Source organism: Variovorax sp. MHTC-1 (assembly GCF_003984645.1).
In the GTDB taxonomy this organism is placed as follows: domain Bacteria; phylum Pseudomonadota; class Gammaproteobacteria; order Burkholderiales; family Burkholderiaceae_C; genus Variovorax.
Map to the genome: position 1 here is coordinate 1 of NZ_RWKI01000024.1, position 51,467 is coordinate 51,467.

The window sequence follows — 51,467 nt, forward strand, 5'->3', positions numbered from 1 at the left end:
CGAAGTGCCGCCGCCCTGGCCGTCGCTCGCACCGCCAACGGGACTGCTCTCGCCGCCGGCGACCGAGCCACCGCCGAACCCTGCGGAGCCCGCGCCGCCTCCGCCACCACCGCCACCGCAAGAAAGCAGCAGCCCGACAAGCAGTGCCAGAAAGCCGTTGCGCAGCCAAGTGCTCGTCATGCTTTTCGTCTCGATCGTTTGGAGGGAGCGGTGGGCAGTTCTCTAGCGTACTCGCTCGCACCGTTTTCGTAGTAGGTGTAGATGCCGACGCGGATGCGGCCCGAGGCTGATTCCTCGGCCTCGTCGTAGGCGCGCGTCATTTCCTTCGTCAGCTGGTAATGCAGCTCGCTCCAGCGCTCCCGCACGAACTGATGGATGCGTTCGCAATCATCGAGCGAAATCCCTCCTGCAAAGACGGATCGCTCCAGCAGTGGCGGTTCTGCGCCGAGCGTATTGGTCACGGCCGCGAGCAGGTGATCGCGCGTGTTGTCGCCAATAAAGGCGAGCATCGATTTCAGGTCCTTCGCCGGGACGAAAGCGGTGGCGTTGAGCTCGACGCGCCCTCCGTGCTCGACCGCCATGTTCAGACGCACCAGTTCGTCGAGAACGGCGCGGTGGTGGACGTTGCCGCGGCTGGCATGCCGGGCGACGGCCTCGAAGGAGGGTGCATCATCTTCCGCGACGATGGGCAGCGATCGGCGCGCCGGATTGTCGGCGAACATCTGCATCCACAAGGTCAGGGTTTTGGAGGCAGCCGACATCTCGGTGTGCGGCAGGGGATCTTCGGGCTCGCGCACCTTGGCGGTCACGGCCTTGCGGTTCAAGCCCGTGGTCACCGACAGCTGGCTGATGTTCGGCTCGCTGCCTTTGCTTTCGATCCATGCGCGGCGCGCTTCATCGAGCAAGAGGTCGCGCAGCAAGGCCTCCAGCTGCGCATGCTTGACGCCGAAGGCCAGCGCGAGTTTGACCAACGGACGCATGACGCGGGCGCAGGCGGTCAGGGTCCAAGAGACCCGACCTTCTTCGGTCGTTTTCGCTGGTTTGTCGCTCAACAAAAAGGTGCCCTGATCAAGCCTGGCGTTCTTCAATCCAGTGCGTTCCCTCGCCATGGATTCTGTTGCCCAACTCTACAGCGTGCGCAAGCTGGTCCCTGCTGTGCGGCGTAGCCGGAATCCACAAGCCGCCGTGGGATCCGTGACGCTGTTCCGGACGGACCTTTTCCGACCAGCGCAGCCTGATCTCGATCAGCACGGGCAATGTTCTGTGCGACACGTCGAGCCTCCCGACGGTGAAAGCAAGTGGGTGAACGTCTCTTTACGAGCGGGACAGCGACTTCAGTCGCCGTCTTACAGCCAGGCGCTGTTCACTATAAGACAAGAGCACTACAACTGTGAACACTTCCCATGGTGCGCCCGTCGCAATGGAGAAAAGGATGTCAAAAGTCACACGCAGAAGGAGCCCTGCCGCCAAGAAAAGGCATCGTCTCATCGCCTTGCGCCGTGGAGGGCCGGCTCAGCGGTCGGCCATCCGCAGCGAAAGGGACGCCTATCGGGCTTGGGCTGCGGCGAAGCGCCTCCGGAAGGCGGCCCAGGATCGCATCGTTTGCGCCTTCCGAAAACAGATCGACGGCGCAGGTTCCGGCCCCGCCGACACCGAGTTGCTGATATTCGCCAGGCGAGCAGTCGCAGAGCAGCGATCGTGGCGAAGCCTCGCCCAGGCCAAAGCGGAACGGTACTGCCGCGTTGCGTCTGTGTCGTGGGCCGTTCGCTCGCCGGTATGACGAAGTTTTGCGAGTCGTGTCATACGCCCAACAGGGACCGCGCCAGATATTGCTGTGGCTGTGCCGGTAAGTTTTCGGGCGTCCGCTCGGGCACGACGACGTTCGACACCACCGTCAGCGAGCCGCGCTGGATGCATACCGCTGCGCCCTCTGCGGTGTCATTGAACGCGGCTGCGCGCGAGCAGAACAGCTATCGATCCCCGAGACGCATCGGCTTTGTCCCGGTGCCGCACGGCGTCGACGTCTCCATCGTCTGGCTGTTGATCGTGCTGGCGCTCTTGCATGGGGCTTTCGTCTTCTGGTACCTGGGGCGCTCCGCGACACGCAGCCCGCCGCTCTCGAGCGCCGCCTCGTCCCTTTGGCAATCGGCGAGCCTGCCTGCGGAACGAACGAAAGCCGCGGTTCCGCCGCCGGCCGCCGTGCCGGTGGAACCATCGGCGGCAGCCTCGGCGCCGCCTTCCGCCCCATCGGAGAACCATGCGGTGAAAACTATTCCGCCGCCGCCCGCAGCGTCTGTGGGTCAGGCCGCGGCCGCCGATCCGCCGCCGCCGACGGCGCCTACGGACCCCCCAGTGGTGATCACTCAATCGGCCACGCCGGCAACGGAAGACGCAAAGCAGCCACCATCGCCGCAGACGCCATCAGGCCTGCCTTCCCAGGCCGCACCGGCTGACTCGGTCGCCCAAGACGACCCCGTTCCCCAGCCGCCCCGAACGACGGTGACGACAATTCGAGTTCCGTCGGGAACAGCGCGTGCCGCATCAGCGCCAAGGCCAAGTGTGCAGGTGCTGCCGGCGCCCAGAACTGCCGGGACGAACACGTTCGAAAGCAAGGCCGACGCGCCTGCCGCTCCGCCTCTTGCCTTGGCGACGCCAGCTACCGTTGATGCGCGCCCGGGCGCCAGCGATGCGCGTTCCGCAGTGCGCTCGGCCACGGAGTTTCAAGCCGCCGCCCCTCCTGTGGCAACGAGAAGCGCGGCCGCCTGCGACCGGTACAACCCCTTCGGGGAGGCGCCTTGCTTCAACGCCAGGCAATCGAGTCAGCTTGCGCGATCACCTCAAGTCGGCGGTTCGGGCTCGCTGTCAGGGATGACTGGCTTTTCTGGCGCGGCCAGCTCGGGTGCTGTCGGAAGAATGGCCAGGGCTGACCCTGCCAGGGGCAGCGCCGGGGATGGCGCCTCAGGGGACTCCGGTTCTGCTGGCGCCGGCGCCGGTGCGGGTGCGGGTGCAGGGGCCGGAGGTGGTTCAGGTGCGGGTGCCGGTGCAGGGGCCGGTGGTGGTTCAGGCGCGGGTGCCGGTGCGGGCGCGGGTGGTGGTCCAGGCGGAGGTGCGGGTGCTGGAGCCGGTGGTGGTCCAGGCGCGGGCGCCGGCGGAGGCGGAGGCGGAGGCGCGGGTGCTGGCGCTGGTGCTGGTGCTGGTGCTGGTGCTGGTGCTGGTGGTGGTCCGGGCGCGGGCGCGGGTGCGGGTGCGGGTGCGGGTGCGGGTGCGGGCGTGGGCGCCGGTGCAGGAGGCGGTGGTGGTCCGGGTGCAGGTGCCGGCGTTGGCGCAGGAGTTGGGGCCGGAGTGGGCGCAGGAGTCGGCGCCGGCGTTGGCGCCGGAGTCGGCGCAGGAGTCGGTGGCGGTGGCCCAGGCAGATAAGCCGGCGGCCAGGTGGAAGTTCGGTCAACTGCGGTGGTCGGCTTTCTCGGCTGGTAGCTCGGCAGCACTCAATCCGATAGCGGCGGGACCGTTGATCACGCGGCCCTGCATGTCGAATCGGGATCCATGGCAGGGGCAGTCCCACGACTTCTCGATGCTGTTCCACTCGACGATGCAGCCCAAGTGGGGACATGCCGCATCGAAGGCGTGAGCTACCCCGTGCGGATCGCGGTAGACGGCGATCTTGTGCAGGTGATGGCGAACGACGGCGCCATCGCCAGGCGCAATCTCGCGAATGTTGCTGACGTCGCCCGTTGTCAGCCAGTCCTTGTACCGGGCAGCCACGTTGGCATTCTCCTTGGCGAACTCGCCCGCGGCCTTGAGCGACTTGCGCGACGGGTGATAGGCCTTCGCCCATGGGTTTTCGCGATCGAGAATCAGGTCCGTCAGCAGCATGCCGGCGATCGTTCCGTGGGTCATGCCATTTCCGGAGTCGCCGGTGACGATGAAAACGTGATCGTCGCCCGGATTGCGGCCGATGAAGGCGAGGCCGTCGATCGGCTCCATCACTTGGCCGGACCAGCGATAAAGAGGCTGTCCGAGCGCCGGGAAGCGCGCGTGTGCCCACGCCGCGAGCCGCTCGAAGCGTGTCTCGGCGTCGTCCTTCTGCCCCGTCTTGTGGTCCTCGCCGCCGACGATCAAGAGATCGTGCATGTCGTCCAGACGGCCGGCAATGCGAACGTAGTGGTAGGGGTCCAGCGTGTCCCACCACTGCGCCCACGGCACGGAGTCCTTTTTGACGCGCAGGGCGACCACGAACGTGCGATACGCCGCCTGCTTCGTGTGGATGACGAACCGATTGTTGATCGGCGTGTTCGTGGCGACCACGGTGGCCGCGGCACTGACCACCTGTCCCTCCTGGGTCTTCACGCGCGTCGGATGGCCGTCCTCGACCTCGACCACGTGGGTGCCGCAATGGATGCGGCCGCCCAGCGCGACGATGCGCTGCGCCAAGCCGCCGAGATAGGCGAGCGGGTGGATCTGCCCTTGGCGCGGAAACAGCAACGCAGGTCCCAGGGGTTGAGTGGATCCAGGTGGAGCGTCGATCCGGGTCACGCCGGTCAAGCCGGCTCGACGCGCAGCATTCAGTTCTTTTTCGAGTTCGTCCTGCGGCGCATCCGGCGGAGAGAAGAGATAGCCGTCGACGCGGCGGAAGTCGCACTCGATGCCTTCGCCGCGGGCGATTGTTTCAATGCGGTCGATGGCGGCCGTATGGCTATGTGCCACCAGAAAGCTGACTTCCTCGCCGTGCTGGCTCTCGATGCGGTGGTAGCGATCGTCGAACGCATTCGACAGATGCGAGGTCGTACGGCCGGTCTCGCCGCTGCCGACGGGGCCGTCGTCGAGCACAAGCACTTTCCGGCCTTCCAGCAGCAACTGATAGGCGGTGCTCAACCCTGCGATGCCGGCGCCGATGATGCAAACATCCGTCGTGGAGTTCGCAGCGAGCGGTGAAAAGTCTGGAACGGAGACTTCCATCCAGAACGAACGGGTCGCGCCTGAATCGCTGGGCATGGCGTCCTCGCAGTGAGCATTCGAGCCGGCCTCCAACGCCGGAGAAACCCAGCCAAATCAAGCGCGTCGAGACGATGGGGCGATGTGAGGAAATGGCTCGACCCGGAGTCAGTAGGGTCCAACATGCCCTGGCGCAGACGCCGCGCGCTTTCAGGCAGGCATACTCGAACAGGTCACAACGCCTGCATCCCACTGAATGGACAAAGAAGTCGACCCCGCAGTCCTTGCGGTCATCAACGAAAAGCGCCTGTTGGGCGAGAAGCGCACGCCCGTCGACATCATCGCCAAGATGGGTGTGTTCGATGCACGCCAGAAGGCGTCCGAGTACGCCTGGCTGGCGACGGGCGACATCGTCATCGCCACCATCTGGGCAGAGTTCGTGCGGATCGGGACTGGCGGGCGGTGGTTCTATCTCGAGTCTCTGGATACGCAGCATCGGATCGGCGGCGGAGAGCGCACCGCTCTCCAAGTTCAGCGAGCCAAGGACAGACTCGAATTGCTCAAGCGCTCGCTGGACGCAGCCCGGGGGTTCCGGGCGGTACTGCAGACGAACCGGGTACCCATCCTCGATCTGGAAAACAACCGGGCCGCCAAGGTCTCGACACGCGTCCCGGACGACGAAGAATGGCATGTCGCTGCGTGGGATGCCGATCAAAGACTGGCGGTTCTGGTTCGAGGCCCGCGCGGATGGCTGCCGACCGAAGAAGACATGCAAGCCGCACGGGCGCGGGGCGGCGTTCCGCCTGCTGCGCCGCAAGGCCCGTCGGGTCAGGCATCCCGAGAAGAGGTCCAAGCGGCTGCGATGGACTACCTGACGCGTCACTTCGCGGGCTACGGGTACAAAGCCGAGAACGTGGCCGGCCAAAAGCTCGGCTACGACATCGAGGTGTCGGACAAGAAGGGCGCCATACTGCTCAAGCTCGCGGTGAAGGGTACTGCGGCTGGAATGACCGGGTTTCAACTCACGGGGGAGGAGCGGGCATGCGCGAAGCGGGGAGACCCCTGGCGCCTTGCGGTGGTCACGGACGCCTTCGGCCCCGCGGCGCAGCACAAGCTCTACAAGCCCTCCGAGATCGACAACGCACCCGGGCTGGAACCGCTGCTTGAATAGAGGGCACTGACATCGATCGCGGAAGGCGCTAAGGTTGACGAACCCTCCGATCTGGAGAACAAACTGCGCGGGTTGCTTCGGGTGTTCGGAATCTGCTTGCCGCCTCGCGCGGACCCTCTACGTTGCGTACAGTCCGTAAGTTCCATTGATCGTCGGCCGGGCTCGTGTCTCGACCCGGACGGAAAACGCCCATGAGTTCGCCCAGACCCCCAACCCTGCACGAGTTCGCCGTGCTGCGTGTGCTTCGCGCCGAGGCCGAGCACCTGCCGCGCACAGCCGCAAGGATGGCGGCGACCTATCTGCCCGCCATCGAATTGCCCACCACTTGGCGGCCGGTGCTGGCACGAGCGCTCGAGGAGCGAGCCGGCGACGTGACATGTCCGCCGCTCGATGAACTGCAAGCCGAGTACGGCAGATGGGGCGCATGGCTGCCTGCCGCCTATCACGGCGATGCAACGGACGCGCGCTACTGGCTGGTGGGGCTGCAAGAGCACGCGGCCGAGTACCTGCCCCGATCACCACCCGCGCCGTGACGGCGCGCGCCGCTGACGCGGGCGAGCCGCGGCGCCCTGAAGTCGATCGGCGGCAGGTAACGCGTCTGCGGCCTTCAGGCGTCCCGCTCAGGCCGCGACATAGCCCGGGTACTGCCGGCAGATCTCGTCCACCGCGCTGAGCGTGCCCGACAGGTGCTTGCGCAGCGCCGCCTGGGCGGCGGCCGGGTCCTTGGCGTCGATGGCGCGCACGATGGCGCGGTGGTCGCGCAGGATCGCCTCGGTCTTGCCGGCGCTGGGCAGGTGCAGGCGGCGCAGCCTGTCCACGTGGCCCGAGACGCGGCCCACCAGCTCCCACAGGTCGGGCACGCCGCCGGCTTCGTACATCAGGCGATGGAAGGCGCGGTCGGCGCCGACGAAGTCGCCGTAGCGCTGTGCCGTTGCCAGCGCCGCCTGCTGCGCGATGGTGGCCTTCATCTGCTCGACGAGCCCCGGCGGCGCCTCCAGCGCGAGCTGGTGCACCAGCTCCAGCTCGATGGAGCGGCGCAGGAAATGCGCCTGGCGTGCCGCCGCGATGTCGATGCGGCTGACCAGCGTCGCGTGTTGCGGGAACACGTCCACCAGCCCTTCCTCGCTGAGGCGCAGCAGGGCCTCGCGCACCGGCGTCTGGCTCACGCCGAAGTGGTTGGCCAGTTCCTGCCGCGCCAGCACGGTGCCGGGTGCCAGCTCCAGCGACAGGATGGCGTCGCGCAGCTTTTCCAGCACCTGGGGTGCGGCCAGGCGGGTGCGGTCGAGTCGGATCTTCGGGAGGGGGCTCATCGGGGCTGGATTGTGGCATTGACGTACTAATATATTAGTGTTTTAATCCCGCCGACGCGACTGCGATCCCAGAGACAAACCGATGAAACGCCTCTACGAATCCCTGCGCAGCGCCCGCTGGTTCGCACCCGACGACTTCCGCTCCTTCGGCCACCGCTCGCGCGTGCTGCAGATGGGCTACAGCTATGCCGACTGGATGGGCAAGCCGGTGATCGCCATCGTCAACACCTGGAGCGATGCCAATCAGTGCCACTCGCATTTCAAGCAGCGGGTGGACGATGTCAAGCGCGGCGTGCTGCAGGCGGGCGGCTTCCCGCTGGAGCTGCCGGCCATTTCGCTGTCGGAAAGCATGGTCAAGCCCACCACCATGCTCTACCGCAACTTCCTCGCGATGGAAACCGAAGAGCTGCTGCGCAGCCACCCCGTGGACGGCGCGGTGCTGATGGGCGGCTGCGACAAGACCACGCCCGGCCTCACGATGGGCGCGCTCAGCATGGGCATTCCCTTCATCTACCTGCCGGCCGGCCCGATGCTGCGCGGCAACTGGAAGGGCAAGGTGCTGGGCTCGGGCTCCGACGCCTTCAAGTACTGGGACGAGCGCCGCGCCGGGCGCCTCGGCGAGCAGGCCTGGAGCGAGATGGAAGCCGGCATCGCCCGCAGCCACGGCACCTGCATGACCATGGGCACGGCCGCCACCATGATGGGCATCGCCGAGGCGGTTGGCCTCTGCCTGCCGGGAGCCTCCAGCATTCCCGCGGCCGACGCCAACCACATCCGCATGAGCGCAGACTGCGGCCGCCGCATCGTCGAGATGGTGTGGGAAGACCTCACTCCCGCGAGGCTGCTCACGCGTGCCAGTTTCGAGAACGGCATCGCCTGCGCGATGGCCATGGGCTGCAGCACCAACGCCATCGTGCACCTGATCGCGATGTCGCGCCGCGCCGGCCATGCGGTGAGCCTGGACGACTTCGATGCCTTCAGCCGCCGGGTGCCGGTCATCGCCAACATCCGGCCCAGCGGCGACGCCTACCTGATGGAGGACTTCTTCTACGCCGGCGGCCTGCCTGCGATGCTGGAGCGCATCCGCGGCCACCTGCAGACCGAGGCGCTCACCGTCAACGGCCGCACGCTCGGCGAGAACATCGCAGGCGCCGAGGTCTACGACGACGACGTCATCCGGCCGCTCGCCAACCCCATCTATGCCGAAGGCGCGCTGGCTGTCCTGCGCGGCAACCTGGCGCCCGACGGCGTGGTGATCAAGCCCAGCGCCTGCGCGCCGCACCTCTTGCAGCACAGCGGCCGCGCGCTGGTGTTCGACGACTACCCTGCCCTCAAGAAGGCGGTGGAAGACCCCGGCCTCGACGTGACGGGCGACGACATCCTGGTGCTGCGCAACGCCGGCCCGCGCGGCGCCGGCATGCCGGAGTGGGGAATGCTGCCGATCCCGACCAAGCTGCTGAAGCAGGGCGTCAAGGACATGCTGCGCCTGTCCGATGCACGCATGAGCGGCACCAGCTACGGCGGCTGCCTGCTGCACTGCTCGCCCGAGGCGGCCATCGGCGGCCCGCTGGCGCTGGTGAAGACCGGCGACCGCATCAGCGTGGATGTGCCGGCGCGGCGCATCCACCTCGAGATCAGCGACGAGGAACTCGCGCAACGCAAGGCCCGGTGGACGCCGCCGCCGCCGCGCTACGAGCGCGGCTATGGCTGGATGTTCGGCCGCCACATCAAGCAGGCCAACGAAGGCTGCGACTTCGACTTCCTGGAAACCGGCTTCGGCAAGCCGGTGCCCGAGCCCGACATCTTCTGACCGGCCTTTTCAGCCCCACCTTTCGAGAACGGAGACCCCCGTGAATCCCGCCACCCGCGAGCAGCTCATGAAGGTGAGCACCGCCACCCTGTGCACGGCCCTGTTCAAGCGCGGCCTGCGCAACCAGTTCATCCAGGACGTGCGGCCGCTCGATCCCGGCCTGCCCAACATGGTGGGCGAGGCCTTCACGCTGCGCTACATGCCGGCGCGCGAGGACCTGAACCCGATCAGCGTCTTCCTCGACCGCAACCATCCGCAGCGCCAGGCGGTGGAGCAGTGCCCCGAAGGCGCCGTGCTGGTGATCGACAGCCGCAAGGACGCGCGCGCCGCCTCGGCCGGCGGCATCCTGGTCACGCGACTGATGAAGCGCGGCACCGCCGGCGTGGTGACCGACGGCGGCTTCCGCGACAGCCCCGAGATCGCGAAGCTCGGCTTCCCGGCCTACCACTGCCGCCCGAGCGCGCCGACCAACCTCACGGTGCACCAGGCCATCGACATTAACGTGCCCATCGGCTGCGGCGACGCGCCCGTGTTTCCCGGCGACGTGATCGTGGGCGATGCCGAAGGCGTGGTCGTCATTCCGGCCCACCTGGCCGAAGAGATCGCCGCCGAGGCGACCGAGATGACGGCCTTCGAGGACTTCGTGCAGGAAAAGGTGCTCGAAGGCCGCTCGATCCTCGGCCTCTACCCGCCGACCGACGAACAGAGCCGCAGCGATTTCGCGGCCTGGCGCCAGGCCAAGGGCCGCTGAGTCCTATTTTTCTTTTTCGAGAATCCAAGGAGACAAACCATGTTTTTCACCCGCCGCGCCGTGGCGCTGCTGCTGGCCGCGCTCGCCCCCGTGGCCGCCTGGGCCCAGGCCCCCGAGTGGCCGGCCGCCAAGCCCATCGTCTACGTCGTGCCCTTCACGCCCGGCGGCTCCACCGACATCGTCGGCCGCACGCTGGCCCAGAAGCTGGGCGAAAGCCTCAAGCAGTCGGTGGTGGTCGAGAACAAGCCCGGCCAGGCCGGCGGCATCGGCGCCGCCTACGTGGCGAAGGCCGCGCCCGACGGCTACACCCTCTTCGGCGGCACCATCAGCACGCACGCCATCAATGCCAGCCTCTACAAGAAGCTGCCCTACGACCCGATGAAGGACTTCGAGCCGGTCTCGCTGGTCGCGCGCCTGCCCAACGTGCTGATCGTCAACAGCCAGCTCGGCGTGAATTCGGTGGCCGAACTGGTGGCGCTCTTAAAGAAGGACGAGAGCAAGCGCAGCTTCGCCTCCTCCGGCGCCGGCACCTCCACCCACCTGGCCGGCGAGATGTTCGCCGACCTGATCGGCGTGAAGCTCACCCACGTGCCGTACAAGGGCACGCCGCCGGCCATGACCGACGTGGCGGCGGGGCTGGTGCCCTTCATGTTCGACCAGGTGACGGCGGCGCTGCCGCTGGTCAAGAGCGGCAAGCTCAAGCTGCTGGCCGTGACGACCGGCAAGCGCATCGCGCTCGTGCCCGAACTGCCGACCATGATCGAATCGGGCATTCCCGGCTTCGAGATGTCGTCGTGGCAGGCGGTGTATGCGCCCAAGGGCACGCCCAAGCCGATCGTGCAGCGCCTCAACGCCGAGATCGTCAAGGCGCTGAAGCAGCCCGACGTGCAGGCCAGGCTCTCGGATCAGCTGGCGATGGAGATCGTCGGCAGCACGCCGGAAGAACTGCGCGAGCACATGGCGCGCGAGATCCCGCGCTGGGCCGAGCTGGTGAAGAAGTCCGGCGCGACGGCAGACTGAGCCGAAGCAGCGGCTCCCTAGAAATCGACCAGGCTCAACCCGATGCTCAGCACGGTGCGCTTGCGGTTGTAGTCGACCAGCGTGTCGCCGTAGCCGTGGAACAGCTGCGTGTGGAAGCGCAGGTTGCTCCTGCTCGAGTTGCCGATGTCCTTGAGCCATTCGAGCCGCACCGAGCCGCGTCCGCTCTCGCGCAGGTTGTTGCGCACCGTCAGCCCGAGCGTGTTGTAGGGGTTCAGGTTCCAGCGGCCCGTGAGCTCGGCGCGGCCGATGTAGTTGGAGATGTCGGGGTTGTCGTCTTTCGCAGCATCCTCATGCAGACGCTGCCACACGCGGCCGGTGAGGGTGAAGCGGTCGCCCAGCTCCATGCCGCCCATCAGGTAGACGCGGTTCCAGCTGCGCGAATAGGGCAGGCTCTGGCCGTTCGACTGGTGCACCAGGCCGAGCCCCGCATAGCGCCAGCGCCACCCGCCCGCCAGTGGCACGTCGGTCGGATAGACGTACATCAGCTCCGGCTCGTGGTCGGTGGTTCGGAAGGGCCGCGAGATCGCACCGTTGAAGAGCTGCCAGGTCGATTGCTGGCTGTAGCCGAACCACAGCGAATCCTTCTTGACCGGATCGTTCTGCGTCAGCATGCCCTGGGCCAGCTTGGTCCGCACCGAGAGGCCGATGCGCATCTCGTTGGCCTGGTAGGCGATGGAATCGCCGGTGTGGCCGGCGGCGGGCGAGGTCGGCGTCTGCGGCTTGTTCGTGGCCGCCGTGGCGGACACATTGAGCGGCCGGTAGCCGCGGAAGCTGAAGGTGCCGCAGTCGGTGCCGTTCTCGAGCTCCCAGAAGCGCGAGAGCAAGGAGTACTGGCTGTCGCGGCAGCCATCCACGGTCGCGACCGAGACCACGCGCGTGGCGGGCACCGCGGCGTCCACCGGCGCCGGCGGCTGGGTGTTGGCGAGCACCGGCGGTGCCACAGGCACCGACACGGCCGGCAGCGTCTGCTGCTGCGCCCAGCGGTCGAAGCAGGCCAGCCGCGCTTCCTTGTTGTCGGCAAGGCGCTGGCACTGCTGCCAGGTCAGCTGCGCGTCGGCGAGCGGGCTCGGCGGGTTCTGTGCCGGTTGCGCGTGCGCGCCTGCGCTGCCGAGGCCGGCAAGGAGCGCGGCGAATAGGGTGGTATGTGTGTTCGTCATTGCCAACTCCCCGTCTTGTTCAGTACAAAAGGACGTGTGCTGTCGTCGGCGGCGTTTCGCCAGGTTCCTCTGAACTCCTTGCCGCAGGATCCCGCCTGCAGCTCGCCGAGCCAGACGCCGCTGATGGCACGGCCGTCCATCGATTCGTCGATGTTGAGCAGGCCCTCGTCGTCGATGTCGCCCGCGAGCTGCGCGACCGAGGGGCTTGCCGCGCCGTCGTCGCGCGTGATGGTGCCGCGCACGCCGGCGTATTCAGGATGCCTGGCGAGCTGCAGCCGCGCGATGCCCGGCACGCCTTCGAAGCGCGCCTCCCATTGGCCGTAGAGCGCCTCGACCGGCAGTTCGCGGCCGCTGGCGGGGCATGCAGGCTGGGCCGCCGCGCTGCCGGCGGCCATGCACAGGGCGAGGAACAGCACACTGCACTTCATGGGGCTGCCGCCGCAGCGGCCGCCGCTGCGGCAGCGTTGTCCTGGACCTTGCGCGCGAATTCGGCGCGCAGTGCCTTGAGTTTCTCGCGCGGGTCTTCCTTGATGGTCTTCTTGTCGAGCGCCATCTCGGCGATGAAGCGGCTCGGCTGCGCCGGCACCATCTCGCGGCCCTGCTTGCGCCGCTTGGTCCAGCTCACCGCCAGGCTGCGCTGCGCGCGCGTGATGCCCACGTACATCAGGCGGCGCTCTTCCTGCAGCCGCTGCAGCGTGTCGTCGCTGACCTTCTCCTGCCGGCCGCCGTCGTCGTCGAGCTTGAAGGGCAGCAGTCCCTCGGTCACGCCGACCAGCATCACGTGCGGCCATTCGAGGCCCTTGGCCGCGTGCAGCGTGGAGAGCGTGACCACGTTCTGGTCCTTCTCGCGCTCGCTGATGGTGGACAGCAGCGAAATGGTCTGCGCCACTTCGAGCAGGCTCTTGCGTTCGCTCTCCACGTTGGCGCCGGAACTGCGTGCCCCCACGCTCGGCACTGGCGTGTCCTCGCTGCCCCCCGAGGGGGCTCTCGCGGCTTGGAGCGGTCCGGCGCCGCTCGCATCGTCGATCTGCCCGCCGCAGCGCTGCGCCATCCAGTCGCAGAACTCGAGCACGTTGGTCCAGCGGCTGGCCGCGGCCTGCTCGCTGTCCTCGCCGTCGTAGAGGTGCTTCTCGTAGTCGATCTCTTTCAGCCAGTCGGCCAGGAAGCTGCGCGCATCCTCGGCGCCCATGGTGCGGCGCGCGCGGTATTCGAGGTCGTTGATGTAGCGGCCGAACTCGTGCAGCCCTTCCTGCGCGCGCTTTTGCATCACGCTCGGCAGCGAGGGCGAGAACAGGGCCTCGAACAGGCTCAGCTTGTACCGGCTCGCGAAGGTGCCGAGGCTGGCCAGCGTGGTGTGGCCGATGCCGCGCTTGGGCGTGGTCACGGCGCGCAGGAAGGCCGGGTCGTCGTCGTTGTTGACCCAGAGACGGAACCAGCCGCACAGGTCCTTGATCTCGGCGCGGTCGAAGAAGCTCTGGCCGCCGGAAACCTTGTACGGGATCTGCGCGCGGCGCAAGGCCTGCTCGAACACCCGGGCCTGGTGGTTGGCGCGGTAGAGGATTGCAAAGTCGCGGAACTCCTTGTACTGCTGGCCTTGCGTTGTGGCGTCGCCGCCGCGCAGGCTCTGGATGCGCGCCACCGTGCGCTCGGCCTCGTGCGCCTCGCTGTCGGCATCGACCACGCGCACCGGCTCGCCCTCGCCGAGCTCGCTGAACAGCGTCTTCGGAAAGAGCTTGGGGTTCGGCCCGATCACGTTGTTGGCGGCGCGCAGGATCGCGCTGGTGCTGCGGTAGTTCTGCTCGAGCTTGATGACCTTGAGACTCGGGTAATCGATTGGCAATTTCTTCAGGTTGTCGAGCGTCGCGCCGCGCCAGCCGTAGATCGACTGGTCGTCGTCGCCCACCGCGGTGAAGCGGCCGCGCTCGCCGACCAGCGCCTTCAGCACCTCGTACTGCGTGGCGTTGGTGTCCTGGTATTCGTCGACCAGCACGTGGCCCAGCGCGGCCTGCCACTTGGCGCGCACCTCGTCATGCTGCTGCAGGAGCTTGAGCGGCATGCCGATCAGGTCGTCGAAATCCACGCTCTGGTAGGCAGCGAGCCGCTCTTCGTAGCGACCCATGATGCGCGCGGTGATGCGCTCGTTGTCGTCGGCAGCCTGGGCCTCGGCCTGCGCGGCGTTCAGGCCCATGTTCTTCCACTTGCTGATGGTCCACTGCCAGATGCGCGCGGTCGCGGCGTCGGTAGTGCCGCCGGCGTCCTTCAGGATCTTGGTCACGTCGTCGCTGTCGAGGATGCTGAAGGCCGGCTTCAGGCCCAGCACGGCGCCGTCTTCCCGCATCATCCGCACGCCCAATGCGTGGAAGGTGCAGACCACCACGTGCTTCGCATCGCGCCCGATCAGCCCCTTGGCGCGCTCGCGCATCTCGGACGCGGCCTTGTTGGTGAAGGTGATGGCGGCAATGCGCTTGGGCTCCAGGCCGGCCTGGATCAGCCGCGCGATCTTGTGCGTGATGACGCGCGTCTTGCCCGAACCCGCACCGGCAAGCACGAGGCAGGGGCCGTGCATGTAGTTGACGGCTTCTTGTTGCGCGAGGTTGAGACCGGAGGACATGAGGGGGCAGGGGAGGGGAGGCGCAAAGCGGGCAATGATACGGGGCGCCGTCGGACGACCGAAGGTGTATGGCGGTGTTAGACCTGTTCGCATTTGTGATCGGCGCCGCGCATGAAGAAAACAAGACATCCGCTCACCATCGCCTTCTGGTCCGCGCTCGCCACGGTGGTGGCAACGCTGGTCGTGCTGAACTTCCTGCCCGGCGAAAAGAAGATCGAGCAGCACATCGAGCGCGAGTACAGCCTGCACGACGCGCAGTTCCGCCGTGCGATGGGCGTCCTGCTCGGGCCGCCGGTCACCGAGGGCAACCGGTTCGAGGCGCTGATCAACGGCGACCGGATCTTTCCGCCGATGCTCGCGGCCATCCGCGGCGCGAAGAAGAGCGTCACCTTCGAGACCTACATCTACTGGTCCGGCGACATCGGCCGCGCCTTTGCCGATGCGCTGTCGGAACGCGCCCGCGCCGGCATCAAGGTGCACGTGCTGCTCGACTGGGTAGGCAGCCAGAAGATCGAGAAGAAGTTTCTGCAATCGATGGAAGAAGCGGGCGTGGAGATCCGCAGGTTCCACAAGCCGAGCTGGTACGACATCGCACGCTTCAACAACCGCACGCACCGCAAGCTGCTGGTGGTCGACGGCGCGGTGGGCTTCACCGGCGGCGTGGGCATCGCGCCCGAATGGACCGGCAACGCGCAGGACCCCGACCATTGGCGCGACTCGCACTACAAGGTGGAAGGGCCGGTGGTCGCGCAGATGCAGGCCGTGTTCATGGACAACTGGATCAAGGCATCGGGCGAGGTGCTGCACGGCGAGCGCTACTTTCCGGCCATTGCGCTGCGCGGCGGCGGCGCGGCCCAGATGTTCAGCAGCTCCCCCTCGGGCGGCAGCGAGAGCATGCACCTGATGTACCTGCTGTCGATCGCGGCGGCCACCCGGACCATCGATCTCTCGAGCGCCTACTTCGTGCCCGACGATCTCGCGCGCGCTGCCCTCATCGCCGCGGCGAAGCGCGGCGTGCGCGTGCGCATCATCACGCCCGGCCCGATCATTGACGCGCAGACCGTTCGCCGCGCGTCGCGCGCCGGATGGGGTCCGCTGCTCGAAGCCGGCGTGCAGATCAGCGAATACCAGCCGACCATGTACCACTGCAAGGTGATGGTGGTCGACGATCTGTTGGTGTCGGTCGGCTCGACCAACTTCGACAACCGTTCCTTCCGCCTCAACGACGAGGCCAACCTCAACATCTACGACGAGGCCTTCGCCCGCGCGCAGGTGGCGGTGTTCGAGGAGGATCTCGCGAAGAGCAAGGCGGTGAGCTTCGCCCAGTGGCAGGAACGGCCATGGCGCGAGAAGCTGCTGGAGAACCTGGCCGCGCTGCTGGGGCCGCAGCTCTGAGCATCGCGGCAACGACAATCGCCCGCGTGCTGCAGATCCTCTTCGTCACCATCCCCTTCTTCGCCTTGATCGCCGCCGGCTACGCAGCGGCTCGCACCGGCGCGCTGCCGCTCGCGGCGATTCCGGGGCTTAATGCCTTCGTGCTCTATTTCGCGCTGCCGTGCATGCTGTTTCGCTTCGGCGCTGCAGCGCCGATCGCGCAGCTGCTCGATGCCGGCGTGGCGCTGGTGTGGGGCGCCAGTGCGCTGATCGTGGTGGCGGCCACGGTGGTCCTGGCGCGCAGGCAGCGCATCGGCTGGAACGATGCGGCCTTCGGCGCGCTGGTGGCCGCGTTTCCGAACACGGGTTTCATGGGCGTGCCGCTGCTGATTGCGATCCTCGGGACGCAGGCGGCGTCGCCGATGATCATCACGATCGCCTTCGACCTGGTCGTGACCTCGTCGCTGTGCATCGCGCTGTCGCGGCTGGCCGGCGCCGACGAGCACGGTGCGGCCAAGGCGGCCCGGCAGGCCTTGCGCGGCATCGTGCAGAACCCGATGCCGTGGGCCATCGTGCTCGGCGGGCTGGCATCGGCCACGCGTCTTGCGCTGCCGGCGCCGGTCGAGCGCACGATCGCGATGCTGGCCGACGCCGCCTCGCCGGTGGCGCTGTTCGCCATCGGCGCGGTGCTGGCGCGCTCGGCGCTTCTGGCGCGCGAGCACCGCGCCAGCGCGCTCGTCGCCGCCGCGATGGGAAGCGGCTCGCAGCCGCTGCGGCAGGCGAGGCTGGCCGACGTGCTGTCCGTCGCGGCGATCAAGCTGCTGCTGCATCCCTTGCTGGTCTATGGCCTCGCGCGAGGCGCGATCGCGCTGGGCCTGCCGCTCGGCCAGCCGGCGCTGGCGGCGATCGTTCTGGTGGCTGCGCTGCCGAGCGCGAGCAACGTAGCGATGCTGGCCGAGCGCTTCGGCGCCGACAACGGGCGCATCGCGCGCATCATCCTGTGGACCACCGTGGCGGCCTTCTTCAGCTTTCCCCTGGCGGCAAGGTGGATGGCTAGTCGGGGCTAACTTCGGCAGCCAATTGCGGTCGCAATCTCTGTTTCAGAATATTTCCTACACGACGCCGCCACGCCCCGGCGGATAGTGTGAACTATTGCTTTTGACTAATGCTTAGGTTTGCATTTGCGCTGCTAAAGTGGCGCCAGATACCGGGGGAACTGCATGACGACTTTGACGCGCTGGGTGCTTTGGGTGGCGTGGCTCGCCACCGTCAGTTTGCTTTGGCTTGCGGGTGCGCTGGGCATCGGCAGTGCGCTCGCGACGGGCGTAGCGAGCCTTTTGCTGTTCGCATGGCCGGGTCATTCGCACCGGCGGCGCCGCTCGGAGCTGCGCTACATCGAGATGGGCAAGCAGCCCGTGGGCCTGCCCTGAGCCGCGCTCAGATGCTGTGCGGGTCCACGTCGACCAGCCAGCGGATCACGCCCTTGCCTTCGGGCTGCCGCCGCAGCTCGTGCAACAGCGGCTGCCAGGCCGCCAGCAGGCGCTGCAGCGCCGCACGCGACGCGCTTTCGACCAGCATCTGCGCCCGCTCCACATTCGCCACGCGCTGGATCGCCAGCGGCACGGCCGGGTAGCGGGTCACGCGCTCGGCCCCCGGGAGCGCATCGGCCGCCTGGCTCGCGGCATTCAGAAAAGCCTGCGCCGCCTCCTGCGTGCGGGCGTCGGCCCGCAGCAGCGCCTGGAAGGCGCAGGGCGGCATGCCCGCGGCGGCACGCTCTTCGAGCTCGCGCTCGGCGAAAGCCGGGTAGTCGTGGTGTCGCAGTGCCGCGAACAGCGCGTGCTCCGGATGGTGGGTCTGGATCCACATCTCGGCGGTCGCGCCCTGCGCTGAAAGATAAGCAGCGTCACGCCCCGCGCGCCCCGCCGACTGCATCAGCAGGCTGAACAGCCGTTCCGGCGCGCGGAAGTCGCTGGAGAAGAGAGCACCGTCGGGGTTGACAGCGGCCACCAGCGTGATGCGCCGGAAATCGTGGCCCTTGGCGATCATCTGCGTGCCCACCAGCACGTCGACCTCGCCCGCGTGCACGGCGGCGAGCTGCGATTCGAGCGCGCCCTGTTTGCGCGTGCTGTCGGCGTCGATGCGCGCGATGCGCACCGCGCTGCCGTCGGGCCGCTTCACGCTCGCGAACAGCTCGCCCAGGTGCTCCTCGAGGCGTTCGGTGCCGCGGCCCACCGGCGCGATGTCGGGATTGCCGCAGGCCGGACAGGCGCGCGGCACGCGTTCGGTGAAGCCGCAGTGGTGGCAGCGCAGCGTGCGGTCGATCTTGTGGAACACGCGGTAGGCGCTGCAGTGCGGGCATTCGCTCTTCCAGCCGCAGTCGCCGCAGGCCAGCACCGGCGCATAGCCGCGCCGGTTGAGGAACACCATGCTCTGCTCGCCGCGCGCGATGCGCTGCCCGATGGCATCGAGCAGCGCGCCCGACAGCACGGTCCTAGGCGGCTGCAGCCTCATGTCGACCAGCCGCACCGCGGGCAGCGCCACGGCACCGATGCGCGAGGGCATGGCGAGCCGCCGATAGCGTCCGCCGGCGTCTTCGCCCGCGGCCGGCCGGCTCTGGTGCCAGCTTTCGAGGGAGGGGGTGGCGGAGCCCAGCATCACCTTCGCGCCTTCGCGCTGGCCGCGCCATACCGCCAGGTCGCGCGCCGAGTAGCGCGCACCTTCCTGCTGCTTGTAGCTGGGGTCGTGCTCTTCGTCGACCACGATCAGCTTCAGCGCCGGCATCGAGGCGAAGACCGCCATGCGCGTGCCCAGCACGATGCGCGCCGCGCCGCTGTGCGCCCCGAGCCAGCTGGCCAGGCGCTGCGGATTCGTCATGCCGCTGTGCAGCGAGACCACGGCGCCGCTGCCGAAGCGTTCCTTGAAGCGTGCTTCGAGCTGAGGCGTGAGGTTGATCTCGGGCACCATCACCAGCGCTTGCGCGGCCGGCTCGCGCACCAGCAGCGCCGCCACCGCCTGCAGGTAGATCTCGGTCTTGCCGCTGCCTGTGCTGCCGAACAGGAGGAAGGGGCCGCTCTCGGCATCGAAGCGGGCCAGTGCATCGGCTTGCTCGGCAGACAGTGTCGGGCCGTCGGGCGCCGCGCCGGCGGCAGGGGCATGCGCGGGCACGGCTTGCCGCTTGAGCCGCCGCGCCAGCTGCGCTGCGCTCAGGTCGCGCAGCTGCGGCGGCAGCGCGGCCAGCGCGATCTCCCCCAGCGAGCGCTGGTAGTAGCGGGCGGCAAAGGCCACCAGGTCCCGCCAGGCATCGTTCAGCGGCGGCAATCCATCGAGCACGGCGGCGACGGGCTTGAGTTTGGCGGGCGCCGCGCCGTCCTCGAGCGCATGAACCGACCATGCCACGCCCAGCACCTCGCGGCGACCCAGCGGCACCCGCAGCAGCGACCCGATGGCCGGCGCTTCGGCGCTGGCGTAGCTCAGTACATCCCCTAATGCGCTGTGCGCGGGAGTCTGGACTGCGACGTCGACGCGCCAGTTCAAGGCGGGGTCCTGTTACGACCGTTGGTTAAAGCGAGTTGGAGCAATGTGACTTAAGTCGTTGATTTGCCTGCGCTTTGGAAGCCATCCAGAGTTTGTGTGGATAACTTTGTTGATATCCCGGCCCGACTCGCCGCCAGCCCTTGAAAATCAAGGCTCCGGCTGGAATGCCCGTAAAAAAAGCAAAGTTCAAAATCCATATAAATCAATGACTTAGCGGCGCTATCGCTTTAGGAGCAGGGATTTGCAGTCCGAAGATATTTTTGCGCGGCGCAGCAAGTGTTTTGTGCATAAGTCAGTCGGTCCTCACCCTTTCGACTTGACAAATGCGAATCGGTCGTTCTCAGGTACTTACAACCTATAACAGTCACTTCAAACACGCAGCGCGCGCGACTGCGCATGCACGGCAGCGACCAGCGCCGCGACATGGTCGGGCGGCGTGAACTGGCTGATGCCGTGGCCCAGGTTGAAGATGTGGGTCGGCCCGCTCGAAGCGCGATCGGTATGCGGCCGGCCGAAGCTCTGCAGCACCTTCGCGACCTCGGCCTCGATCTGCGCCGGCGCGGCGAACAGCACGTTGGGATCGATGTTGCCTTGCAGCGCCTTGGCTGCTGTACCTTCGCCCACCAGCGCGCGGGCGCGGCCGAGGTTGACGGTCCAGTCGAGGCCCAGCACCTCGCAGTCGAGCGCGCGCATGTCCTCGAGCCAGAGTCCGCCGCCCTTGGTGAAGACGATGCGCGGCACCGGCAGTCCGTCGGCGCCCTCGCGCTTCAGCTGCGCGAGCACGCGCGCGGTGTAGGCGAGGCTGAAGTCTTGGAACGCGCCATCGGCCAGCACGCCGCCCCAGCTGTCGAACACCATCACGGCCTGGGCGCCGGCGTCGATCTGCGCGTTCAGGTAGGCGGCCACGGCATCGGCATTCACCGCGAGCAGGCGGTGCATGAGATCGGGGCGGCCGTAGAGCAGGGTCTTGACCTGGCGGTAGTCGCTCGAGCCTGCCCCTTCGACCATGTAGCAGGCCAGCGTCCAGGGGCTGCCCGAGAAGCCGATCAGCGGCACCCGGCCATCGAGCGCGCGGCGGATCGATGCGACCGCGTCGAACACGTAGCGCAGCTTGGCCATGTCGGGCACCTCGAGCGCGCCGATCGCGGCCTCTTCGCGCACCGGCCGCGCGAAACGCGGGCCTTCGCCGGCCTCGAAGGAGAGGCCCAGGCCCATCGCATCGGGCACCGTAAGGATGTCGGAGAACAGGATCGCGGCGTCGAGCGGATAGCGTTCGAGCGGCTGCAGCGTGACCTCGGTGGCGTAGTCCACGTTGGTGGCCAGGCCCATGAAGCTGCCGGCGCGGGCCCGCGTCGCCACGTATTCGGGCAGGTAGCGCCCGGCCTGGCGCATCAGCCAGACGGGGGTGTGATCGGTGGCCTGGCGCCAGCAGGCGCGCAGGAAAGTGTCGTTCTGGAGGGGCGCGAAAGGCATCCGGCGATTGTCGCAGGGCAGGGTCATTCGGCGCCGCGGCCCAATGCCAGCGCCAGAAAATCGACGAAGGCGCGCACGCGCGTCGAGAGCTGGTAGCGCTGCGGGTAGACCGCGTAGATGTCGGCGCCGGGCGTGCGGTACTGGGGCAGCACCTGCACCAGCCGGCCGCTGCGCAGGTGGCGGTCGATGTCCCACTCGGCGCGCATCACGATGCCATGCCCGTCGAGCGCCCACCTGACCGCGATCTCGCCGTCGTTGGTCGTGAGGCTGCCGCGCGTCTTGATGGCCTCGGTGCGCTGGCGCGCGCCGCGGCCGGTGCTGAGGCGCCACAGGCCGTAGGCCTCGTCGCCCTGCCGGATGCCGATGCAGTTGTGCCGCATCAGGTCGCGCGGCGCTTTCGGCTGGCCGCAGCGCGCCAGGTAGGCCGGTGAGGCGCAAAGCAGGCGCTGGTTGGCCGCGATGCGCCGCGCGATGACGCGCGCGTCCGGCGGTTCGCCGAAGCGGATGCAGACGTCGAAGGCGTCCTCGCTGAAGGGCGGCGGATTCACCGACAGCTGAAGCTGCACGTCGACCTCCGGATGGCTGCGCACGAAGCGCGAGATCACCGGCGCCACGTGCGTGCGGCCGAAACCCAGCGTCGCGTTCACGCGCAGCAGGCCCTTGGGGCTGCCCTTCGACTGGCTCAGCAGTTCGTCCAGGTCGGCGATCTCGTCGAGGATGCTGCGTGCGCGTTCGAGCAGCACCTCGCCCTCGGGCGTGAGGCTCATGCGGCGCGTGGTGCGATTGACCAGCGTCACGCCGAGGCGGCCTTCCATCTGGGCCAGCCGCTTGCTGACGGCGGCCGTGCTGATCCCCAGGTCGCGGCCGGCCGCGCTGAGGCTGGGGGCGCTCGCCAGCGCCGAGAAGAAGCCGAGTTCGGCCGGTTGGATGCCGCTGGTCATGGGATTCGATTGTTGACTGCAGGTTAACGATGGATTGAATCTAGGGGCGCATCGTCGACCTGTCCAGCTTCTACAGTCGGGCCCATCTTTCAACAGGGGCAGACGCATGAAGACATATCGCATCGCGACCATTCCCGGCGACGGCATCGGCAAGGAAGTGATCCCCGCCGGCCGGCAGGTGATGGAGGCGCTGGCCGCCGCCTCGGGCGGCCAGCTGGGTTTCGAGTTCGAGGATTTCGACTGGGGCGGCGACTGGTTCCGCCGGCACGGTGTGATGATGCCGGACGACGGCCTGGCCGCGCTGCGCGACAAGGACGCCATCCTGTTCGGCTCCGCCGGCGATCCGCACATCCCCGACCACGTCACGCTGTGGGGCCTGCGCCTGAAGATCTGCCAGGGCTTCGACCAGTACGCCAACGTGCGGCCGACGCGAATCCTGCCGGGCATCGACGGGCCGCTCAAGCGCTGTACGCCGGAGCAGCTGAACTGGGTGATCGTGCGCGAGAACTCCGAGGGCGAGTACGCCGGCGTCGGCGGCCGCGTGCACCAGGGCCATCCGATCGAGGCCGCGACCGACGTCAGCATGATGACCCGCGCCGGCGTCGAACGCATCATGCGTTTCGCCTTCCGGCTCGCGCAGTCGCGCCCGCGCAAGCTGCTGACCGTGGTCACCAAGTCGAACGCGCAGCGCCACGCGATGGTGATGTGGGACGAGATCGCGGTGCAGATCGCAAAAGAGTTTCCCGATGTCACATGGGACAAGGAGCTGGTCGACGCCGCCACCGCCCGCATGGTCAACCGCCCGGCCACGCTGGACACCATCGTCGCCACCAACCTGCATGCCGACATCCTGAGCGACCTGGCGGCCGCGCTGGCCGGCAGCCTGGGCATCGCGCCCACCGGCAACATCGATCCGGAGCGTCGCTACCCCTCGATGTTCGAGCCGATCCACGGCTCCGCCTTCGACATCATGGGCAAGGGCCTGGCGAATCCGGTCGGCACCTTCTGGTCGGTCGTAATGCTGCTCGAACACCTGGGCGAGGGCGAGGCCGCCGCGCGCCTGATGCAGGCGGTGGAGCATGTCACCGCCAACCCTGCGCTCCATACCCGCGACCTCGGCGGTACCGCGACGACCGACGACGTGACCCGCGCCGTCAGCGGCTACATCGCCGCCACGCAGGCGCAGCGCCGCGCGGCCTGAACGCGCGCCGCCGGAACCACAACGACATGGAGACAACAATGAACTCTTTCTTCCCGCTGCGCCGCCGTCGCCTCGTGCAAGCCGGCGCCCTCGCACTCGGCCTGGCCTCCACGCTGGGGTCGACGCAGGCTTTCGCGCAGCAACCCTGGCCCGCCAAGCCCATCAGCCTGATCGTGCCCTTCCCCTCGGGTGGCACCACCGACGTGCTGGCCCGCGCGCTGGCCGACCGGCTCTCGCAAAGCCTCGCCCAGCCCGTGGTGGTCGAGAGCAAGCCGGGCGCCGGTGCGACGCTGGGCGCCGACTATGTGGCCAAGGCCAAGCCCGACGGTTACACGCTGCTCATGGGTGCGGTGCACCACACCATCGCGACCAGCGTCTACAAGAAGCTGCCCTACGATTTCCAGAAGGACCTGGCGCCCATCACCGTCGTGGCCATGGTGCCCAACGTGCTGGTGGTCAACGCCGCCAATACCCCGGCCAGGAACGTCGCCGAACTCGTGGCGCTCGCCAAGTCCGCGAAGGACAAGCTGGCCTACGGCTCCAACGGCAACGGCACCGCGCAACACCTGATCGGCACGCAGTTCCAGGCCAGCACCGGCGCCGAACTGCTGCACGTTCCCTACAAAGGCAGCGGCCCGCTCACCACCGACCTGCTCGGCGGCCAGGTGGCGATGTCCTTCGACACCATCACGCCGGTGCTGCAGCACATCAAGAGCGGCAAGCTGCGCGCGCTGGCCGTGACCACTGCGAAGCGCTCGTCGGTGCTGCCGGAGGTGCCCACGCTCGAGGAGGCCGGGCTCAAGGGCTTCGACATCGGCACCTGGTTCGGCGTGCTCGCGCCGGCGGCCACGCCCAAAGAGGTGGTGGCGCGCCTCAACGCGGAGATGGTGAAGATCATCCGGTCGCCGGAATTCGTCGAGCGCATGCAGGCGATCGGCGCAGAGCCGCTGGGTGGCAGCTCGCAGGAAATGGCGCGCCGGATCCGCGAGGAGACGGCGAAATTCGAGAAGCTGGTGAAGGAGGGAAAGGTCGCGGTCGAGTAGGGCTGTTGAGAGGCCTAGCGCCAGGGAGTCGCGCCCCGGGTGAGCCGCGAGTGCTCGACCATGACGCAGCGGTCCTGCACCACGTCCAGCCCGGCCGCGCGGCCTTTGGCTGCCGCGGCCTCGTTGATGATGCCGAGCTGCATCCAGAGCGCCGGCGCGCCGATGGCGATGGCTTCGTCCATCACCGGCGGGACGTCTGCGGAACGGCGAAACACGTTCACCAGGTCGATCTTCTCGTGCTTCGCGGCCTCGGTCAGCGTCGGGTAGGCCTTCTCGCCGAAGACCTCGCGGGTGTTCGGGTTGACCGGCACGATGCGGAAGCCGCGCGCCTTCATGTATTGCGAGACGCCGTAGCTGGTGCGATGCGGGCTCGGCGAGAGGCCGACGACGGCGATGGTGCGCGTGCGCGCGAGCAGCGCGCCGATGTCGGTGGGCGGGGTTGCGTCTTTCATCGCGCCATTTTGTGGCGCGGCGCGCAACCTGCCGCTCAGGCCTTGTACTTGATCGAGCAGCCGTAGGGCTTGGTCGCGGCTGCGCTGATGGGCTTGCCGCCGAAGGCTTCGCCGAGCGCCTGGTTCACGTAGTTGGTGGCGCTCTTGATGTCCTCGGCGCGCGCCGATGGAATGCTGTCGATGCCGCCTGCGTACACCAGCACGCCCTTGGGATCGATGATGAAAAGGTGCGGCGTGGTGCGCGCGGCGTAGGCGCGGCCGATCACGCCGTCCTCGTCCATCAGCACGGCCGTGGGCGCGGCCGACTGCTCCTTCATCCAGGCATCGAGTGCGGCCGGTTTCAGGTAGTCGCTGGCGGCCCGCTCGGTCGAGTTGACCGAGAGCCAGACCACGCCCTTGTCGGTGGCCGCCTTCTGGGTGGCAGGCATGTTGCCGCTGCCGTAGTGCTTGCGCACGAAGGGGCAGCCCGGGTTGGTCCATTCGAGCACCACGAACTTGCCTGCGAAATCCGACAGCCGGTGCTGCTTGCCGCTGGTGTCGACCGCGACGAAATCCGGCGCCTTCTGGCCCACGGCCGGTGCGGCGAGGGCATGGGCGTTCATGAGGAAAGTGGCGCCGAGCGCCACCGCGGCGGCCATCACGGCGCGGCGCGAGGCCCGGCTCAGGGCGGCACGGGCATTGCGCGCGGCCCGGTAGGAACGCGAGTCGGAGGATGACGATGAAGCCATGGTCAGCTTGAACTCCTGTCAATAAATTCAACAACCGCCACAGCTTAGAGCGGTTTTCTCACCTGCTTGTGACAACCCGTAGAGGCTCGGGGTCAAAGCGTCGCCAGGGCCGAGCGTACCTCTTCTTTGCTAAGGATTTCGGTCAGCACCACGGGTGCCTTGCCCGGCGCCTGCAGCACGTAGACCGGGACGCCGCTGCGCCCCAGCGCAGTCAGCGCGGCGGTGATCGCGGGATCGCGGCGCGTCCAGTCGGCGCGCAGCATGGCGACCTGCCTGGCATCGAATTCGGCCAAGAGCGCCGCATCGGCCAGCGTGCTGCGCTTGTTGTACTGGCAGGTCACGCACCAGGCTGCCGTGAAGTCGATGAACACCGGCCGGCCGGCGGCTGCGAGTTCGCTCACGCGCGCCGCGGACCAGGGCTGCCAGCGGTCGCCGGTCGCGGCCATGGCCGGCGCCGCAGTGCGCAACACGTTGCCGCCGATCGCGCCGGCCAGCACCGCGGTGGCCGCGACCAACAGGCTGGCCACCACGATGCGCGTGCGTCCGCGCAGCGTGAACGCCCAGACGATGGCCGCGAGGCACACCAGCAGGCCGAGCAACGCGCCCGCGCCGTCGATGCCGCTTTGCTGGCCGAGCACCCAGACCAGCCAGGCGACGGTGGCGAACATCGGAAAGGCGAGCAGCCGGCGCAGGGTGTTCATCCACGGGCCGGGCCGCGGCAGCAAGCGCGCCACCGCCGGCACGAAGCCCGCCGCCAGGTAGGGCAGGGCGAGGCCGAAGCCGAGCACAGCGAACATCAGCAAGGCCTGCGTGGCCGGCAGCCCGATCGCGAAGCCCAGCGAGGCGCCCATGAAAGGCGCCGAACAGGGCGAGGCGATCACCACCGCGAGCACGCCCGACAGGAAGTCGTTGACTACCGGATGCCGGGCCTGGGCGCCGCACAGCGAAGCCGGCGCCAGCATGCGGAACTCGTAGACACCCGCGAGATTGAGCCCGATCAATGTGAAAAGCCCCGCCAGCACGGCCACCACCGCCGGCGATTGGAGCTGGAAGCCCCAGCCCAGTTCGGCGCCGGCCGCGCGCAGCGCGAGCATGGCGCCGCCCAGCGCCAAGAAGGACAGCATCACGCCGGCCGTGTAGGCCACGGCGGCGGTCCGGTGGCCGCGCCGATCTTCGGCTTGGCGCGTGAAGCCCAGCACCTTGATCGCCAGCACCGGGAACACGCAGGGCATCAGGTTGAGCAGCAGGCCGCCGAGCAGCGCGCCCAGCAATGCGGCGACGAAGCTGCCTGCCGGCTGCGGCAAGGGGGCGGCGGTGTTGGCTTCGAGCGCGGCCTGCAAAGCCGGCGAGACCTCGACCCGCGGGGCCGTGGCGGGCCAAGTGCCGGCGACGGGCGCTTCGGCGCGCCAGGCGATGGGCTGGCCGGCTTGCCGATCGGACTCGGCCAGCGCGACCACCACCGGCATCGTCGTCGGGCTGGCGCTGCGCTGCTCGGACAGCGGCACGCTGGCGGTCCAGGTGTCGTCCTGCCAGGCCTGCGTCCAGTCCTTGCCCAACACGGCCGCGGTGTGGATCACCTCGCCGGTCTCGGGGAAGAACTCGAGCGTCTTGCCGCGCGCAGCTGGGGGCAGGCCTTCGAGGCGGACCTGCAGCTTGTTGCCCTCGATGGCAATCGTGCCCGGCTTCGCGAGCGCGGCCGGCTGGGCGGCCAGGGCGGCATCGAAGGCGCTCTTGTGCAGCGCGGTCGAGCCCGAGAGCGGCAGCTTGAGCAGGAATTCGCCGTCTTCGGGAATGCATTCCTTGCGGCAGACCAGCCAGGAGGCCTTGAGCTTGAGGTCGAGCGCGTCGGCACCGGTGAGGCTGGCCGCGGGCTTGAAGTCGGGCGCCACGGTCAGCGGCACGGGCAGCAGCACCGTCCCTTCGTAGCCGTAGTTGGCCAGGGTGCCGATCGGAATCTTCTTCGGCACCGGCCAGGCGATGTCGCCGTTGGAAATGCCGGCCGGCAGCGACCAGGCGAGCTCGGTCGGCAGGCCGGAGTCGCCGGCGTTCTTCCAATAGGTGTGCCACTCGGGCTGGTGCGTGATCTGCAGGCCGACCCAGACCGGCGCGCCGGCGACGACGCCCTGCGGCGCATGGGCGATCAGTTCCGCCCGCACATGCGGGGTGGTGACGACCGGTCCGAGCTTGGAAGCCAGCTGGGCCGCAGCCGGCAGGCAGGCTGCGAGCGACGCGACCAAGACGGCCGCAAGACGGAGAGGAGAGATAAAGGCCATGCCGGTCAATCGGAGCGCCGGCGCCGGACGAAGTTCCGAATGGCGCTCACGTCGCCCACCCCAGCACCAGCCTGCGGGTGGTGGCTGAGCTCATGGGGCCCACCCCAGCACCACCCTGCGGGTGGTGGCGGCTCTTCTTTTGCCGGCGCTCACAAGCGCTTCGCGCAGTTGTGAGCGCCGTCAAAGAAGAGCGCATCGCTGCGCTCATGGGGCCCACCCCAACACCACCCTGCGGGTGGTGGCGCTCTTCTTTTCGATCTTGGTCACGACGACGGGGCCGATCTCGCGCGTGTTCGCCACATGGGTACCGCCGCAGGGCTGGAAGTCGATCGATTCGCCGTCTCCGATCCGGATGGTGCGTACCGTGCCGGTGCCGCGCGGCGGTTGCACGCTCATGCTCTTGACCAGCGCGGGATTGGCATCGAGCTCGGCATCGGTGATCGCGCCCACGGCCAGCGGATGGCCGGCGACGACCAGGCGCGCCAGGCCGGTCGTCAGCGCTTCCTTGTCCAGCGGGTCGGTCATGTGGAAGTCCAGCCGCGCGTATTCGGGCGTGATCGAGCAGCCGTTGACCGGCTGCGGCACCAGGTGGCACAGCAGGTGGGTCGCGGTGTGGAAGCGCATCAGCTTGTGGCGGCGCTCCCAGTCGATGCGGGCCGTCACGGCATCGCCCGGCTTCAGCGCGGCCAGCAGCTCGGACTGTCCCGGTGCCGGAACGTGAACGATCTCGTCGGTCGCGCGGCCTTCGGCATCCTTGGCCTTGCGCGTGTCGGCGATCACCAGTTCGCGCCCGCCCGCCAGCGCGAGGTGGCCGCTGTCGCCCGCCTGGCCGCCGCCCTGCGGGTAGAACACCGTGCGGTCGAGCACGATGCCGGCTTCGTCGGCGCGCACGACGCGGGCCTGGCAGTCGCGCAGGTAGGCGTCGGAGCGGAACAGGTCGTCGGTCATCGCCCGATGGTAGCGGCGGCGCCGCGGCGGGGTGCGCCCACGCCAGAAAGCGCCCACAACCGACAGCGAGGGCTTGCGCAATCCGGAAGATTCATGGCTGGAGGGCCCTCGTCGCCGGAAGGACATCCGACCCATGAGCCATACCAAGCTTTCTTCGACCGCGGCGCTGCTGGCCGCCGCCGCGCTGCTCGCGGCCTGCGGCGAAACCGCCAAGCTGCCGCCGGAGGCCGGCATCGGCCCGACGCCGCAGCTGCCGGCGCCGAACAAGACGCTGATCCCGACCGTCAATATCGCTCCGGCCACCGGCTGGACCGATACCGCCGGCCCAAGCGTGCCCAGCGGCTTCACCGTGACGGCGCTGGCGCGCGGTCTGGACCATCCGCGCTGGGTCTATCTGCTGCCCAACGGCGACGTGCTGGTGGTCGAGAGCAACAAGCCGCCGAAGCCGGAAGGCGCAGGCGACGGCGGCCTGATGAAGAAAATCCGCGGCGCGGTGATGAGCCGCGTCATGAAGCGCGCCGGCGCCGAAGTCCCGAGCGCCAATCGCATCACCCTGCTGCGCGATGCGAACGGCGACGGTGCGGCGGAGGTGCGCCACGTGTTCATGCAGAACCTGATGTCTCCCTTTGGCGTCGCGCTGGTCGGCAACGAGCTCTTCATCGCCAATGCCGACGCGCTGGTGAAGGTGCCGTACACCGAAGGCCAGACTTCCATCGCGGCAACGCCCACCAAGGTGACCGACCTGCCGGCCGGCATCAACCACCACTGGACCAAGAACGTGATCGCCAACCGCGAAGGCACCAAGCTCTACGTGACGGTCGGCTCCAACAGCAACATCGGCGAGAGCGGGCTGGATGCCGAAGAGGGGCGGGCCGCGATCTGGGAGGTCGACGTGAAGAGCGGCGAGAAGCGGCTGTTCGCCACGGGGCTGCGCAATCCCAACGGCATGGCCTGGGAACCGGAGACCAACGTGCTGTGGACGGTGGTGAACGAGCGCGACGAGATCGGCAGCGACCTCGTGCCCGACTACCTGACCTCGGTGAAGGACGGCGCCTTCTACGGCTGGCCATGGAGCTACTACGGCCGCCATGTCGATGTGCGGGTGACGCCGCCGCGGCCCGAGATGGTGGCCAAGGCGGTGGCGCCCGACTATGCGCTGGGCTCGCACGTGGCGGCACTGGGCCTGGCCTTCTCCCACCCGCGCGGCATGCCGCCCCAGTTCGCCAACGGCGCGTTCATCGGCGAGCACGGCTCGTGGAACCGCAAGCCGCTGTCGGGCTACAAGGTGGTCTTCGTGCCCTTCAGCGGCGGCCGGCCCAGCGGGCCGCCGGTCGATTTCGTGACCGGCTTCCTGAGCGCCGACGAGAAGGCGCAGGGCCGGCCCGTCGGCGTCGCGCTCGACAAGAGCGGCGCTCTGCTGGTGGCCGACGACGTGGGCAATGCCGTCTGGCGCGTCGCGCGCGCGAGATAGCTGTCTCTGGATCTGGAACCCCTGCAGCACCACCTTGCCTTGCGCCTTGCCGCTCTCGATCAGCGCATGGGCGCGGCGCGTACGCGAGGTGACGGAGCGTGGGGGCTCGCTAAGATCACCGCATGACCGTTCCCGCCAGCCGCTTCTGGTCCCAGCTCACGACACGCGATTTCGCCGCCCTCGATCCGGCGACGACCGTCGCGGTGCTGCCCCTGGGCGCGACCGAGCAGCACGGCCCGCACCTGCCGCTGGGCGTGGACTCGACCCTGGTCGACGGCATCGTCGCGGCCGCGCAGCCGCTGCTGCCGGCCGAGCTGCCGGTGCTGTTCCTGCCGACCCAGCAGATCGGTCTGAGCCCCGAGCATGCGCGTTTCGCGGGCACGCTCACCCTGTCGGCCGAGACGCTGATCCGGCTCTGGAACGAGATCGGCGCCGGCGTGGCGCGCGCGGGCGTGAAGAAGCTGGTGCTCTTCAATGCGCACGGCGGGCACACCGGCGCGATGGACATCGTTGCGCGCGAGCTGCGCGCGGCGCACGGGCTCATCGTCTACAGCGTGAGCTGGTTCAACCTGCCGCTGGGCGATGCCGGCGCACAGTTCAGCGCCGACGAACACCGCTTCGGCGTGCACGCGGGCGAGATCGAGACCTCGATGATGCTGGCCCTGGCGCCGGGCCAGGTGGCAATGAAGGCGGCCCGCGATTTCGGCTCCAGCTCGCGCCAGCGCGCGGCCGACTATCCGGTGCTCGGCAACGGCAAGAGCGCCAGGCTCGGCTGGGCCATGGAAGACTACAACCCCGCAGGCGCAGCCGGCAACGCCGCCGCGGCGACCGCAGAGAAGGGCCGGGCAGTGATCGACGCCGCAGCGGGCCAGTTGGCGGCACTGCTGGCCGAGGTGTCGCGCCTGCCGCTGTCGACCGCGCACACGGGGCCGCTGGGCTGAGGCGCCTCAGCCTGCCACCGCCGGTCCGCCAGGCGCGGTTTCCTCGATCTTGATCGTGCCGTCGGGCCGTTCGCAGGTGCCGATGAGCAGGCCGCTCGCTACCGCATGCGCGCGCAGGGCATCCAGCACCTCGTCGCGTCCGGGGCTGGCGGAGAAGCCGGGCGTGCTGTCGAGCGCGAAGAGCTGGAAGGCATAGCGGTGCACACCGTGTCCCGGCGGCGGATCGGGCGGCAGCCAGGCGGCCTGGAGGTAGGAGTTGCGGCCGGTGTGCACGCCGGTTCCCTCGTTGCCGGCGCTGGCGATCGCGGCCTCGGGCAGGTTGCCGTCCTCCGCCGCAAGGCCGACCACGATCGCGTGCACCAGCGGATGGGGCGTCGGCGAATCGGCGTCTTCGACCAGGAGCACCAGCGAAGCGGCGCCGGCCGGCACGCCGGTCCATTGCAGGGGCGGCGACAGGCCCTCGCCGTCGGCCGTGTAGCGCGGCGGCAGCGGTGCATGGTCGACGAAGGCCAGGCTCGCGACCGTGATCGATGCCATCCCCTGGCGCAGCCCCAGGGTGTTGAAGGCGATCTCGTCGAGGCCGGCGCGTACGCCGTGCAGGGCGTGGCCGATGGCTTCGGGAAGTTTTTCGAGCATCCCTCCTGTATAGCGTGCGGGCGGAAGCTGGCGTGTAGGCAGGCTCCGCTATCATGAAACGGCGCCGCGCTTCTGCGGTCGCCTCTTCCCTCCCATTCCAATACCAAAGGAAGCGTATGAGCATCGTCTGGACCATCCTGATCGGTTTCGTCGCGGGCCTCGTGGCGCGCGCCATCAAGCCCGGCGACGACTCGGCGGGCTTCATCGTGACCACGCTGATCGGCATCGCCGGCTCGCTGATCGCGACCTACCTGGGGCAGGCGATGGGCTGGTACACGGCGGGCCAGGGGGCCGGCTTCATCGCCTCGGTGGTCGGCGCGATCGTGCTGCTCGTCATCTGGGGCCTCGTCAAGCGCAAGTGAGCGTGCCGGGCAGCGATGGCCCGTAGATCCAGGGCGCACCACCATGTCTACGTCGTCGAGCTCGACGACCGGGTCTGGAACATCGCCCGCTTCCGGCGCGCCAACCCCGACTACCGGCTCGGCCAGCCCTTCGTCTACGTCGGCATGACGGGGCTGGATCCCGACGTACGCTTCGACAAGCACAAGGCCGGCATCCAGGCGAACGCCTTCGTGCGTAACTATGGGCTCAGGCTGTTGCCGGCCCTGTACGCGGTCTACAACCCGATGCCCTACGAGGCCGCGCGCGAAATGGAGGTCGAGCTCGGCATCGCATTGCGCGAAGCCGGCTACGGCGTATGGCAGGCTTGAAATAGGCTCTCCCCCAGGCTTCGCGCACTTCGTGTCCCCTCACCGGGGGCAACACCAGCGGCCCGGCAAAGCCGGTTCCGCGGTGTTCCTGGAAGGGAGCGTGGGAACGCTTTGACGTGCAACGACAGGAGGCGCTATGGACGGTACGGTATGCATCGTGATGACCACCGCCAGCACCGAGGACGAGGCGGAAGCGCTCGGCACCGCGATCGTCAAGGCGGGCCTCGCGGCCTGCGTGCAGGTGCAGCGCGTGCGCAGCTTCTATGTCTGGCAGGGCACGCTGCACCGCGAGCCGGAATGGCTGCTCCTGATCAAGACCCTCGCCGCGCGCTATGCGGTGCTGGAAGCCTTCATCCGGGAGCGCCACAGCTACGAAACGCCGGAAATCGTGCAGTTGCCGATCACGGCCGGGTCCGCGGACTATCTGCGCTGGCTGGCCGGTGGCAGCGCCGGCGCCGCTCAGGCGTAGGTCACCCAGTCCGCCCAGGCCGGGCCGTCCAGGTGCGGCAGCGTGTTGTAGGTCACCAGCATGTGACGCTTGGGCGTGAAGGCGAATTCCGTGATGGCGGTGTTGCGGATCCGCAGGTTGAGCTCGATGGTGGTTTCCGGGCTGGTGCCCAGCACATGGCCGACCGCGGTACTGATCGGGCCGCCGCTCGACACCACCAGCACCCGGGCGCCGTGGTGCTTGCCGCGCACGTGGTCCAGCGCGCTCGTCACCCCGGCCAGGAAGTCAACGTAGCTCGGCATCCCGGCCGGTGAGGTCCGGCCTTGCATCCAGGCGCCCAGCCCATCGCGCAGCAGCCGGAAGTGGTGGCGGTACTTCTCGGGCGAATCGGCCTTCTCGAGCTTCTCGGGATGAATGGTCGCAATGACCGCTTCGGCGTCGTACTCGTCGAGTCCCGGCCAGGGCAGCACGTCGTCGCGCGCGAGGCCCAACCCTTCGGCGATGCCTTCCCAGGTCTGGCGATGGCGCTTCAGGGTGCCGGTGATGACGGCATCGAACTGCATGCCGCGCTCGCGCCAGTACTCGCCCAGGCGCCGCGATTGCCGGTGGCCCAGATCGCTCAGCTGGTCGTAGTCGGCCGCGCCGAAGCTGGCCTGCCCGTGGCGCACGAGATAGAGAGTTCCCATGGCTTGGATTCTGCCGAGGCGGCGCATGCGGGCCGGTCGCCGCGGCGACCGGCGTCACTCCGATGCGTCGAAGCGACAGCGTGGCTTTTGTGGCGAGGTTCTGTAAGAAATTGAGTCATAAAGTTCTCAAATGTGTAAGATGCGAACTTTCGTAGACGTCGCGACGCGATTTCCGCCGCGCAGCGCCGCTTTCTTACACCCAAGAGGGACAGCACAGAGCATGAACAAGTCTTATCGCAGCGTCTGGAACCATGCGCTGGGCGCCTGGGTCGCGGTTTCGGAGATCACGGCCGCGCGCGGCAAACGGTCCAGCGGCGCAGTCACGGTGCTGATGGCGGTCGGCTTGAGCGGCCTGGCGGCGGGCGCGGCGGCGCAGACCATCGACTATGCGAACAATGACGTCAGGGCACTGCCTATCGTCACCACGCCGACCACGGTGCTGAACAGCACCGACGCGGGCACGGCGCAGCAGACCGGCGACATCTCCGGCACCGACGGCATCGTCAAGACCGGCGCCGGCACCATCGTTCTGGGCGGTGCCAACACCTACGCCGGCGGCACCGCGATCAACGCCGGCGCGCTGGCCATCGATTCCGACGCCCGGCTCGGGCAGGCGAGCGGAGCGCTGGCCTTCGGTGGCGGTACGCTGCGTTTCACGGCCGACGGCGTCGCCAGCGGCCGCGCCATCACTCTGACCGGAAACGGCACCGTCGACGTGGCCGGCACCCAGGGCAACAAGCTCACCGGGCAGATTTCGGGCGGCGGCGTCCTCACGCTTCGCAATACCGGCACGAACGCGCTGGGTGACGAGACCCAGCGCCTGAGCATCGACAACGCCGCGAACAACTACACCGGCGGGACCGTGCTGCAGGGCAACGGGACGGCAGGCCGCCTCAATGTGTGGACGCGCACGACGGGCTCCCTCGGCAGCGGCCCCGTCACCATCCTCGAGAACGCCGAGCTGCGCTTCCAGGATCCCACCGCGAGCGCCGGCAACCTCGTCATCACGGTGCCGGTCGGCGTCAACACCAACGTCAACGGCAGCAACAGCGGCCTCCAGTTCCAGAATGGCGCGAACGCCGGCACGGCGACGATCACCAACAACGGCGCGGGCTCCTATGTGCTGTTCGGCGGCGCCCTGGGCGCCAGCGCGCAGGATGCGACCCTCAACAACAACGGCGGCCGGCTGATCTTCCAGGAGAACGGCAACGGCGGCAGCGCGACCATCAACAACAACAGCGGCACGCTCCAGATGTCGAACACGGCGAACCTGAGCGGCGCCACCGTCATCAACAACGGCGAGGTCTACGTCAACGACATCAGCGCACCGGCAGCGGCGATCGGCTCCCTGTCGGGCTCGGGCGGCGTCGTACTCGGCAACGCCACGCTGCAAGTCGGGGCGCTCGGCAAGGACGACACCATCAGCGGCGTGATCTCGAACACGGGCCTGGGCTCGCAGGACAAGAACGGGGCGCTCTACATCAATCCCGTGATGATCGGCAACGGCGCCGTGGTCAAGGTCGGCGCCGGCACCCTGACGCTCGCGGGCAACAACACCTACACCGGCGGCACCACCATCAGCGGCGGCGCGCTGCAGCTCGGCGCCGGTACCGCCAGCGGCAGCGTGGAAGGCGCCATCACCAACAATGCGTCGCTGATCGTCAATCGCTCGGACAACTACACCCTGGCCAACGCCATCACCGGCTCGGGCACGCTCACGCAGGCCGGCACCGGCACCACGACGGTCACAGGGGCCAACACCTACAGCGGCGGCACCATCCTGAGTTCCGGCGGTCTCAGCATCGGCAGCGCGGGGGTGCTCGGCACCGGCGCCATCACCTTCGAGGGCGGCACCTTCACCACGACCAGTCCGATGGTGCTGGGCAACACCGTGGTCGTGGCCGGCGACGTCGATCTCGCGACCAACGGCAGCCTCGGGCTGAACGGGCCGGTGGTGCTCACTGCCGACGCGGCGTTGAACCAGGTCACGCCCGCCAGTGTCGTGAACTTCGACGGCGGGATCAGCGGCGGCCACGGGATCACGCTCGACGGCGCCGGCGGCGGCTGGAGCGGCTACGCGTACAACGCAGTCAACACCTATACCGGCACGACCACGGTGCAGGGCAATGCCAATCTGCTGCTGGCAGCCGCGGGCACCGTGCCGGGCGACCTCGTCGTCAACGGCAGCGGCACTGTGCGCGTGAACGGCAACGGCCGCCTGGCGCCGACCGCGAATCTCACGGTCAATTCCACAGGCAACGTTGTCGCCGGGCAGTCTCTGTCCGGTGTCGAATTTCTCAACGCGACCCAGACCATCGCCCAACTGGACGGCAGCGGCACGGTCGGGTTGAACGGCAGCGAGCTGACGGTCGGCGCCGGCAATTTCAGCGGCGCGATGTCGAACGGTCTCGTCACGCCTGTCAATTCGGGCTCGCTGGTCAAATCAGGCGCGGGCACGCTGACCCTGTCGGGCGCCAACACCTACACCGGCAGCACCACCGTCAGCGGCGGCACCCTGCGTGCCGGTGCGGCCAACACCCTGAGCGCTGCGTCGGCGCACAGCGTGGCGGCCGGCGCCACGCTCGACCTCGCCGGCTTCAGCCAGAGCATGGCCTCGCTCACGAACGGCGGCACCGTCTCGCTGGTCGGCGCCGCGCCCGGTGCCACGCTCACGGTGACTGGCCCCTACGTCGGCAACAACGGCACCCTGCGTCTCGGCACCACGCTCGGCGCCAGCGGCCCGTCCGACCGGCTGGTGCTCGACGGCGCCGCCGCCGTCGCCAGCGGCAGCACCACCGTGCAGATTGCCAACCTCGGCGGCCTCGGCGGCCAGACCGTGGGCAGCGGCATCGAGGTGATCAGCGCGCTGAACGGCGCCACCACCACGGCGCAGACGACCAAGAACGCCTTCGCACTCGGCGGCGCAGGCCACGTCGACGCGGGCGCCTTCGAGTACCGCCTGTACGCCGCCGATGCGAGCGGCGCCGGCGAGAACTGGTATCTGCGTTCGGAAGTGATTCCACCGCCCCCTCCGCCGCCGCCGCCCCCGCCGCCGCCTCCCGGCCCGCCGGCGCCCCCGGCTCCACCTGCGCCTCCTGCGCCTCCGGCTCCGCCCGCGCCACCGGCACCCCCCGCTCCGGCGCCTGCGCCGGTCCCGGTCACGGCCTACCGCGCCGAGGCCCCGATGCTCGCGGCCCTGCCCTCGCAGCTGCGCCGCACCGATCTCGCGATGATCGGCAACCTGCGCAGCCGCATGGGCGACGACGACGCGAGCGGTCGCGCGGTGGCCAGCCTGACGCCGGTGGGCGGTGCGCTCTCGGCCGAGCGCCGCGCCTGGGCGCGTGCCGTCTACAGCGATGTCGACATCCGCCAGTCGGGCGTCGTCAGTCCCTCGACGCAGGGCCACGTCGCCGGCGTCCAGGCGGGCTCCGATCTCTACGTTTCGCAGCTCGGCGACTGGCACGCCGGCGTCTATGTCGGCACGCTCGATGGCGATGCCGACCTGAGCGGCTTCGCCAGCGGCGTCTATCGCCCGGTCGGCAGCACCGACCTGCGCGCCCGCTACCTCGGCGCCTATGCCTCGTATGCCAACGCGACCGGCTTTTACGTCGACACCGTGCTGCAGTACGGCTCGCACCGCTACACCATCCGTCCGCTCGGCGGCTTCGCGGCCTCGGGCAAGGGCAACAGCCTGACGGCCTCGGTCGAGGTCGGCCAGGCCTTCGCGCTCGGCGGCGGCTGGACGATCGAGCCACAGGCGCAATTGAGCTACCGCAAGGCGCGCCTCGACGACCTGGCGATCCCAGGCGCGCTGGTGCAGCAGGACGATTCCGGCAACTGGACCGCCGGCCTCGGCGTGCGCGTGAAGGGCGACATTTCCACCGCGGCCGGACGGCTGCAGCCCTATGCGCGCGTGGGCGTGGTCCGCGGCAGCGGCGGCAGCGATGTCGCGCGCTTCGTCAACGGCCCGTTCGTCACGCCCATCGGCAGCACGGGCAACTACACCTCTGTCGAACTGGCAGGCGGCGCCACGCTGTCGCTGAGCAAAACCGTAAGCCTGTACGGCGAAGTCGGCAAGGTCTTCAGCGCGGGCGGCGACACCAAAGTGAAATCGTCGATCCAGGGCGCGATCGGCGTGCGCGTGCGCTGGTAGCAAAGAAAACGCGGCGGGTGGAACTCGCGTGCGCCGGGCGGCTCGTACCGCCATGCCTGCCCTGACCACCTCCTCCGGCTCTCTTCCCCGGCGCACGGTCGCCGCCGCGCTGGTCGCAGCGCCCGCCCTCTGGCTCGGCGCCCGCGCGCAGCCGCAGGCGGCGCGGGTCGCGACGCCCTCCCAGACCGAGGGGCCGTTCTACCCCGTGCGCCTGCCACAGGACGCGGACAACGACCTGCTGCGCAACGGCACGCTGAACTACCGCAACGGCCAGCCCGCCTGGGTCGAGGGCAGCGTGACCGACCTGTCCGGCCAGCCGCTGCGCGGTGCCCAGGTGGAGATCTGGCAATGCGACCAGGACGGCCACTACCACCACCCCGGCGACGGCGGCCGCGCCGATGCCGCGTTCCAGGGCTTCGGCCGCGTGGCAGTCGATGCCGACGGCCGCTATCGCTTTCGTACCATCCGGCCGGCTGCGTACAGCGGCCGCACGCCCCACATCCATGTGAAGGTGAAGCTCGGCGCACGCGAACTGCTGACGACGCAGCTCTATGTGGAAGGCGATCCGGGCAATGCGCGCGATTTCCTCTGGCGCAACCTGCCCGCGGCATCGCGGGCCGCGGTCACCGTGCCCTTCGAGCCGGCGGCGGATGGGGTGCGGGCGCGCTTCCCCATCGTCATCGCGGCCTGAGGCGGCCGGCTGACGCTCAAGCGCCCGACAGCACCCCGGCGAACATCGCGGCATCGACGTTGCCGCCGGTCAGCGCGATGCCGATCGTCTTGCCCCGCCAGCGTGCGCGCTGCTGCGTCGCGGCCGCTAGGGCCGCCGCGCCCGCGCCTTCGGCCACGTTGTGGGTGTCGGTGAACAGCGCTCGCATGGCCGCGGCCACTTCCTCGTCGCTCACGGCGACCACCTCGTCGGCTTCGCGTCGGATCACTTTCAGCGCTTCCGGCACCGGCGTGCGGCAGGCCATGCCGTCGGCCAGACGCGTGCTGACGGGCGCCTCGCGCACGCTGCCGGCGCGAAACGAATCGAGGTACGCCGTCGCATGCGCCGACACCACGCCGACGAGCCGCGTCCTGACGCCGCAATGCGCGCGCGCCGCCGCCGCAGCCGCGAAACCGGAGCCCAGTCCGATCGGTACGAACAGCACCTCGGGCGGCGCATCGGCCAGCGCCTCGAAGAACTCCACATAGGCGGTCGCGACGCCGCGCACCAGCTCGCGATGGAAGGAGGGCACGCGGTGCAGCCCGTCGCGCTCGGCCAGCCGCGCGGCATGTTCGCTCGCGGTCTGGAATTCGTCGCCGTACTCGACCAGCGTGACGCCGAGCGCGCGCATGGCGGCGTTCTTCTCGACCGAATTGCCGTGCGGCACCACAATGGTCGCCATGAGGCCGTGGCGGCGCGCGGCGAAGCCGACCGACTGGCCATGATTGCCGCGCGTGGCGCTGATCACATGGCGCACCTCGGGCTCTTCGCGCGCCAGCGTCTCGAAGTAGGTGAGCCCGCCACGCAGCTTGAAGGCGCCTGCCGGCGTGTGATTCTCATGCTTGGCCCAGACCGTGCAGCCCAGGCGCCCGGCCAGCAGCGGCCATGCGTACTGCGGCGTCGGCGGCATCGCCGCGTAGACGGTGCGGCGCGCGGCGGCGATCTCTTCGCGTGTGAATCGCATCGGCTACTTGCGCTCCGGCAGTGCGATGCGCACCGCGAGCGCGGCCAGCACGCTGCCCATCACGTAGCGCTGGGCGCGCAGCCAGCCTTCGCTCTTCGACAGGAAGGCCGTCAGGCGCGCGGCGCTCAGCACCAGCAGCAGGTTGACGGCGCCGCTCACGCCGATCTGCACCGCGCCCAGCGTCAGGCTCTGCAGCAGCACCGAGCCGCGCTCGGGATGCAGGAACTGCGGAAAGAAGGAGAGGTAGAACATCGCCACCTTGGGGTTCAGCAGGTTGGTGACGAAGCCCATACTGAAGAGCTTGGCCGGCGGATCGACCGGCAGCAGCCGGGCCTCGAAAGGCGCCGTGCCGCCGGGCTTGACTGCCTGCCAGGCCAGCCACATCAGGTAGGCCGCGCCGGCCAGGCGGATGGCGTCGAAGGCGAAGGGCACGGTGATGAGCAGCGCCGTCAGGCCCAGTGCCGCCGCCATCAGGTGCACCACGAAGCCCAGCAGCACGCCGGCCAGCGACATCAGCCCGGCCGCGCGGCCCTGGCACAGCGTGCGCGAGACGCAATAGATCATGTTGGGGCCGGGCGTCAGCACCAGCACCAGCGCGGCGAGCGCGAACAAGGCGAGCTCGGCAAAGCTCATCGGCATCTCAGATCCCCTCCGAGTCGAGCGTGACGGTGCCGCGCGGCGTATCGAACACCGCGCGGAGCTTGGGCGCGCCGGTGCTCACCGGCACGTTCGAAAGGCCGATGGCCTCCATCGCCGCCTTCAGGTCGCCGGCGCGCGGATGCGAAACAGTCAGCGCACCCAGCCTGACGCCGGAATCGGCCATGCTGTCGCTCGGATGCACGGGACCCCATTGGATCAGCGTGGGCAGCGTGCCGTACATCAGGCGTTGACCGTCGTCACGCACCGTGATCTGCCAGGCGAGCCGGCCGGCCGGCGTGTCGCGCGAGGCTTCGAGCACGCGGCCGCGGTCGATGCGCTGCCGCTCCAGGGCCTGCACCGCGGCGGCGGCGTCGGACACCTCGGCCACGAAGTGCACCAGCCGCGGCCCGCCGCGCGCCAGGCCGGCCTGCAGCGCGGCATCGTCGAGGTCGAACCAGCGATGGGTGCCGGCAGCCCGCGTCGGCCTGGCCCTCGGATCGATCGCGATGATCTCGAGATAGGCACGCGGGAATTCGACGGTCGCGATCTTCATCAGCCGGTTGTGCGTGCCCATCAGCGGGTGCGCGCCGCCTGGACCGGGCGCGATGCCGAAGGTGGCCTCGCACCAGCGCACGCCCTCGTCGAGGTTGCGGGCGGCGATCACGAGGTGGTCGATGCGCGCGGACATGTTCTTCCTCCTAGTTGCTCCACCACGCTTCGCGTCCTACGCCGCCGCGGCCGGCGAAGCCAGGCCCGCTCGGGGAACACACGAAGTGGGGGAGCCTGGGGGAGAGACTCATAGCGTGACCTTGCCGTCGATGCAGGTGACCGAGTCGCCGCCGATCCAGACCTGGCCTTCGGCGTCGCGCGACACATGAACGCGCCCTGCACGGCCCAGGCACTGGCCCTGCGCCGCGAGGTAGCGGGACGGCAAGTGGCCGTCGGGGATCAGCCACTGCGCGAGGCTGGCGTTGAGGCTGCCCGTGACCGGATCTTCCTCGATGCCGATCGGCGCCGCGAAGGCACGCACCTCGAGGCCGATGTCTTCGTCGTTCGAGAGCGCGAAGGCGCGCGCCTCGCGGTTCGAGCGCGAGATCAAGGGCGAGGCTGCCTCGTCTTCCTTCGAAGGGGCACCCGCCACGCCGACCTTCTGGCCGAGCTCCTTGAGCATGCGGTGGTCGGGCTTGAGCGCGAGCACGGTGTCCGCGTCGTTGAGCAGCAGGCCCAGCCACACCGGACCGTTGTCGAGCAGTTGCGCGGCCACGATCTGCTGCGCCTTGAGGCCCAGGGCGGCGGCGACCTTGGCCAGCAGCGTGGGGCTGGGTGCGCTGCGCTTGAGCGGCGGCGCAGCAAAAACGAGACGTTCGCCCTCGTGCCGGATCGGCACCAGCCCCGCGGCGCACTGCTGGACGATGCGCCCCGCCGCCTTGGGCCGTCCGCCCGCCTGCAGCCAGGCATGGCAGCTTCCCAGCGTCGGGTGACCGGCGAAGGGCAACTCGCCGCCCGGCGTGAAGATGCGCACGCTGTAGTCGGCCGATGGCTCGGTGGGCGGCAGCAGGAAGGTGGTCTCGGACAGGTTGGTCCATTTCGCGAAGCTCTGCATGGCGGCATCGTCGAGGCCGGAGGCGTCGAGCACCACGGCGAGGGGATTGCCGAGATAAGGCTTGGCCGTGAAGACGTCGACTTGCTTGAAAGGGCGGATTTTCATCGGATCATTCCAGTGCGAGGTCGAGCACGCCGCGTGCACCGGCTCGGCTGCGCAGATCGGCGAACCAGCGCTCGACATGCGGCCAGACGGGCCGCGTGTATTCGGTTTGCGGCAGGCCGAACCAGCGGTGCGCTTCGCAGCCGATCGGGATATCGGCCATCGTGAAGCTGTCGCCGAGCATGAAGGCGCGCGTGGCGAGGTGCGCGTCGAGCAGCGCGAACAGCGGCTCGGTGGCATTCACCGAATGCGCGATCACGGCCGGGTCGCGCTGGCCCGAAGGCGTGCGGACCCATTGCCTGAAGGCACCGGCGCTCACGGGGTTGAGCGTGGTCTGCTGCCAGTCCATCCAGCGTTCGGCGTCGAAGCGTGCGGCCAGCCGCTCGGGATAGAGCTTGCCGGTCGAATGCTTGGCGCACAGGTAGCGCACGATCACGTTCGACTCCCAGAGGACGACGCGGTCCTCGCCCTCGCCGTCGTCGATGGCCGGCACCAGCGCGTTCGGATTGAGCCCCAGGTACTCCGGCGTTTGAACGATGCCGAACTTGCCGCCGGCCTCGGTGCGCTGGAAATCGAGGCCCAGCTCCTGCGCGCACCACACCACCTTGCGGACGTTGATGGAGCTGATGCGCCCCCAGATATTGAGCATGGTCAGAATCCCTTCGAAGGACGATCGATCAAGAGAAGACGCACGGCCAGCGCGATCATCACCGTGGCGAGCAGGCCGCGCTGGAAGCCGGCGGCGCCGCGCCGGCGCTGCAGCCGGCGGCCGATCTGAGGTCGATCATGGCGCGCGCGTCTCGAGGTAGGGCGTGATGTTGTTCATGGCGCGTCCGACGTAGGCTTCCTTCTCGCCCACCGGCGCGACGTAGTGGAGCGCATCGGCCGCGGCCTCGGGGCCCTCGGTGCGCGCGATGATCCACGCCGCGAGGTAGGGCGAAGCGAGGCAGCCGCCCGCTGTCGCCACGTTGCCGGCCGCGAAGAAGGGCTGGTTCAGCACCTCGATGCCGGCCTCCTGCACCCATGGCTTGGTCGTGAGGTCGGTGCAGGCCGGCACGGCGCCCAGCAGGCCCATCTTGGCCAGCAGCAAGGTGCCCGAGCACTGCGCACCGATCAGCTGGCGCGACGGGTCGAGCGAGAGCGCCGAGAGGATGGCGGGGTCTGCAGCGATCTCGCGCGTGCGGATGCCGCTGCCGACGATCACGGCCTCGGCCTCGCAGGCATCCGCCAGGGATGCGCTGAGTTTCACCGTCACGCCGTTCATGGACGTGACCGAGGCGCTCGGCCCGGCCAGGCTGACGCGCCAGCCCGGCTTCTTGATCCGGTTGAGGACGCCGAGCGCGATCAGCGAGTCGAGCTCGTTGAATCCTTCGAAGGTGAGGATGGCGATGTGCATCGTCGTGCCCTTGATTCGATGCTGGCTACACGGGACTGGCGGCGAGCTGGCGCTCGACCTCGGCAGCCGCGTTGTGCGCCAGCTGTTCGCGCACGGCCTCGCCCAGCGCGGTGATCGCGGTGTCGATCTCCTCGACGCTCGCGGTCACGAAGGACAGGCGCAGCGCGCGCGCATCGCTCGCTCCGGCATAGAAGGGCGCGCCGGGCACGAAGGCCACGCCGCGCTCCACCGCCTTCGGCAGCAGTGCCGCCGCGTCCATCCCCTCGGGCAGGCGCACCCACAGGAACATGCCGCCGGCCGGCTTGTTGAACTCCACGCCCAGGCCCTTCATCTCGCGCGCCAGCGCAGCCAGCATCGCGTCGCGCTGGCGTTTGTAGAGCGCGCGGATGGTCGGCACGTGGCGATCGAGGAAGCCGTCCTTCATCACCTCGGCCACCATGCGCTGATTGAAGCCGGGGCTGTGCAGGTCGGCCGCCTGCTTGGCCTGCAGCAGCTTGGGGAAGATAGCCTTGGGCGCCACCAGGAAGCCCAGCCGCAGGCCCGGCGCGAGCACCTTCGAGAAGGAGCCGAGATAGATGCAGCCGTCGGGATTGCGTGCGGTCAGCGGCAGCGGCGGCGCCTCGTCGAACCAGAGATCGCCGTAGGGGTTGTCCTCGACGATCGGGAGCCCGGCCTTCGCGGCCGCGGCAGAAACTGCAGCGCGGCGCTCTTCGGCCATGGTGCGGCCGGTGGGGTTCTGGAAGTTGGGCAAGAGGTAGACGAAGCGTGCGTCCTTCGACTTGGCCACGAGGTCGTCGACCAGCACGCCCTGATCGTCGCTGGCCACGCTCACGGGCTCGGGCTCCATCGGCGAGAAGGCCTGCAGCGCGCCCAGGTAGGTGGGCGTCTCGACCAGTACGCGGCTGCCGGGATCGAGCAGCACCTTGGCGATCAGGTCCAGGCCCTGCTGCGAGCCGGTGGTGATCAGCACCTGCGCCGGATCGACCGGCCAGGGCAGCATCGCGGCGACCGCTTCACGCAGCGGGGCGTAGCCCTCGCTGGCAGCGTACTGCAGCGCGGCCCGGCCGTCCTTGTGCAGCACTTCGGCGCAGGCCTCGGCGAAGGCGCTGACCGGGAAGGTCTTGGGCGAGGGCAGACCGCCGGCCAGGCTGATGATGCCGGGGCGCTCGGTGACCTTGAGGATTTCACGGATCACCGAAGGGTTCATCTTTTCGGCGCGGGCGGCGAGTTTCCAGTTCATGTAGTTCCTTGGGGATAAGCGAGTCGTCATTGGGATGCCGCCGCGAGCACGGCGGGCGTGCGCGGCTGCGAGAGCTTCTTGCCGGCCAGCACGGTGGCCACCACCGCCCCCGCGAAGCCGAGGGTGACGATGTCGATCGGCTCGCCGAGCAGCGGCACCGCGGCGAGGATCGAGAGAAAGGGCTGCAGCAATTGGGTCTGGCTCACGCGCAGCGCGCCGCCCATCGCGAGGCCGCGGTACCAGGCGAAAAAACCCATCCACATCGAGAACACCCCGACATAGACGAACCCGGCCCAGGCCGAGACGGCCACCGGCTGCTCGGGCCACAGCCACAGCGTGCCCGGCAGCGTGACCGGCAGCGCCATCACGCAGACCCAGCAGATCACGCGCTCCGCGCCCAGCGCTGGCGTGACCTGCGCGCCGTAGATGTAGCCTAGCGACGCGGCGAACACCGCGCCGACCAGCAACAGGTCGCCCCAGGCGAAGCCGAAGCCGCCGCTTTGGTCGCCCGCGCGCAGCACGGAGAACACGATCACCAGCGCGCTGCCTGTCAGCGCGCAAAGCCAGAAGCCGAGCCGCGCGCGTTGATGCAGCACCCAGGCCGCGCAGGCTGCGGTGACCAGCGGCAGCAAGGCCGTCACGACCGCCGCGTGGCTGGCGCTGACCACGCGCAGCGCGTAGGCCAGCAGCAGCGGATAGCCGATCACGTTGCCCAGCACGGCCATGCCGAGCGGTTTCCACTGATGGCGCTGCGGCAGCGGCGGCCGCGTGACGAGCAGGAAGACCGCCGACAGCACGCCGGCCAGCGCCGCGCGGCCCAGCGTCACGAACCAGGGCGAGAGTTGCGGCGCCTCCTGCGTGCCGGTGGCGAGCCGCGTCATCGGCAGCGTGACCGCGAAGAAGGCGACGCCCAGCACGCCGAGCCACATGCCCAGGGTCTCGTCCCTGATCTTCATGCGCTCACCATCCATCCGGCGGTAAGCACCAGCACGGCGGCCATGGCGCGGTTGAACCACAGCAGGCGCTGTCCCTCGGCCAACCAGTTGCGCAGCAGCGCGCCGGCCAGCGCATAGACGAAATTGCTGGTGAAGGCATAGACCAGCATCACCGGCGCCACGATCGCGAGACGCTGCAGCGCATCCGCATGGCCGGCAATCCAGCCCGCCACCAGCGTCAGCGCCAGCAGCCAGGCCTTGATGTTGACGAACTGCAGCAGCACGCCCTGCTTGAAGCCGACCGAGAGACTCCGACCGTCGGCCTGCGCCATCGTCGCGCTGCCGCTGAGCTTCCAGGCCAGCCACAGCAGGTAGGCGATGCCGAGCGCCTTGATGGCCCAGCGCAGCGATGGCGCGGCGAGCACCAGCGCGCCGATGCCGGCCGCACACAGCAACAGCAGCAGGGTCCAGCCCACCGGCACCGCGAAGATGAAGCGCATGGCGCGCGGCAGGCCGCCATTGGCGGCGAGCGTGGTCGACAGCGTCGTATTCGGTCCGGGCGAGAAACTCATCGCCGTGGCCAAGCCCAGCAGCGTGGTGAATTCTTGCCAGTTCATGGGACACACTCTAAACTGAGGACCATTACAGTACCGATACAGATTGCCGGACAACAGCCAAGCCTGTATCGGTCCGACGATCGACACAGAACCCGACGCCATGCTGACACGGACCTCGACCCAGTCGCTGACGGAACAACTCGCCGACCGTTTTTCCGAGCGCATCCGTACGCGCCTGCTGGCGCCCGGCGCACGCCTGCCCTCGGTGCGCGAATGCGCGCGGCAGCAGGGCGTGAGCCCGCACACGGTAGTTGCGGCTTACGACCAATTGCTTGCGCAGGGGCTGGTCGAAGCCCGGCGCCAGCGCGGCTTTTATGTGCGCGACTCGATCGCGGCGCAGGCCGGGCCGGCCCTGTCGACCGTGGGCCCGATCTCCGGGCAAGCAGCCGCCAAGCCCGTGCCCGCCGATGCGAGCACACTTATCCGCGGCATGTTCCACCGCCCGAGCGACAAGCCGCAACCCGGCATGGGCGTGTTCCCCTCCGAATGGCTGGACTCGCCCTTCACGGCCGCTGCGGTGCGCCGCGTGACAAGCACGCGGGCGCTCAAGGATTTCTCGCTGCAGTACGGCGAACCTGCGGGAGACGGTGGCCTGCGCCGCAGCCTGGCGACCAAGCTGGCGAACATCAACGTGCCGGCCGGGCCGGAACAGATCGTGACCACCGTCGGGGCGACGCATGCGCTCGACATCGTGAGCCGTACGCTGCTGCGCGCCGGCGATGCGGTGATGGTCGAAGAGCCCGGCTGGGCGCTGGAGTTCGCGCGGCTCGAGGCGCTCGGCATGCGCATCCTGCCCGTGCCGCGCAAGGCTGACGGGCCCGATCTCGAAGTGATGGAGCGCTACTGCGAGGCCGGCGACGGCCACAAGCCCAAGCTCTTCGTGAGCGTGAGCGTGCTGCATAACCCGACCGGCTACAGCCTTGCGCCGGGCAGCGCGCACCGCGTGCTGCAGCTGGCGAACAAGCACGACTTCCACATCGTCGAGGACGACACCTACAGCCACCTTGCACCCGAGCATGCGACCCGGCTCAGCGCGCTCGACGGACTGCAGCGCACCATCTACGTGAGCGGTTTCGCGAAGATCCTGGCGCCCAACTGGCGCATCGGCTTTCTCGCGGCCTCTCCGGCCTTGGTGGGGCGCATGCTCGAAACCAAGCTGCTCACGACCTTGACCACGCCCTCGCTGTTCGAGCGGGCACTGGCATGGTGTATCGACCAGGGGCAGCTGCGCCGGCACGCCGAGCGCGTCCGGCTGCGGCTCGACGGCGCGCGCGGCCGCACCGTCAAGCTGGCGCTTGCGGCCGGCTGCACGCTGGCCTCGGAGCCGGCGGGCTTGTTCGGCTGGGTCGATACGGGTGTCGACACCGATGCGCTGACCCAGCGCATGCTCGACGAGGGTTACCTGCTCGCGCCGGGCTCCCTGTTCCATGCCAGGCGGCCGCCGAGCACGCTGATGCGGATCAACTTCGCGACGGCGCAGGACGCGGCCTTCTGGAAGGTGTTCGCGCGGGTGAAGGCGCAGCTCTGAGGTGAGTGCGTCAGAGCAGCCGGTCCGGCGCGAAGGGGCCGAACAGCTTCAACAACAGCCGCAGGCCGACGCTGGCGTCGGGCTCGGTGCTGCTGTCCTTCAGTCCGCTGTTCTGCGGGGCGCGCCATACGAGGCCGTTGTCGGCGCGCTCCACGCGCCACGCGCCGTCGCGCATGGCGACCTCGATCTGGCCGCTCGCAACTCGGCAGAGTTCGTCGCTGCGGATCAGGAGCGCGATCTCGGTGTTCTGCAATTGTGAACGCAGATCGAGGTTCATCGAGCCGACCACCAGCAGCCGGCCGTCCATCACCAGCGCCTTGGAATGCAGCATCGAGCGCGACTCGCCGGGCGCGCTGCCGCCGGCGGAGCCGAAAGCGCTGCTGAGCCCGGCCTGTTCGCTGCGCATCTCGTACAGGCCGACGCCCATCGACAACAGTTCTTCGCGATGCCGCGCATAGCCCACATGGGCGACCGGCGCATCGTTGGAAGCCAGCGAGTTCGTCAGCACGCGGATCCGGACGCCGCGCGCCAGTGCCGCCGCGAAAGCCTGCTTCATGTCCTGCCCCGGCACGAAGTAGGGCGAGATGATGAGCAACTCGCTCTTCGCTTGGCCGATCAGCTGCAGCAGGCCCTCGACCACCGTTTCGCCTTCGGCGGCCGTACTGGCTGCGGCCGCGAGCGAACTGCCGCCGCGCGCTGCGGCCGCCGGCCGGCGGCCCTGTTGGGTCACTACCAGCCCCGGGGCCTTGCCGGTCTTCGGGCTGCCGCGCGGTGCATCCGCCGGGATCTTGGCCGGCTTGTCGACCAGCACCGCAGCGGGCGCCCAGACGAAGTCGGCGCTGCGCAGGTCCATCGGCTTTTCATCCCACACCGCGGCTCGCCGTCCGATCGCAGCTGTCGTGTTGCTGGGCCGCGGCTCGCCGTCAGGAGGTCGGGGCGGGCCGCTGGCGGCTGGTGGGGCGCGTTCGCTACGCGATTCGCCTCGAAGCGGTTCGAGTTCTTCGCGTGTCACCAGCGACTGCACCGGATACGCGCGCTCGTTGTTCCAATAGGCGTCGAAGCTTCGCGAAAGGTCTTGCACGATCGGCCCGGCTGCCAGCACATCGAGATCGACGAAATTGCCGGCTGCGCCATTGCCGAAATAGGCATCGCCCAGGTTGCGCCCGCCGGTTACACCGAGCACGTTGTCGGCGATGAAGAGCTTGTTGTGCATGCGCTGCTGAATGCGCGACGCATCGTCGAGCGCATTGAAGAGGCGACCCAGGCTCGAGCCTCTGGCGCCCGCCAATGGGTTGAACATCCGCATCTCGATGTTCGGAACGAAGGCCAGGCGCATCACCTGGGCGTTGCGTCCCGTGCTGTGAAAGTCGTCGAGCAGGATGCGCACGCGCACGCCGCGCTGTGCCGCATCGCGTACCGCCTGGAGCAGCCGGTCGGTGCTGGCGTCGGCATGAATGGCGTAGTACTGCAGGTCGAGGGTTTTTTGTGCGCCTTCGGCCAGCGCGAGCCGGCTGCCGTACGCGGCCGGCGGACCGTCGAGCAGCAGAAAGCCGGATTCCGAACGGGCGCCGGCGGCGGTTCGGCGTTGCTGCACCAAGTCTGCGAGCGGGGTCCCGGCGGGCGAGGCCAGCGAAGTGGAAACCGGCCGCTGCACATCCTTGGGCAGCTCGGCGCACGCCGGCAGTACCAGCGCAATGCCCACCGCCAAGCACCAGCGGCCGGCGAATCGTCCGAGAGCTCGGAATGCGAACATGCAGCAATTGATGAGTTTGGGTAACTACATGTATAGCGCAGCCGCGCCACGCCGCGCGTCGGACGAAAGCCCGGCTATCCCTGTCGCGCCGCGCCGAGTTCTTCCCAGCGCTCGAGCGCGGCCAGCAGTTCGTCGTCGATCTGCGCGTGGCGCTCGCCCAGTTCGGCTGCGCGCGATGCCTCGTTGGCGTAGATGGCGCCGCCGTCGAGTTCGAGCATCTCGGTGATGCGCTTCTGTTCCTCTTCCAGGGCTGCGATCTGCGCGGGCAATGTCTCGAGCTCGCGCTGCTCCTTGTAGCTGAGCTTCTTGCGGGGTGTCGCACGCGGGGCGGCTTCGGCGGCGGGCGCGGGGGTGGCCGCCACGAGGCCTGGAGGGGGCGCAGAGGCGGCTGCTCTTTGGGCCGCGAACTCTCGTGTGCGCTTCGACTGGATCAGCCAGTCCTGCACGCTGCCTTCGTACTCGCGCCAGCGGCCGTCGCCTTCGAAGGCGATGGTGCTGGTCACCACGTTGTCGAGGAAGGTGCGGTCGTGGCTCACGAGGAACACCGTGCCGTCGTAGTTCTGCAGCAAGTCCTCGAGCAGCTCCAGCGTGTCGATGTCCAGGTCGTTGGTCGGCTCGTCGAGCACCAGCACATTGGCCGGTCGCGCGAACAACCGCGCGAGCAGCAAGCGGTTGCGTTCCCCGCCGCTGAGCGAGCGCACCGGCGAATGCGCGCGTGCCGGCGAGAACAGGAAATCCGCGAGATAGCTCTTGACGTGCTTGCGCTGATTGCCGATCTCGATCCACTCGCTGCCGGGGCTGATGAAGTCTTCGAGCGTGGCGTCGAGATCGAGCGCATCGCGCATCTGGTCGAAATACGCCACCTGCAGGTTGGCGCCGCGGCGGATCTTGCCGCTGTCGGGCTCGAGCTCGCCGAGGATCAGCTTCAGCAGCGTGGTCTTGCCGGCGCCGTTGGGGCCGATCAGACCCACCTTGTCGCCGCGCAGGATGGTGCCGGTGAAGTTTCTGATGACGGTCTTCTCACCGAAGGCTTTGGAGGCTCCCGTCAGCTCCGCGACGATCTTTCCGCTCGACTGGCCGGCGGCGACGTCCATGTTCACGCTGCCGATCACTTCGCGCCTGGCCGACCGGTTGGAGCGCAGCGCCTCGAGGCGGCTGATGCGGCTCTGGCTGCGCGTTCGGCGAGCTTCCACCCCCTTGCGAATCCATACCTCTTCCTGCGCGAGCAGCTTGTCGGCCTTCGCGTTGATGACCGCCTCCTGGGCCAGTTGCTCTTCCTTCTGGACCAGGTACTGCTCGAAATTGCCCGGATAGGAACCGAGCTTTCCGCGGTCGAGCTCTACGATGCGCGTGGCCACGCGGTTCAGGAAGCTGCGGTCATGCGTGATGGTGACGACGCTGCCCTTGAAATCGATCAGCAGCTGTTCGAGCCATTCGATCGAATCGAGGTCGAGATGGTTGGTGGGTTCGTCGAGCAGCAGCACATGAGGCGCGGCCACGAGCGCCTGCGCCAGTGCCACCCGCTTGCGGGTCCCGCCGGATAGTGCGCCGATGCGCGCGCTGCCGTCCAGATGCAGGCGATGGAGCGTCTCCTCGACGCGCTGCTCCCAGTTCCAGGCGTCGAAGGCCTCGATCTGCGATTGCAGCGCATCGAGGTCGACTCCCGCGGCGCCGGACAGGTATTGCTCGCGAATGGCGATCACTTCCGCCAGCCCTGCGCTTGCCGCCGTGAAGACGTCGGCGTCCATGTCCAGCAGGGGCTCCTGCGCCACATAGGCGACGCGCAGTCCCTGTTGAAACTGCAGCGTGCCGTCGTCGGCCTTTTCCAGCCCGCCCAGGATCTTGAGAAGGGAGGACTTGCCGGCGCCATTGCGGCCGATCAGGCCGATGCGCTCCGATTCGATGAGTGAGAAGTCCGCGTGATCGAGCAGCGGGACGTGGCCGAACGCGAGTTGCGCGTCGAGAAGTGTGATGAGTGCCATGTGACGCCGATTATCGGAGGACTGGCTTGCCGAGCCTCAAATTTGGCATATACTCGTGGGCTCGGCTCAAAACGACCCGCCGGCTTGCTTCGAAACGAAGTGCTCCGGGTCGATGAAAGCAAGAGCTTCGAAACGTGGCGGGTGTTCAAAACCGTGTCATAATTGAAGGCTCCGCTCAAGACGGCGAGCTGCTTTGGGATCCTG

Annotated in this window: 46 protein-coding genes; 18 read left to right on the forward strand and 28 right to left on the reverse strand. The window is 68.7% G+C overall.

What is annotated here, in order from left to right:
- The 4 genes from EJI01_RS29110 to EJI01_RS24670 form a co-directional block, all read right to left on the reverse strand.
- Positions 1-180, reverse strand: a 180-nt coding sequence (locus EJI01_RS29110; RefSeq protein ID WP_221885709.1) for a hypothetical protein, incomplete at its 3' end; no start/stop codon positions are given.
- Complete coding sequence (locus EJI01_RS24660) at positions 177-1,088, reverse strand: DUF6502 family protein (protein WP_312846085.1); 912 nt, start codon at positions 1,086-1,088, stop codon at positions 177-179. The genes EJI01_RS29110 and EJI01_RS24660, both read right to left, overlap by 4 nt.
- The gene (locus EJI01_RS28890) at positions 1,069-1,251 is read right to left on the reverse strand and encodes a hypothetical protein (RefSeq protein ID WP_185879045.1); all 183 of its coding nucleotides are present in this window, start codon (positions 1,249-1,251) and stop codon (positions 1,069-1,071) included. Before EJI01_RS28890 ends, EJI01_RS24660 begins: the two co-directional genes overlap by 20 nt.
- A 2,190-nt stretch (positions 1,252-3,441) precedes the next feature.
- Positions 3,442-4,992 carry an FAD-dependent oxidoreductase gene (locus EJI01_RS24670; RefSeq protein ID WP_126839763.1) on the reverse strand — a complete coding sequence of 517 codons (1,551 nt, stop codon included), beginning with the start codon at positions 4,990-4,992 and terminating at the stop codon, positions 3,442-3,444.
- 196 nt (positions 4,993-5,188) lie between these two features.
- Here EJI01_RS24670 and EJI01_RS24675 point away from each other — a divergent pair, with 196 nt between their 5' ends.
- Entirely contained in the window at positions 5,189-6,103 is a 915-nt protein-coding gene (locus EJI01_RS24675; protein ID WP_126839764.1) for a protein NO VEIN domain-containing protein, read from the forward strand.
- 191 nt (positions 6,104-6,294) lie between these two features.
- A complete protein-coding gene (locus tag EJI01_RS24680) occupies positions 6,295-6,636 on the forward strand; it encodes a hypothetical protein (protein WP_126839765.1) in 342 nt (113 codons plus the stop codon).
- Positions 6,637-6,723: 87 nt separating this feature from the next.
- On the opposite strand, the gene EJI01_RS24685 is transcribed toward EJI01_RS24680, so the two are convergent.
- On the reverse strand, positions 6,724-7,413 hold the full coding sequence (locus EJI01_RS24685) for a GntR family transcriptional regulator (protein WP_126839766.1): 690 nt from the start codon (positions 7,411-7,413) through the stop codon (positions 6,724-6,726).
- Positions 7,414-7,495: 82 nt separating this feature from the next.
- On the opposite strand from EJI01_RS24685, the gene araD reads away from it, so the two are divergent.
- Genes araD through EJI01_RS24700 form a run of 3 tightly spaced genes read left to right on the forward strand, consistent with a single transcriptional unit; the run spans position 7,496 to position 10,994 of the window.
- A complete protein-coding gene (araD, locus tag EJI01_RS24690; protein ID WP_126839767.1) occupies positions 7,496-9,223 on the forward strand; it encodes an L-arabinonate dehydratase in 1,728 nt (575 codons plus the stop codon).
- 40 nt (positions 9,224-9,263) lie between these two features.
- Entirely contained in the window at positions 9,264-9,974 is a 711-nt protein-coding gene (locus EJI01_RS24695) for a ribonuclease activity regulator RraA (RefSeq protein ID WP_126839768.1), read from the forward strand.
- Between the two features lie 39 nt (positions 9,975-10,013).
- Positions 10,014-10,994 (forward strand): Bug family tripartite tricarboxylate transporter substrate binding protein, encoded by a 981-nt coding sequence (locus EJI01_RS24700; RefSeq protein ID WP_126839769.1) that lies wholly within the window; start codon positions 10,014-10,016, stop codon positions 10,992-10,994.
- A 17-nt stretch (positions 10,995-11,011) separates the two neighbouring features.
- Here EJI01_RS24700 and EJI01_RS24705 read toward each other — a convergent pair whose 3' ends face one another.
- From EJI01_RS24705 to EJI01_RS24715, 3 genes are read right to left on the reverse strand one after another with little or no spacing between them, the layout of a single operon-like run.
- Positions 11,012-12,172, reverse strand: coding sequence for a phospholipase A (locus EJI01_RS24705; protein ID WP_126839770.1), 1,161 nt, complete (start codon positions 12,170-12,172; stop codon positions 11,012-11,014).
- Positions 12,169-12,600 carry a hypothetical protein gene (locus tag EJI01_RS24710; protein ID WP_260602667.1) on the reverse strand — a complete coding sequence of 144 codons (432 nt, stop codon included), beginning with the start codon at positions 12,598-12,600 and terminating at the stop codon, positions 12,169-12,171. The genes EJI01_RS24705 and EJI01_RS24710 overlap by 4 nt, the downstream gene beginning before the upstream one ends.
- Positions 12,597-14,783 carry an ATP-dependent helicase gene (locus tag EJI01_RS24715; protein WP_126839771.1) on the reverse strand — a complete coding sequence of 729 codons (2,187 nt, stop codon included), beginning with the start codon at positions 14,781-14,783 and terminating at the stop codon, positions 12,597-12,599. The genes EJI01_RS24710 and EJI01_RS24715 overlap by 4 nt, the downstream gene beginning before the upstream one ends.
- 111 nt (positions 14,784-14,894) lie before the next feature.
- On the opposite strand from EJI01_RS24715, the gene EJI01_RS24720 reads away from it, so the two are divergent.
- The 3 genes from EJI01_RS24720 (at position 14,895) to EJI01_RS24730 (ending at position 17,587) form a co-directional block, all read left to right on the forward strand.
- Entirely contained in the window at positions 14,895-16,178 is a 1,284-nt protein-coding gene (locus EJI01_RS24720) for a phospholipase D-like domain-containing protein (RefSeq protein WP_126839772.1), read from the forward strand.
- 26 nt (positions 16,179-16,204) lie between these two features.
- Entirely contained in the window at positions 16,205-17,224 is a 1,020-nt protein-coding gene (locus EJI01_RS24725) for an AEC family transporter (protein ID WP_126839773.1), read from the forward strand.
- Between the two features lie 153 nt (positions 17,225-17,377).
- Positions 17,378-17,587, forward strand: coding sequence for a hypothetical protein (locus EJI01_RS24730; RefSeq protein ID WP_126839774.1), 210 nt, complete (start codon positions 17,378-17,380; stop codon positions 17,585-17,587).
- Between the two features lie 7 nt (positions 17,588-17,594).
- Here the strand turns inward: EJI01_RS24730 and priA are convergent, their stop codons facing one another.
- The 3 genes from priA to EJI01_RS24745 form a co-directional block, all read right to left on the reverse strand.
- Complete coding sequence (gene priA / locus EJI01_RS24735; RefSeq protein WP_126839775.1) at positions 17,595-19,691, reverse strand: primosomal protein N'; 2,097 nt, start codon at positions 19,689-19,691, stop codon at positions 17,595-17,597.
- Positions 19,692-20,060: 369 nt separating this feature from the next.
- The gene (hemE, locus tag EJI01_RS24740) at positions 20,061-21,164 is read right to left on the reverse strand and encodes a uroporphyrinogen decarboxylase (RefSeq protein ID WP_126839776.1); all 1,104 of its coding nucleotides are present in this window, start codon (positions 21,162-21,164) and stop codon (positions 20,061-20,063) included.
- Between the two features lie 23 nt (positions 21,165-21,187).
- The gene (locus tag EJI01_RS24745; protein ID WP_126839777.1) at positions 21,188-22,105 is read right to left on the reverse strand and encodes a LysR family transcriptional regulator; all 918 of its coding nucleotides are present in this window, start codon (positions 22,103-22,105) and stop codon (positions 21,188-21,190) included.
- 106 nt (positions 22,106-22,211) lie between these two features.
- Between EJI01_RS24745 and EJI01_RS24750 the strand changes: the two genes are divergently transcribed.
- A complete protein-coding gene (locus EJI01_RS24750; RefSeq protein WP_126839778.1) occupies positions 22,212-23,306 on the forward strand; it encodes a tartrate dehydrogenase in 1,095 nt (364 codons plus the stop codon).
- A 38-nt stretch (positions 23,307-23,344) separates the two neighbouring features.
- A complete protein-coding gene (locus EJI01_RS24755) occupies positions 23,345-24,349 on the forward strand; it encodes a Bug family tripartite tricarboxylate transporter substrate binding protein (RefSeq protein ID WP_126839779.1) in 1,005 nt (334 codons plus the stop codon).
- A 14-nt stretch (positions 24,350-24,363) separates the two neighbouring features.
- On the opposite strand, the gene EJI01_RS24760 is transcribed toward EJI01_RS24755, so the two are convergent.
- From EJI01_RS24760 to EJI01_RS24775, 4 genes are all read right to left on the reverse strand, one after another.
- A complete protein-coding gene (locus tag EJI01_RS24760) occupies positions 24,364-24,801 on the reverse strand; it encodes a CoA-binding protein (RefSeq protein ID WP_126839780.1) in 438 nt (145 codons plus the stop codon).
- Positions 24,802-24,836: 35 nt separating this feature from the next.
- Positions 24,837-25,529 carry a redoxin domain-containing protein gene (locus tag EJI01_RS24765; protein WP_126839781.1) on the reverse strand — a complete coding sequence of 231 codons (693 nt, stop codon included), beginning with the start codon at positions 25,527-25,529 and terminating at the stop codon, positions 24,837-24,839.
- 92 nt (positions 25,530-25,621) lie between these two features.
- Positions 25,622-27,802, reverse strand: coding sequence for a protein-disulfide reductase DsbD family protein (locus EJI01_RS24770; RefSeq protein WP_185879046.1), 2,181 nt, complete (start codon positions 27,800-27,802; stop codon positions 25,622-25,624).
- 204 nt (positions 27,803-28,006) lie between these two features.
- Entirely contained in the window at positions 28,007-28,750 is a 744-nt protein-coding gene (locus EJI01_RS24775; protein WP_126839782.1) for an alanyl-tRNA editing protein, read from the reverse strand.
- A 133-nt stretch (positions 28,751-28,883) separates the two neighbouring features.
- Here EJI01_RS24775 and EJI01_RS24780 point away from each other — a divergent pair, with 133 nt between their 5' ends.
- Complete coding sequence (locus EJI01_RS24780; RefSeq protein ID WP_126839783.1) at positions 28,884-30,221, forward strand: PQQ-dependent sugar dehydrogenase; 1,338 nt, start codon at positions 28,884-28,886, stop codon at positions 30,219-30,221.
- A gap of 122 nt (positions 30,222-30,343) precedes the next feature.
- Positions 30,344-31,162, forward strand: a complete 819-nt coding sequence (locus tag EJI01_RS24785) for a creatininase family protein (RefSeq protein WP_126839784.1) — start codon at positions 30,344-30,346, stop codon at positions 31,160-31,162.
- 6 nt (positions 31,163-31,168) lie between these two features.
- On the opposite strand, the gene EJI01_RS24790 is transcribed toward EJI01_RS24785, so the two are convergent.
- The gene (locus EJI01_RS24790; RefSeq protein WP_126839785.1) at positions 31,169-31,798 is read right to left on the reverse strand and encodes a YbhB/YbcL family Raf kinase inhibitor-like protein; all 630 of its coding nucleotides are present in this window, start codon (positions 31,796-31,798) and stop codon (positions 31,169-31,171) included.
- A gap of 116 nt (positions 31,799-31,914) precedes the next feature.
- On the opposite strand from EJI01_RS24790, the gene EJI01_RS24795 reads away from it, so the two are divergent.
- The 3 genes from EJI01_RS24795 (at position 31,915) to cutA (ending at position 32,977) form a co-directional block, all read left to right on the forward strand.
- Positions 31,915-32,160, forward strand: a complete 246-nt coding sequence (locus tag EJI01_RS24795) for a GlsB/YeaQ/YmgE family stress response membrane protein (RefSeq protein ID WP_126839786.1) — start codon at positions 31,915-31,917, stop codon at positions 32,158-32,160.
- A 15-nt stretch (positions 32,161-32,175) separates the two neighbouring features.
- A complete protein-coding gene (locus tag EJI01_RS24800) occupies positions 32,176-32,508 on the forward strand; it encodes a hypothetical protein (RefSeq protein ID WP_126839787.1) in 333 nt (110 codons plus the stop codon).
- Between the two features lie 136 nt (positions 32,509-32,644).
- A complete protein-coding gene (gene cutA / locus EJI01_RS24810; protein ID WP_126839788.1) occupies positions 32,645-32,977 on the forward strand; it encodes a divalent-cation tolerance protein CutA in 333 nt (110 codons plus the stop codon).
- On the opposite strand, the gene EJI01_RS24815 is transcribed toward cutA, so the two are convergent.
- The gene (locus tag EJI01_RS24815) at positions 32,968-33,642 is read right to left on the reverse strand and encodes a histidine phosphatase family protein (RefSeq protein ID WP_126839789.1); all 675 of its coding nucleotides are present in this window, start codon (positions 33,640-33,642) and stop codon (positions 32,968-32,970) included. The genes cutA and EJI01_RS24815 overlap by 10 nt on opposite strands.
- Before the next feature lie 220 nt (positions 33,643-33,862).
- On the opposite strand from EJI01_RS24815, the gene EJI01_RS24820 reads away from it, so the two are divergent.
- Positions 33,863-37,795, forward strand: coding sequence for an autotransporter outer membrane beta-barrel domain-containing protein (locus EJI01_RS24820; protein ID WP_185879047.1), 3,933 nt, complete (start codon positions 33,863-33,865; stop codon positions 37,793-37,795).
- A gap of 52 nt (positions 37,796-37,847) precedes the next feature.
- Complete coding sequence (locus tag EJI01_RS24825) at positions 37,848-38,486, forward strand: protocatechuate 3,4-dioxygenase (protein WP_126839791.1); 639 nt, start codon at positions 37,848-37,850, stop codon at positions 38,484-38,486.
- A gap of 16 nt (positions 38,487-38,502) precedes the next feature.
- Here the strand turns inward: EJI01_RS24825 and EJI01_RS24830 are convergent, their stop codons facing one another.
- From EJI01_RS24830 to EJI01_RS24875, 9 genes are all read right to left on the reverse strand, one after another.
- Positions 38,503-39,468, reverse strand: a complete 966-nt coding sequence (locus tag EJI01_RS24830) for a threonine dehydratase (RefSeq protein WP_126839792.1) — start codon at positions 39,466-39,468, stop codon at positions 38,503-38,505.
- 3 nt (positions 39,469-39,471) lie between these two features.
- Positions 39,472-40,107 carry a LysE family translocator gene (locus EJI01_RS24835; protein ID WP_126839793.1) on the reverse strand — a complete coding sequence of 212 codons (636 nt, stop codon included), beginning with the start codon at positions 40,105-40,107 and terminating at the stop codon, positions 39,472-39,474.
- A gap of 1 nt (position 40,108) precedes the next feature.
- Positions 40,109-40,795 carry a VOC family protein gene (locus EJI01_RS24840; RefSeq protein WP_126839794.1) on the reverse strand — a complete coding sequence of 229 codons (687 nt, stop codon included), beginning with the start codon at positions 40,793-40,795 and terminating at the stop codon, positions 40,109-40,111.
- Positions 40,796-40,903: 108 nt separating this feature from the next.
- The gene (locus tag EJI01_RS24845; protein ID WP_126839795.1) at positions 40,904-41,815 is read right to left on the reverse strand and encodes a PhzF family phenazine biosynthesis protein; all 912 of its coding nucleotides are present in this window, start codon (positions 41,813-41,815) and stop codon (positions 40,904-40,906) included.
- A gap of 4 nt (positions 41,816-41,819) precedes the next feature.
- Positions 41,820-42,461, reverse strand: coding sequence for a glutathione S-transferase family protein (locus tag EJI01_RS24850; protein WP_126839796.1), 642 nt, complete (start codon positions 42,459-42,461; stop codon positions 41,820-41,822).
- Positions 42,462-42,596: 135 nt separating this feature from the next.
- The gene (locus tag EJI01_RS24860) at positions 42,597-43,208 is read right to left on the reverse strand and encodes a DJ-1/PfpI family protein (protein WP_126839797.1); all 612 of its coding nucleotides are present in this window, start codon (positions 43,206-43,208) and stop codon (positions 42,597-42,599) included.
- Between the two features lie 25 nt (positions 43,209-43,233).
- The gene (locus tag EJI01_RS24865; RefSeq protein ID WP_126839798.1) at positions 43,234-44,448 is read right to left on the reverse strand and encodes a PLP-dependent aminotransferase family protein; all 1,215 of its coding nucleotides are present in this window, start codon (positions 44,446-44,448) and stop codon (positions 43,234-43,236) included.
- Between the two features lie 26 nt (positions 44,449-44,474).
- Positions 44,475-45,404 carry a DMT family transporter gene (locus EJI01_RS24870; protein ID WP_126839799.1) on the reverse strand — a complete coding sequence of 310 codons (930 nt, stop codon included), beginning with the start codon at positions 45,402-45,404 and terminating at the stop codon, positions 44,475-44,477.
- On the reverse strand, positions 45,401-46,000 hold the full coding sequence (locus tag EJI01_RS24875; protein WP_126839800.1) for a LysE family translocator: 600 nt from the start codon (positions 45,998-46,000) through the stop codon (positions 45,401-45,403). The genes EJI01_RS24870 and EJI01_RS24875 overlap by 4 nt, the downstream gene beginning before the upstream one ends.
- Positions 46,001-46,100: 100 nt before the next feature.
- Here EJI01_RS24875 and EJI01_RS24880 point away from each other — a divergent pair, with 100 nt between their 5' ends.
- Positions 46,101-47,528, forward strand: a complete 1,428-nt coding sequence (locus tag EJI01_RS24880) for a PLP-dependent aminotransferase family protein (protein WP_126839801.1) — start codon at positions 46,101-46,103, stop codon at positions 47,526-47,528.
- 10 nt (positions 47,529-47,538) lie between these two features.
- Here the strand turns inward: EJI01_RS24880 and EJI01_RS24885 are convergent, their stop codons facing one another.
- Entirely contained in the window at positions 47,539-49,281 is a 1,743-nt protein-coding gene (locus EJI01_RS24885; protein WP_126839802.1) for a phospholipase D family protein, read from the reverse strand.
- A 74-nt stretch (positions 49,282-49,355) separates the two neighbouring features.
- Positions 49,356-51,263, reverse strand: a complete 1,908-nt coding sequence (locus tag EJI01_RS24890) for an ATP-binding cassette domain-containing protein (RefSeq protein WP_126839803.1) — start codon at positions 51,261-51,263, stop codon at positions 49,356-49,358.
- Positions 51,264-51,467 lie beyond the last annotated feature (204 nt).

Bases quoted from the DNA above. Each gene is read 5' to 3' on its own strand.
- EJI01_RS24670 (WP_126839763.1), bottom strand. From the start codon at position 4,992: ATGCCCAGCGATTCAGGCGCGACCCGTTCGTTCTGGATGGAAGTCTCC.
- EJI01_RS24675 (WP_126839764.1), top strand. From the start codon at position 5,189: ATGGACAAAGAAGTCGACCCCGCAGTCCTTGCGGTCATCAACGAAAAG.
- EJI01_RS24680 (WP_126839765.1), top strand. From the start codon at position 6,295: ATGAGTTCGCCCAGACCCCCAACCCTGCACGAGTTCGCCGTGCTGCGT.
- EJI01_RS24685 (WP_126839766.1), bottom strand. From the start codon at position 7,413: ATGAGCCCCCTCCCGAAGATCCGACTCGACCGCACCCGCCTGGCCGCA.
- araD (WP_126839767.1), top strand. From the start codon at position 7,496: ATGAAACGCCTCTACGAATCCCTGCGCAGCGCCCGCTGGTTCGCACCC.
- EJI01_RS24700 (WP_126839769.1), top strand. From the start codon at position 10,014: ATGTTTTTCACCCGCCGCGCCGTGGCGCTGCTGCTGGCCGCGCTCGCC.
- EJI01_RS24705 (WP_126839770.1), bottom strand. From the start codon at position 12,172: ATGACGAACACACATACCACCCTATTCGCCGCGCTCCTTGCCGGCCTC.
- EJI01_RS24710 (WP_260602667.1), bottom strand. From the start codon at position 12,600: ATGAAGTGCAGTGTGCTGTTCCTCGCCCTGTGCATGGCCGCCGGCAGC.
- EJI01_RS24715 (WP_126839771.1), bottom strand. From the start codon at position 14,783: ATGTCCTCCGGTCTCAACCTCGCGCAACAAGAAGCCGTCAACTACATG.
- EJI01_RS24720 (WP_126839772.1), top strand. From the start codon at position 14,895: ATGAAGAAAACAAGACATCCGCTCACCATCGCCTTCTGGTCCGCGCTC.
- EJI01_RS24730 (WP_126839774.1), top strand. From the start codon at position 17,378: ATGACGACTTTGACGCGCTGGGTGCTTTGGGTGGCGTGGCTCGCCACC.
- hemE (WP_126839776.1), bottom strand. From the start codon at position 21,164: ATGCCTTTCGCGCCCCTCCAGAACGACACTTTCCTGCGCGCCTGCTGG.
- EJI01_RS24745 (WP_126839777.1), bottom strand. From the start codon at position 22,105: ATGACCAGCGGCATCCAACCGGCCGAACTCGGCTTCTTCTCGGCGCTG.
- EJI01_RS24750 (WP_126839778.1), top strand. From the start codon at position 22,212: ATGAAGACATATCGCATCGCGACCATTCCCGGCGACGGCATCGGCAAG.
- EJI01_RS24755 (WP_126839779.1), top strand. From the start codon at position 23,345: ATGAACTCTTTCTTCCCGCTGCGCCGCCGTCGCCTCGTGCAAGCCGGC.
- EJI01_RS24760 (WP_126839780.1), bottom strand. From the start codon at position 24,801: ATGAAAGACGCAACCCCGCCCACCGACATCGGCGCGCTGCTCGCGCGC.
- EJI01_RS24765 (WP_126839781.1), bottom strand. From the start codon at position 25,529: ATGGCTTCATCGTCATCCTCCGACTCGCGTTCCTACCGGGCCGCGCGC.
- EJI01_RS24770 (WP_185879046.1), bottom strand. From the start codon at position 27,802: ATGGCCTTTATCTCTCCTCTCCGTCTTGCGGCCGTCTTGGTCGCGTCG.
- EJI01_RS24775 (WP_126839782.1), bottom strand. From the start codon at position 28,750: ATGACCGACGACCTGTTCCGCTCCGACGCCTACCTGCGCGACTGCCAG.
- EJI01_RS24780 (WP_126839783.1), top strand. From the start codon at position 28,884: ATGAGCCATACCAAGCTTTCTTCGACCGCGGCGCTGCTGGCCGCCGCC.
- EJI01_RS24785 (WP_126839784.1), top strand. From the start codon at position 30,344: ATGACCGTTCCCGCCAGCCGCTTCTGGTCCCAGCTCACGACACGCGAT.
- EJI01_RS24790 (WP_126839785.1), bottom strand. From the start codon at position 31,798: ATGCTCGAAAAACTTCCCGAAGCCATCGGCCACGCCCTGCACGGCGTA.
- EJI01_RS24795 (WP_126839786.1), top strand. From the start codon at position 31,915: ATGAGCATCGTCTGGACCATCCTGATCGGTTTCGTCGCGGGCCTCGTG.
- EJI01_RS24800 (WP_126839787.1), top strand. From the start codon at position 32,176: ATGGCCCGTAGATCCAGGGCGCACCACCATGTCTACGTCGTCGAGCTC.
- cutA (WP_126839788.1), top strand. From the start codon at position 32,645: ATGGACGGTACGGTATGCATCGTGATGACCACCGCCAGCACCGAGGAC.
- EJI01_RS24815 (WP_126839789.1), bottom strand. From the start codon at position 33,642: ATGGGAACTCTCTATCTCGTGCGCCACGGGCAGGCCAGCTTCGGCGCG.
- EJI01_RS24820 (WP_185879047.1), top strand. From the start codon at position 33,863: ATGAACAAGTCTTATCGCAGCGTCTGGAACCATGCGCTGGGCGCCTGG.
- EJI01_RS24825 (WP_126839791.1), top strand. From the start codon at position 37,848: ATGCCTGCCCTGACCACCTCCTCCGGCTCTCTTCCCCGGCGCACGGTC.
- EJI01_RS24830 (WP_126839792.1), bottom strand. From the start codon at position 39,468: ATGCGATTCACACGCGAAGAGATCGCCGCCGCGCGCCGCACCGTCTAC.
- EJI01_RS24835 (WP_126839793.1), bottom strand. From the start codon at position 40,107: ATGCCGATGAGCTTTGCCGAGCTCGCCTTGTTCGCGCTCGCCGCGCTG.
- EJI01_RS24840 (WP_126839794.1), bottom strand. From the start codon at position 40,795: ATGTCCGCGCGCATCGACCACCTCGTGATCGCCGCCCGCAACCTCGAC.
- EJI01_RS24845 (WP_126839795.1), bottom strand. From the start codon at position 41,815: ATGAAAATCCGCCCTTTCAAGCAAGTCGACGTCTTCACGGCCAAGCCT.
- EJI01_RS24850 (WP_126839796.1), bottom strand. From the start codon at position 42,461: ATGCTCAATATCTGGGGGCGCATCAGCTCCATCAACGTCCGCAAGGTG.
- EJI01_RS24860 (WP_126839797.1), bottom strand. From the start codon at position 43,208: ATGCACATCGCCATCCTCACCTTCGAAGGATTCAACGAGCTCGACTCG.
- EJI01_RS24865 (WP_126839798.1), bottom strand. From the start codon at position 44,448: ATGAACTGGAAACTCGCCGCCCGCGCCGAAAAGATGAACCCTTCGGTG.
- EJI01_RS24870 (WP_126839799.1), bottom strand. From the start codon at position 45,404: ATGAAGATCAGGGACGAGACCCTGGGCATGTGGCTCGGCGTGCTGGGC.
- EJI01_RS24875 (WP_126839800.1), bottom strand. From the start codon at position 46,000: ATGAACTGGCAAGAATTCACCACGCTGCTGGGCTTGGCCACGGCGATG.
- EJI01_RS24880 (WP_126839801.1), top strand. From the start codon at position 46,101: ATGCTGACACGGACCTCGACCCAGTCGCTGACGGAACAACTCGCCGAC.
- EJI01_RS24885 (WP_126839802.1), bottom strand. From the start codon at position 49,281: ATGTTCGCATTCCGAGCTCTCGGACGATTCGCCGGCCGCTGGTGCTTG.
- EJI01_RS24890 (WP_126839803.1), bottom strand. From the start codon at position 51,263: ATGGCACTCATCACACTTCTCGACGCGCAACTCGCGTTCGGCCACGTC.